The following is a 56,334-nucleotide window of genomic DNA, read 5'->3' as shown; positions in this document are numbered from 1 at the left end:
TTTACGGCGATCGTGCTGTCACTGGTCGTCATTATCCTGTTCGCCCGTTCCAGACTGGTCTCCAGCGGCGATGTCAATATCGAGATCAACGGCGAGCGGACGATTACCGTGCCCGCCGGCGGCAAGCTACTGCAAACGCTGGCGGCGAAAAACATCTTTCTTTCCTCGGCCTGCGGCGGCGGCGGCACCTGCGGTCAATGCAAATGCATCGTCGAAGAAGGCGGCGGCGAAATGCTGCCCACCGAAGAGCCGCACTTTACCCGGCGGGACGCCACCGAAGGCTGGCGTCTTTCCTGCCAGACTGCGGTCAAGCAGAACATGAAAATCCGCGTGCCGGAAGAGGTGTTCGGTGTCAAGAAATGGGTCTGCACGGTCGAATCCAACCCCAACGTCGCCACTTTCATCAAGGAACTGACGCTGCGCCTGCCTGAAGGCGAAAATGTAAACTTCCGCGCCGGTGGCTATGTACAGCTCGAATGCCCGCCACACACCGTGTATTACAAGGACTTCGACATCCCTGAGAAATACCGTGCCGACTGGGACAAATTCAACCTCTGGCGCTTCGTCTCCAAAGTCGAAGAAACCACGATCCGCGCCTACTCGATGGCCAATTACCCGGAAGAAAAAGGCATCGTCAAGTTCAATATCCGCGTGGCCTCGCCCCCGCCTAACCGGGACGACATCCCGCCCGGCAAGATGTCCTCCTGGGTATTCAACCTGAAACCCGGCGACAAGGTGACGGTGTACGGCCCTTTCGGTGAGTTTTTCGCCAGAAACACCAATGCCGAAATGATCTTCATCGGCGGCGGCGCGGGGATGGCGCCGATGCGCTCGCACATTTTCGACCAGCTCAAACGCCTGCACAGCCAACGCAAAATTTCGTTCTGGTACGGCGCACGTTCGCTGCGCGAAGCGTTTTACATCGACGAATTCAACACACTGGCGGCGGAAAACCCCAATTTCACCTGGACGCTGGCGCTCTCCGACCCGCTGCCGGAGGACAACTGGACGGGACCAACCGGCTTCATCCACAACGTGCTGTACGAAAACTACCTGAAGAATCACCCCGCGCCCGAAGACTGCGAGTTTTACATGTGCGGCCCGCCCATGATGACCGCTGCCGTCATCAAGATGCTGCTCGATCTGGGTGTCGAACGCGACAGTATCTTCCTGGATGATTTTGGCGGCTGACCTGCGGAGTGTATGGCTCCGCCTCAAACGGGTGCGAAGAATGTGGTCGATGCGGCAAATCCGCTCATCAATACAGTCAGTGGCAAGGCGGTGCCTTGTCCTGCTGCCCGTCTTCGCCGTACTGACAGCCCCGTTTCTGCTCACCGCCTGCCGGCAACAGTCTCAGATCGAACATCTCTCCGGCCCGACCATGGGCAGCACCTACCAGATCAGCTACGTTCGCGCGCAGGACGCCCCCAAAGCGCCAGTACTTCATGCGCAGATCCAGGCCATGCTCCAGCAGCTGGACAGCGCCGTATCTACTTACCGGGATGATTCCGCCGTTGCCCGTTTCAATGCAGCCGCCGCCGGCACCTGCATGGAAATGCCTAACGAAGCCGTTGAGCTGGCGCAGCACGCACAGCAACTGGCCGCGGATGGCGAAGGCGCGTTCGACATCACCCTGTTGCCTGCACTCGATGCCTGGGGATTCGGCCCCAAGGCCGCCCTCGCTGACCTGCCCGCAGACCTATCCACTATCCAGCAGCAAACGCCAGCCCAATCGCCGTCGGACGCTCCGCCATCGAAAACAGAAACGGCCGACGCTCCCAGGCCAGGCCAGGCCGCCCATTTCGCAGAACCCACACCGGCCGAACTCGATGCCCTGCGTCCGCGTATTGGCCTGCAACACCTGCGCATTGAGGGCACGCGCTTGTGCAAGGACGCGCCGATCAGCATCGAATTCAACAGCATCGCCGCCGGCTATGCGGTCGATCGCATCGCCGATCTGCTCGCCACATACGGCATTCACAACTACCTCGTCGAAGTCACCGGCGAAATCCGCGGCGCCGGCAAAAAGCCGGACGGTTCGCCCTGGCGCGTTGCCATCGAGGCGCCGCTCGATCAGCAACGCCAGGCGCAGAAAATCGTCGTACTCGATGGCCTGTCACTGTCGACCTCCGGCGATTATCGCCACTACCGCGAGGTCAACGGCCAACGCCTGTCACACGTCATCGACCCGCGTACCCTGCGCCCCGTCACCCATCATCTGGCCGCCGTGACCGTCGCTACCCCAAGTGCGCTGGACGCCGACGGCTTATCCACCCTGCTTATGGCGCTGGGGCCGGCGCGCGGGCTGGATTACGCGCAACGGCACAATCTGGCTGCACTGTTCGTCAGCCGCACGTCTAATGGCTTTCACAGCCAGGCTACACCGGCCTTTGAAGCCCGCTTTCCATCCACCGGAGAATAAACATGCTGACCTGGCTACTCGCCCTGCTCGTCCTGCTCATCGTCGTCGCCGGCATGGCTGTCGGCGTCATGGCCGGCCGCAAGCCCATCGCCGGTTCCTGCGGCGGCCTCGCCAACGTCGGCCTCGACACTGCTTGCGCCTGCGGCAGTACGCCCGGCAAATGCAGAGCCGGCGCAGGGAATGCCGATAACGCGCAAGACCCGGCCGCCCCCCGCTCAACGCACTGAAGCCCCCCGGTGCCAGCCCTTGCAGAGAACGCAGCGCCGTACACCTCGTACACCTGCCCGCAACCCTGCGTGGACAGGCCATTTCCGAAGGGGCGCCTGGAAACCCTTGTAAATAGGGCATCTCAAGGCAGGTTCCTTGAATCCCTCCTTGAACCTTTATCCACGGGAATTTCAGGGCAAGAATTTTGCAAGTCGGGCATTTATGTTCGACGGCCGTTCATCTAACTATTTATTTATCGGGCGCAGTATTCCAGTTTATGTTTTTTGATGCTCTGAACCCCTTGTGTTTAAAGGGCCTCCGGTCATTTTATGTTTTCTGCCCTGTTTTTTTGGGTTGCGGAAAAGCAATTCCTACAGGTCGGGCGCTTTGTGCCCGACGGTTGTTTACATTTGTCGGTCATCAATTCCCGACCTGCCCGGCCATTGCCCTGAAACGCCCTATCCATAAGGATTTCAGGGCGCTCCCTCTCACACGCCCCACCCAGGCGAACTTGCTGGCAGTGCAATGATCGGCATCTTTGACAGCGGCTTGGGCGGGCTTTCAGTACTGGCGGCCATTGCAAAGGCTTTGCCGGCCGCTGATATGCGCTACCTGGCCGACACCGCATACGTGCCCTACGGCAACAAAGATGAAGCCTTCATTCGCGCGCGCGTCCTGAAAATTGGCCGCTATCTCGCCGACCAAGGCTGTTCGCTGATCGTCGTCGCCTGCAACACGGCCACCGCAGCGGCCGTCACGATGTTACGCAGCGCCCTGCCGAACATTCCCGTAGTCGGCATTGAGCCGGGCATTAAACCGGCCGCCCATTCAACGCGCAGCGGGCGCATCGCTGTGCTGGCCACGGAATCGACGGCGCGCAGTATGCGTCTATCCAGTCTGATTCAACGATACGCCGGAAACGTTTGCGTCGATGTCATCGCCTGCCCCGGCTGGGCAAACCGGGTCGAGTCCCTGCAACTTGACGACCCCGGATTTACTGAATCCGCACATCATCACTTGGCGCAAACGCTGGAAGCCGGCGCGGACCGCATCGTTCTCGGCTGTACGCACTACACGTTTCTGGCTCCGGCGCTTACCCCTCTTGTCGCAGGACGCGCACAGCTCGTCGATGTAGCCGAGGCAGTCGCCCGCCAGTGCCGACGATTGGCGAGCACGGCTGAAAATAGTCAGGGACGGCTGATTCTGCAGGCGACGGCGCACCCGGAACGCCTGCAGGCCGCGTTACCCGCACTGGGGCTGGCGCAGCTGTTGCCGCGTCTGCAAGAGGCCGCGGCACAAATAGACATCTGAGCTATCTGAACTGAACGCTGGCAATAAAAACCGGGCAGTACGAAATCCGTACTGCCCGGTTGCGCGACACACTCCAGGTCTGGTCGTCTCGACTGCTTAACGATAAACCAGCACCGGGATTTTCGAGTAAGTCAGCACCTTGCTGGTTTCGCTGCCCAGCAGCAGCGCCTTGATGCCGCTACGTCCATGTGAAGCCATGAAAATCAGATCGCAGTTACCCTTCGTCGCCGCATCGATAATGCCTTCATAAACCATGGCGCTGGTAATACTAACCGTTTGGCACTTAACGCCTGCTTCCTGGCAAAGATTTTCGACAAAACCAAGCACTTTTCTGGCATAGGCTTCCGTATAAGAATCCTCGCTTTCATCCATCTTGGCCACGGCCAGAAATCCCTCTCCGTAGTACCCCATCGCCGAAAAATCCTGCTTGGCGTAAAACGCGGTAATTTCAGCGCCGATTTCCTTGGCGAAGGCAACCGCCCGCCGTACCGCGCGTTCGGAGAATTCAGAGCCATCAGTCGGTACCAGAATATGCTTGAACATCGCGTTCCTCCTTTTCCTGTATTTTCCCTCTGCTTGCGCAACGTTCCACGCTGTGCAACCACGCCGGCGACCGGCGCATTTTCAGTATAGATCAGGTCTGCGCAGGCGCAAGCAATCTTCTCCATATCCGAGCCATCGACGGCTGGCCGGCCGTGCCGGACTCATTCCGAATCGGCGCCCACGCTGCTTTCGATTTCATAACGCTGGGTGTAAGCGGAAAAATCCGGCATTTCCCGCTGATATTCCGAGAACATCAGCGGCGATGAAATCAAAAAGTCCGCCGTGGCGCGGTTGCAGGCCACCGGCACGTTCCAGACGACGGCCAGGCGCAGCAGCGCCTTGACATCCGGGTCATGCGGCTGCGGTTCGAGCGGGTCCCAGAAAAAAATAACGAAGTCGATGAGTCCCTCTGCGATCATGGCGCCGATCTGCTGATCACCGCCGAGCGGGCCGCTCTGGAGCTTTTGGATTTGCGTGCCGAGTTCTTGCTCAATCAGTGTGCCCGTCGTACCCGTCGCACAGAGGTCATGCATCAACAGTGAGCCGCGGTTAAAACGCGCCCATTCCACCAGGTCCTGCTTCTTGTTATCGTGCGCCACCAGGGCAATTCGCTTGCGATGCGGAATTTTCGTACCGTGAGTTTCAGGCATGATCTATCTCCTGTCCGTCTTGAGAGCGCTGCCGCTCATAAAAATCCCGTTTATGTTAGCGTATTTCCAACGCCCCAGTAGCCATGTGGGCAGGCCTGCGTCGCGTGCGATCTGACTTCCTTGGGCTTTCCGGCATTCTTAGTATCATTCCGCGCCACGGCTACTCTACGCAACAAGGCCAACAAGGCCTGTTAAAGCGGTTTTTCCAGACCGCCTCCGGTATACTCCGCCCTTTGCATTTTTTGTGCTTCCCGTGCGCGCATACCCTCCGCCGCCCGTAACGGCTTTCCTACGATTTCCACCATGACTTCCGACGCATCAAATTCCAACGCCTCCAGCACCTGTTCCTCGCCCACCGCCACGCCCTTTCCGCCCGATATTCTCAACGACGTCCAGAAACGCCGCACATTTGCCATCATCTCCCACCCTGACGCCGGCAAAACGACACTGACCGAGAAACTCCTGCTTTTCGGCGGCGCCATTCAGCTTGCCGGTACGGTCAAAAGCCGCAAAAGCGCGCGTCACGCCACCTCGGACTGGATGGAAGTGGAAAAGCAGCGCGGCATTTCCGTCACCAGCTCGGTCATGCAGTTTGAATACAAAAACCACACGATCAACCTGCTCGATACCCCTGGGCACGAGGACTTTTCGGAAGACACCTACCGCGTGCTCACCGCCGTCGACGCTGCCATCATGGTTATCGACGCGGCCAAAGGCGTCGAAGCGCAGACGATCAAACTGCTCAACGTTTGCCGCATGCGCAACACCCCGATCATCACCTTCATCAACAAGCTCGACCGCGAAGTGCGCGAACCTTTCGAGCTGCTCGAAGAAATCGAAAACGTACTGTCCATCGAATGCGCGCCGGTGACCTGGCCGATCGGCATGGGCAAGACCTTCCGCGGCGTTTATCACCTGCACGATGACAGTCTGCTGCGTTTTATGCCGGGTGAGGAACGGCGCACGACGGCAGAAAAAATCGACGGCATCGACAACCCGCTGCTCGACCGCGATTTTCCACTCGAAGTTACCCGGCTGCGCGAAGATGTCGACCTTATCCGCAGCGCTAGCAACCCGTTCAGCCTCGACGATTTTCTTGCTGGCCGGCAGACGCCGGTATTTTTCGGCTCCGGCATCAATAATTTTGGCGTGCAGGAAATCCTCCAGGCGCTGCTCGACTGGGCGCCGCCGCCGCAGGCGCGCGATGCCGGCAGCCGCATGGTGCAGCCCGCCGAAGCGCCGTTCACCGGCTTTGTCTTCAAAATTCAGGCGAATATGGACCCGAAACACCGCGACCGCATCGCTTTTTTCCGCGTCTGTTCGGGCCGCTACACCGCCAGCATGAAAGTACGGCACGTGCGCGCCGAACGGGAAATGAAGCTGTCCAATGCCCTGACCTTCATGGCCAATGAACGGGTTCTGATGGAAGATGCCGTCGCCGGCGACATCATCGGTATCTACAACCACGGACAACTGCATATCGGCGACACCCTGACAGAAGGCGAAACGCTGGCCTTCAAGGGCATCCCGTATTTTTCGCCAGAACTTTTCCGTATGGCGCGCCTGCGCGATCCGATCAAAAACAAACAGCTGCAAAAAGGCTTGCGGGAATTGGGCGAAGAGGGCGCCATCCAGGTGTTCGAGAATCTGGCGACAGGCGCGCTCCTGCTGGGCGCAGTCGGCGTGCTGCAATTTGAAGTCGTCGCCCAGCGCCTGCAAACCGAATACAAGGTCGACGCCATCTTCGAGCCTGCCGACATTCATACGGCACGCTGGCTGACCTTTCCTGACGAAGCGACACGACGGAACTTCGAGCGCGAACAGCAGCATCGCATGGCTACCGACGTCGACGGCAATCTCGTCTATCTTGCCAGCACGCGCTACAACCTGGATGTAACGCGCGAAAAATGGGCGCAAGTCGGTTTTCACGATTCGCGCGAACACGGCCAGAAAATGAGCTGACCGGCATCACGCTGTACGCTGCTGCACAAACCCCACTTCATGAAACGCATCTTCTTTTTCGACATCGACCATACGCTGCTCGACCACCACAGCTTCACCATTCCCGCATCGGCGCTTAAAGCGATCGCCGCACTGCGGCGTGACGGGCACACGATCGTCGTCGCCACAGGGCGCAGTCACGCCCAGGCGCGGCAATTCTCCGATCAGGTGCAGCCCGATTACCTCATCACCCAGAATGGCGCGCGCATCCTGAAAGACGGCCAGGAAAAGCTGTCCATTCCTCTGTCGCATGCTTCGCTCATCGCCTTATTTGAATGGGCGCGCGCGCAGGGCTATCCCTTTGGCGTCAATCTCGACGGCCTCGGCTATCTCAGCGAAGCCGTGCCGTGCACCCTGGAACCCTTGGCCGCGACGCGAACGCCTTATCAGACCGACGATCCGGCCTACCTCCGGCAGCCGGTACACCAGGCCTGGCTGTTTTACGACGAACGTCTTGACCCGCAGACTGCCGAAACCATCCTCGCCCGCTTCCCCGCTTTCGACCTGGTGCGCTGGCACCGGACGGCCATCGACATCATGCCGCGCGGCGTCAATAAATGGACGGGCTGTCAGTGGGTATTAGAGCAGACGGGGTTTCCTCCCGAGCAGGCGGTTGCCTTTGGCGACGGACTCAACGATATGCAGATGTTGCAAGGCGTCGGGCTGAGCGTGGCCATGGGTAACGGCCACCCCGATCTCCAGGCCATCGCCGATTACGTCGCGCCCGCACTCGACCGCGATGGCATTGCCGTGGCGCTGGCGCAGCTCATGGAGAGCGGAAAAATCCCGCGCCCCAGCGGATAGGCGTCGGCATGGAAAAAGTGGCAGAAACCGGCCGCTGACCGGACACCGGGCAATTCGGAACAGCCGGCAACCCGTTTTCCGGACGCCATTTAGTTTCTCGCTCCGTCATTATCCCGAATGCTCATTTTCTTTTCCTCCTTCATTACCGCAATTACGCTTGTCATTCCTATGATCAACACCTTTACCCTTCTTCTGCTATTCCAGCTTGTCGGCGAACTGCTGGTACGCGCCTTCGGCTGGCCATTTCCCGGCCCCGTCATCGGTATGACGCTGCTTTTCCTCGTTCTGCTCGTGCGCGGCACGGTTAGCCAGGAGCTGCGTCACGGCACCGGCAGTTTTCTGCAACACCTCTCGCTGCTGTTCGTGCCGGCCGGCGCCGGCGTCATGCTGCACTGGCAGCGCCTCGCCCACGAATGGCTGCCGATTGCTATCGCCGTGCTGGTCAGCACCCTGATCGGGCTGGTCGTCACCGTGCTGGTCATTAACCTGATGCGGCGCTGGACATCGCAAGAGCGTTCGGGAGAGCCGTCATGAGCGCCACCCTGAACGAACTTTCCTCCTACATGGCCGGCTCGCCGCTGACCGGCCTCACGCTCACCCTGCTCGCCTACCAGGCCGGCCTCTGGTGCTTCCGGCGCAGCGGCGGCCTGCACTGGGCGAATCCGGTACTGATCGCCATCGCCCTCATCTGCGTCGTGCTTTGGCTAAGCGGCATGCCCTATGCGGAATATTTTGCCGGCGCGCAGATGATCCACTTTCTGCTCGGCCCCTCCACCGTCGCCCTGGCCGTGCCGCTGTTCACACAATGGAAAAACCTCAAGCGCATGGCGCTGCCGCTGATTGTCGGCCTGTTCGTCGGCTGCATCGCGGCCGCCTTCTCGGCCATGGCCATCGCCCGCTGGCTGGGCGCCTCGACAGAAACGGTGCGCTCGCTCGCGCCCAAATCGGCAACAACGCCGATCGCCATGGGCGTCGCCGAAAAAATCGGCGGTCTGTCTTCGCTCACCGCCATTTTTGTCATCCTCACCGGCATCACCGGCGCCGTCTGCTTCCCCGCGCTGTTTCGCCTGTTCAAGTTCCACAACCACGCGGCGCAGGGCTTCGCCGTCGGCCTCGCCGCACACGGGCTCGGCACCGCGCACGCTTTCATGGTCAGCGAAAAAATGGGGGCTTTCGCGGCGCTCGGCATGGGGATGAACGGCATGCTCACCGCCTTGCTGCTGCCGCTGCTGATCTAGCGCCCGCCGCAAATGCCTGCGAGCCGGCCACGGCGCCTACATGACATTTCGCAATACGTCACCCTTTGCTGGATGAAAGCGCCAACCAGGCTGGCCGGCAGCAGCAGCGATCCGCGGTCGCAGTCATCGTAGTCGCCGTAGCATTTCGCAGCGCCACCCGATCTGCGACCCCCTCCGACCTGTATGCGTCATCGGGTGTGTGCGAAGGCGATTCGAGCTCCGCCTGATCTGTGCGCCCTCCAAGCTGTGTGTCCCCGCCAACCTGAATCCCGCCTGTTTCGTAGCCTCCGGTCAGGCGGCTTTACCGTCAAGTGTGTCTGTTGCATTTCAACGGCTTCAGCGCCGCATGTCCGCGTCCCGCCGTCTTTTCTGGTTTTCCGCCTGGCTTGCCGGTACAGGCATGGCGGCATGGCCTGCCGCCGCATCCGCCCTCACCCGCCAGAATGCGGCAAAGCGCGGAATTCCGTTTTTGGTGAACCCGCGATGGCGATAGGTGATGAGGCTGCCGATTGGCGGCGGATTCTCCCGGTCGGCATCGCTAAAGCCGGCGCCGATCCGAAAAACGCCACGCGCATTGCGGCAGGAGAGCGCCCCCAGCCGCCCCTGATGCCGGCCCTTGCCGGCATGGTGCGCAACAACGGTGCACTCGTCATCGAGCGTGCGCTTGAGCTTGAGCATCTGGCGGCTGCGCCCCGCCGTGTAAGGCGCCGCCGGATCGCGCACGATAACGCCCTCGCCGCCCTGTTGTTCGACCGCCTGCAAAAATGCCTGAAGATGCGCCCGATGACCGACCGGATACTGGGGAATGACGGTAATGTGCGCCGCCGGCCGTTCTTGCAGATATTTTTCCAGCACTCCCAGGCGCTGCCGCAGATCGCCCGGCGCCTGCGGGACATCGAACACATGAAGCTTGAGCGAATGCCAGCCTTTGTCTTCCCCCGAGCGGACGATGGCGGCGACACGCTCGAACTCGCCGCGCCGGCTGAACAGTTCTCCATCGACCGGGAACGGCGGAAAACCATGCGTGAAATACGGCGGCGCCCTGAACACATTGCCCTGGCGACTGATGAGCCGCGCACCGTCCCAATACGCGCGCACGCCGTCGAGTTTTTCGCTCATCACCCATCCTTCGATCTCCGTGTTTTCCTGGAACACGTCCGCCAGCATCAGCGCGGGCGCCTCCTGCGCGGCGGCCAGGCAGGCGTACGCCGCGCCTATCCATGCCATCCACGACAGGCAAAAGCGCAGCGCTCTACTCATGGACATCCCGCGGCTCATGGCGTCCGGCGAAGGCAAGCGGTTTATGCATCTGCGCCCGACAGCAGGTTTGTTTCCGCCATCAACGCCGCGCCGACGATACCGGCGCTGTTGAGAAAACTCGCGGCAACCACCGGCGCACGCAGCGTCAGCATCGGGGCAAACTTGTACAGACGGGCGCTGACGCCGCCGCCGAGGATGATGAGATCCGGCCAGAGCAGACGCTCCATCATGCACAGATAACGGTTCAGACGCCCGCCCCACGAGCGCCAGCCCAGCGCCCGCGTCACCCGCACGGTTTCGGAAGCGTAGCGCTCGGCCTCCGCACCATTGTCGAGAAAAATATGCCCCAGCTCCGTATTCGGCAGCAAACGCCCGCCGCTGAACACTGCCGTCCCCAGCCCCGTGCCGATGGTCACGATCAGAACAACACCGCCCTCGCTGCCGGCATGTCCGTGCCCCGCCCCAAAGCGCATTTCCGCCGTACCGGCCGCATCCGCATCATTGGCGACAAAACAGGGACATCCGGTAGCCTGCGAAAAATAGTCGGCCACCGGCAGATCGATAAAGGCGGCGTCGATGTTAGCCGCCGTGCGCGCCACGCCATGCTGGATCGCGGCCGGAAAGCCGATGCCCACCGCCCCCTGCCAGCCATGCAGGGCAATTTGCCGGATCAGCGCTTCCGCCAGCGCTTCAGGCGTAGCCGGCTGCGGCGTCGCCACGCGCTGGCGCGCATCGCACAGCGTGCCGGTTTCCGTTTCGACGATGGCCGACTTGATCGCCGTGCCGCCGACATCAATCCCTAATAGCCGCACATTTTCCCCTTCGCATTCTCCATACTCTTTTGCCTCCGCCGCTTCATCGCCGATTGTTCTGATCGCCCAGATCGCCCCACTCACCCCTCCCCCACCCGATTCCCCATCTTCCCGGTAAAATTGCACCGAGTCGTGTATCTGCCCGCCGGGATGGCACGATGCTATCAGCTTTTCACCTTGCCGCCATCACAGTCCACAGCGCGGCAGGCGCAAAAATGAGGCATCGCCCTGCCAGGTCAGACCCGTTCAGGCCGCAAATCTCGCCGGAAAACCCGTTTCCCATGGATAAAGCCCTGCCGAATCAGGCCGCATGCGTCCATGAGAACCGAAAGCCGGATGATTGGTCAAAAACCGGCAGCAGCAGGCAGAGGCGACCAGAAACGGGCGCAGCGGAAACATCGCCGGGCTTTAAATTCTTTAAATCCCACCCTGCCGTGCTTTCCAGCGCCCGCCAACGGATTTTCATTCACTTTCAACAAGGAGACATTATGCTCAGCAATACCATGATCGAACGTCTGAACCAGCAGATCAATATGGAACATTATTCCGCCAACCTTTACCTGCAAATGAGCGCCTGGTGCGATCATCAGGGCCTCAGCGGCAGCGCCGCCTTCCTCAAGCAGCACGCGGCGGAAGAAATGGAACACATGCACCGCCTGTTCCGCTACGTTTCGGAAACCGGCGCCCTGCCCCTGGTCGGCGCGCTGAAAGCCCCGCCGGTTCAGTACAAAAATCTTGCCGAAGTCTTTAAAGCCACTTACGAGCACGAGCTGGAAGTTACCCGCTCAATCAACGCGCTCGTAGCCGCCGCGCTTGCCGAGCAAGATTTCTCCACCTTCCAGTTCCTGCAATGGTATGTCAGCGAACAGCATGAAGAAGAACACCTGTTCAAAGGCATTCTCGACAAAATCGACGTCATCGGCATCGACGGCCGCGGCCTTTACTTCCTCGACGAAGAAATCCGCAAACTCGCCGCCGCAAGCTAAACGCACGCAGCGCACGGCAATACGTGCATCGGACATATACGGCCGCCCGCATGGGCGGCCGTATTGCATTTATGCCCCGCGCCTACACACGTTCTGCGCACTCTGGCGTGAGTCCGGCCATAACAACCGGCGCAAAAGAAATAAAAGGGAATGTGAAAAAAGAATGGGCGTGAAACGGAAAGGTCACGCACCGATTGGGCTAAATCCGGCGAGGTGCATCAATTTCTAGGCGCAATATGTCGCGAATTTGCCGGCTCTACGCGGCGTTGTTGGTGTGGCCGGTGCTGTTCGCGGCCTGTTCCCCCGTTGCCCCCGCCGCGCCCATCTCTCTCCGGTACGCTTCGGCCTGCCCGTGCAGCCATTGGCCAAAGGCTTGCAGCGACGCGGATCCGGCGCGGTCTTCCGGATAGACGAGGTAATAGCCGCGCTGGCTGGAAAGCGTTACCGGGCAGGGGGAAACCAGTTCGCCGGAGGCCAGTTCCTTTTGCACGAAGAAATGCGGCACCAGCGCCACGCCCAGCCCGGCCTGCGCCGCCGGAATGAGCATTGAAAAGAGTTCATAGCGCGGCCCGCCCATCACATTGACGCCGCGCACGCCCATCATGTCGAACCATTGCCGCCAAGCCTCCGGGCGCGAGGATTGGTGCAGGAGCGCCATTTTGGCCAGTTTTTCCGGCTCGATCCGCGTCTGGCCGTGCATCAGGCCGGGGTTGCATACCGGGATCATTTCTTCGCCGAACAGGTATTCGATCACGGCGCCCGGCCAGATCGGGTCGCCAAAGTGGATGGCGGCGTCGAAAGGCGTGTCGTTGAACATGAACGGCTCGGCGCGCGTCGTCAGGTCGATGCCGATGTTCGGGTGGCTGGCGTGAAAATCGACGAGTCGCGGAATCAGCCAGCGCGAAGCAAAGGTGGGAATCGCCGCCAGTTCGAGCACGCCGCTGCCCCGGTGCGCCATCAAGGAAAGGGTGTCGTGCTCGATGCGCTTGAGGTTTTCGCGCACCTGGCGGGCGTAGAGCCGCCCGGCCTCGGAAAGCAGAACGCGCCGCCGGACGCGGTTGAACAGGGCAACGCCGAGATAATCTTCCAGCGCGGCAATCTGCCGGCAGACGGCGCTTTGGGTCAGCGATAGTTCTTCGGCAGCGCGGGTGAAGCTCTGGTGCCGCGCGGCGGTTTCAAAAGCAATCAGCAATTCGACGCCGGGGATTTTCCGTTTCATTGCAGTGTCCTGGAAGTTGCCTGAAATTTCCGGAAGGCCGCGCCGAAAGGCCGGTGCGGTTTTCTCGATCAGACTACTGCTTATTATATTCCTACATCGCACAACCAGTGCATACGGCAAGCACATCCACAACAGGGCAACTCGCCTGTAGCCCAAATAATACGTGGGCTCCCGGCCAATCAGCCTGTCTGCAAGCAGTGATGATGACGGACAGAAAATTCCGTCTTTGCACAAATATTTCGGCAAGAACCGCTGCCTAACCGCAGGGTTCCGACACACGGCAGGCCGCCCCCGCCCGGATTGTATAGACCGGATAACGGAGCGGGGGCGTGACGGGCAATGGGTGGCAGGTGGCGGAGTGACGGGCAATGGGCATCAATGAGCAATGGGCGATGGGCAACGCCCAATCTACGCGGACGCCAAGCCGGTCATGGCAAAACAACGCGCCGCAGCACTGCATACCCAGCGTGCGTCTCTCAACATGCAGGCCTTCCTGACCGGCATTTTTCATCCGCATTCATATGGCGGCGACGGCAACGAGGCGCATTCATTTCCTGCGGCGCTGCCGATCTCCCCTGCGGCGCTGCCGAATTGTTGTCTGCGCATTCTGGATGCAACGCCCGGCTATCTAAATTGGCTGCCCGCAAGCCCGCGTCAATAGGGCATTTGCGGGTAGGCAAGCTAGAAACCGAACTGCTTGACCGGCTCAAACGCTGAAAAACCGGACTAGAATATAGAAACCTATGGAAGCCCCTTTAAATCTTTGCCAAAAACACCGCAACACATCCTCCCGCATAACAATCCCCTAAACAATCCCGCCATACAGGTTTCCTCCCATGACAAAACCTCCCGACCCCGATGCGCCGGATCATCCCACCCCTGCGGACGGGTCTGCCACTCCACCGCCGGTACGCCGCAGCCACATCCACCCCAACGGCTACGCCATGCCCGGCCCCTACGCCAACACCACCGGCATCATTCTCCCCAAAACACAAAGCGCCCCGGCCGGGAACAACACCAACCCTTCCGGCGGCGCCGAAACCGAAGCCGAACAAGACTGGTGGCAACGCTGGGGATCGGATACCCTGCACGGCATCCTCGACGTTGCCGGTCTTGTGCCCGTATTAGGCGAAGGCGCCGACCTCATCAACGCCGGCATCTACCTGGCCGAAGGCGATAAGATCAACGCCAGCCTGAGCGCGGCGGCCGCCATTCCCTTCGCCGGCTGGGGCGCCACCACGATCAAGGCTGCGAAACGGACAAACGACGCCGTCGAAGCGGCCGTCAAGAGCGCCAAAGTCCCGGGCAAGGTCGCGGAAGCGGCCGCCAAGGGCAGCCGGGAAAGCGCACAAGCCATCAGCCGGCATGCAGACGAAGCCGGCGGCTACATCCTCAGAAAGCGGATGAAAGAACACGAAGTACCCTGTTTCAGGAAAGGCAAAGGCAACCGCGCCAGCGACATCGAATACGACCGTCAGCTCAAAGCCCAGCAGGACGCCCTCAACCAGATGAGCGTCGGCGACTACCTCACGGCGCGGGAGGCCTATCAGCGCTTCGGACGGCATCCGGATGCGGCGGCTGAAGTTGCCCGGTTTAGGGAAAAGTTCCAAAAAGAGCAACAGCAAAAACTTCAAGACCAAAAAATCCTCTCCGGCATGGATGAAGAGCTTGCCGCAACACAGGCCGCCCGCGAAGCTGCGGACATGATGAAAGGGCTGGATGCATTGCACACGCCGGACATGGTGGCTGGGGGCTACCACAGTCCGACGCCGACCGGCATGGGCAACGCCTCGGCCAACCGCTCCATCGGCAGCCAGTGGCCGCAGAACACGCGCGTGGCCGGACTTGACGCAGCGGCCAGGGAAGCCTTCGGCGAACTGGGCGAAACCGCCGCCATGAACGTTAAACTCACCCGCTGTCTCAAATAAACCGCCATTGCACGAAGGATTAAAGTTATGCCTGCCATTCCCCAATACTTTCTGAAACAGTGGGGCGAACCCACGCAGCGGATCGAAGCGGACGAAGCCGTGCTCGCGCAGCTGGCGCCGAGCGTGCCGCCGCTCTTGATCGACTACTGGCGTCACCTGGGCTTTTCGGTCTTCAAGGACGGGCTGATGAGCCTGTGCAACCCGCTGGAATGGAAGCCGCTCATCGATGAGTGGCTCAAGGGCACCGAACTCGAACAGCTCGATGTCTTTATCCCGGTGATGAAAGGGGTGTATGGGGAGTTTAAACTCTTTGGCATCAATTACGGTTTCAGGCCAGTACTCATGACATTGGATGCCGGCTTTGTAGGAAGCAGGGAGTATCCAGAATGTCCACACGAAGTATGTATAAAGTCTCTTTTTATGATTTCACCTGATTATTTTCTTCCGTCATCAAATACTGACGATTTTCTCGACGTTTTCCATCGTCACGCCCCCTTTGGGCCGCAGGAGATGCTCGGCTATGTGCCGGCGCTGCCGCTGGGCGGCAGTCGCGATTACGCCAAGCTGCAGAAGGTTGATGCCTTTGCCTACCTCTCCATGCTTCGCCAGATCACCGGCGAACTCAAGGGCGTCATGGAATATGCCGACATTTACAAATAGCCGGTCGTGACCTGTCCGGATGACTCTCTTGAACTACCGTAAAGCCGCATGGCGGAGGGTTTCGGGCAACCGGACAAGGCGTACTGTCGCAGACAGTGCGGCTCAGGAATGAAACGGCCGGATGTACTGGAACAGAATCATCCGTCGGCTTGAAATCCCCGTCGATAGGGCGTTTGCGGGCAGGTCGGTCGGAAACCCGCGTAAATACTGGGCTAGCGGGCAAGGCGGCCGGAAACGCCCATTCCACGCGGGCTTCAGAGCATGCTTACCGGCAACGCTCTTTCCACCCTTCCGTCCTTCCACTTCTTCCGCGCCCTCCACTTCTTCCGCGCCTTCCCCTTCTCCCGTGCTGGCGAATCCCCGTATAATCGCGCGATTGCCGGAACAGACAAGGCATCCGGCGACGGCGCGGCCAAGCCCCACGATAAAAAACGCCGCGCCGGTTTTCATTGCCGTATTTCCATAACAATTGCAATATCGATTACGCCTGTACTGATCGCGCCATGAGAATTCTGTTGAGCAACGACGATGGTTATTTTTCACCCGGGATCGAACATCTGGCGCACGTTCTCTCGGAGGTGGCGGAGATCGTCGTCGTCGCGCCGGAGCGCGATTACAGCGGCGCGAGCAACTCGCTGACGCTTGACCGCCCGCTCTCCCTCCGGCGCGGCAGCAACGGGTTTTATCACGTCAACGGCACGCCCACCGATTGCGTACACCTGGCCGTCACCGGCGTGCTGGACACCTTGCCGGATATGGTGGTTTCCGGCATCAACCTGGGCGCCAACATGGGCGACGATACGATTTATTCCGGCACCGTCGCCGCGGCGACCGAGGGCTTTCTGCTCGGCATTCCCTCGCTGGCCATTTCGCTGTGCAGCAAGACGTTCGGGCATCTGAACACCGCCGGCCGCGTGGCGCGCGAACTGGTTGATACGCTGATCGCCCGCCGCCCCGCCGGGCCGATGCTGCTCAACGTCAATATTCCCGACATTCCCTACGAGATGCTGCAAGGCCGCGCCATCACGCGGCTGGGCAAGCGCCACAAAGCCGAGGGGATGGTCGTCACCGTTACGCCGCGCAACGAAACGGTGTATTGGGTCGGCGCCGCCGGCCAGGCGGAAGACGCCGAGGAAGGCACCGATTTTTACGCCGTCGCCAGCCACCAGGTGTCGATCACGCCCTTACAGATCGACCTGACGCATACGGCGCAACTGCCGCTGCTGCGGGGATGGCTTGACCAATGAGCCTGAGCGCGTCCGGTCTGGGCATGACTTCGCCGCGCGCGCGGGCACGCATGATCGAGCGCCTGCGCGCCGACGGCATTGCCGAGGAGCGCGTGCTGGCCGCCATCGCCGCCGTACCGCGTCACCTGTTTGTCGAGGAAGCCCTGGCTTCCCGCGCCTACGAGGATTCGGCGCTGCCGCTGGGGTTTTCCCAGACCATTTCACAGCCCTTCATCGTCGCGCGGATGATCGAGATTCTGATGCGCGGGCGCGAACTGGGCAAAACGCTGGAAATCGGCGCCGGTTCCGGCTATCAGGCCGCCGTGCTGGCGCAGCTGACGCCGGAGGTCTACGCCGTCGAGCGCATCGCGCCGTTGCTCGCGCGCGCCAGACTCAACCTGCGCAAAATCCAGCAGTTCCGCGTCCGCCTCAAGCACGCCGACGGGCAGCAAGGACTGCCGGAAGCCGCGCCTTTCGACACCATCATTGTTTCCGCCGCCGCATCGGAACTTCCGCACGCGCTTTTGCAACAGCTGGCGCCGAATGGCAGAATACTGCTACCGTTCGGCACTGAACGGCAGACCCTCCGGCTTTTCGAACGCCGTGCAAAAAATATCGCCGAAATCCGGGTGGATAGCCTCGTCAATTTTGTTCCGCTACTCTCAGGACTCGAATGAAAAACATCGGCCACTTCAGCGCTCGCGTCAGCCCCACACCGCTCATGCCACACGCCGTACATGCCGGCCTGCGCCGCGCCTGCCACCGCTTTTCCACCTTTTCCCTCATCGCTGCGGCCGCGCTGACACTGGCCGCCTGCGTCAGCAACGTCCCCGCCCCCGTCGAAGGGCGCGGCGGATACGCTACGGGCACGCCGGCGGGCGAAGCGTATTACACCGTCCAGAGCGGCGACACGCTCTATAGCATCGCCCGGGCGCACAACATGGATCCCCGCGAGCTGATTGCCCTCAACCAGCTCGAAAATGCCAACCAGCTTTCCGTCGGCCGCATCATCCGCCTGCGCCCGCAAGGCGCGGAAACCCCGGTGGTAGACGCCGCAACCGGTGTCGAAACGCAGCCGATCACCGATAACCAGGGCATCGAACAGCGCGCGCTGGGCGGCACAGGCACGGATTCCGCCGCAGGCGGCGCAGTTTTTTCCGGCAGCGATGCGGGCGGCAGCACCGGCCTCCTCAAACGCGAACCGAAAGCCGGCAAGGAACCCTACTCCGAACAAGCGCTGGCGCAGGCTGAAGGGCCGGCCTTACCAAGGACACCGGACGCAACCACGGCCGCAGCGGCAACCACTGCGGCGGGCGCCGCACAATCCGCCGAAGGCGGCAGGCAAGGCGCGGACTCCGCGGCAGACACGACAGCCCACGGACAAAGCTGGAGCTGGCCAGCGAGCGGCGCCGTGCTCGGTCACTTTGGCAACGGCAACAAGGGCGTCGATGTTTCCGGCAAGCACGGCGATCCCGTCATTGCGGCGCAGGACGGCAAGGTCATCATCGCCAACAATGCCCTGCGCGGCTACGGCAACATGGTCATCATCAAACACGCCGACAATCTCGTCTCCGTTTACGCGCACAACAGCAAGCTGCTCGTCAAGGAAGGCCAGCAAGTCAGCAAAGGGCAGAAGATTGCGGAAATGGGCAATACCGACGCTGACCGGGTGAAGCTGCATTTCGAGATCCGTACCCAGGGCAGGCCGGTCGATCCGATGAAGTACCTGCCAGCGCGCTGACCGTGAACAGCAGAAACAAAACTGGCCGGCGCAAAACCCGCCATGCCGTTTCGCACGCGGGAACGCCGGCCGAAGCGGACGCACTCCCCACCGAGAAGTACGCGACGGAAACAACGGAAACGGCGGATTCCGCCGAACCGGCCGATATGCCCCGCCCCGCTAAATCTCAGGGGGCGGGCGAGACGGGCGATTCCGATGACTCAGCGGATTCCAACGACGCCCACAATTCACCGGGAGTTGAACTCCTCAACGACATCACCCTGTATTACCTGAACGAAATCGGCGCCAAACCGCTATTTACGCCACAGGAAGAATACGAATGCGCGCTCCAGATCCGGCAGGGGGATTTCGCCGCGCGCCAGCGCATGATCGAACACAATCTGCGGCTGGTCGTCAATATCGCCAAGCACTACCTCAACCGCGGCCTGCCGCTGCCCGACCTGATCGAGGAAGGCAATCTCGGCCTGATTCACGCCATCGAAAAATTCGAGCCGGAACGCGGCTTCCGCTTTTCCACCTACGCGACCTGGTGGATTCGCCAGAACATCGAACGCGCGATCATGAACCAGTCGCGCACCATCCGCCTGCCCGTCCACGTCATCAAGGAGATCAACCTGATCCTGCGCGCCATGCGCCATCTGGAACTGGCCAGCGGCCGCGAAATCCGCATCGAAAATATCGCTCATCTGATCGACCGGCCGGCGGAAGAAGTGCGGCGCGCTATCGCCCTTAGCGAACATATCGCCTCGCTCGATGCGCCGCTGGAAATCGACCCCGAACACAGCATCGCCGACATCCTGCCCGACGACAATACGCTGGAAGCGGAAAGCCTGATGCAACAACAGCGCATCGGACAGCTCGTCACCAGCTGGGTAAAACAACTGCCCGAGCGGCAGCGCTACGTGCTGGCGCGGCGTTACGGTCTGCTCGGCTACGAAATTGGCACGCGCGAAGAAATCGCCGCCGAACTGGGATTAACGCGTGAGCGCATCCGGCAAATCCAGACCGTGGCCTTCAACCAACTGCGGCAAATGATCAAGCAGGACGGCCTCGCGCACGACACGCTGCTATAGCGCGAGCGGCCGCGCAACACTCCCCCGCCTATTCAGCCTTCTTTAGCCCTATTCAGTCTATCCCGGCGGCTATCCGGCCACAATCCAGCCCTACTCCCCCCACTCCTCCACGCCTGACCTCAACGCCAAGCCCAACCGTTTCCCGCGCCAGGACAACGGCGACGAGGTACGCTGCTCATTCTGCGGCAATGTTATTGCGCTGCCTGATCTGCGTGTTCCGGCGGTGATGCGCAATTGGCCGGATCGGTCAAACTAGCCGGCCTGAACCCCGCGTCTTTTGGGCATTTCAGCCCAGCTACTTCTGGAACCCTTATTAATCGGGCATTTGCCGGCAGGTAGGCCGGAAGTACTCGTAAACAGTGGGGTTTCGGGCAGGCAATCCGGAAACCCGCGTAAACATTGGGCTAGCGGATAGGTAGGTCTGGAGCGCCCGTAAACACTGGGCTGGCGGGTAGCCTATCCGGAAACGCCCGTTTTACGCGGGGTTCCGGGCAGGCATGGTGGCGGATATTGTGACGGGGTGTGGTGAGTCTGCGACTACTGGCGGCTATTATTCAGACGGTGGTGCTTCTCCCACGCGGCCGGCGGTGCGCCGTACTGGCCGGTCAGCGTCGATTCGAGTGTTTCGCTTCTCCCACGCGGCCGGCGGTGCGCCAGAGATGTGGTCAGGCACGAGCCTGCCAGTCAGCGGAGCGCAATAACTCGTCGGCCTGGACCCCGCGTCTTCTGGGCGTTTTAGCCCGGTCGCTTCTGCAGCCCTTGTCAATCGGGCATTGGCGGGCTGCCCGGCATTTTTGCTGTTTTTTAACCGTATCCGCAGGCAAAGCCACCCCTGCTTGCACCGGGCGTTTTCGCACCGTTTTTTATCCGCCCACGCCGGAAGAGGTAGAAAGAAACGGCCGTCAGCGCCGCGGAAGCCGCGGCCGGACGGCCTGAAGCAGCACCCAGAGCGCCCCTTCGCCGCCATCGCAGGCAGCGGCATGGCAAAAAGCCAGGACGTGCCGGCTGCGGGCGAGCCAGCTTTTAACCAGCAAGCGAAGGACGCCCTGCCGCCCAGGGGAGCCATGCCCCCGGCCATGAACGATGCGCAGACAGCGTTTGCCGCTGGCCGCCGATGCGGACAGGAACAGGCTGACTTCTTCATGCGCCTGGTAACGGTTCATGCCGTGCAGGTCGATATGGTCCTGGATCGCCCAGCGGCCGCGCCGCAGATCACGCAGAACGCTGCGCGACAGCCCGGGGCGCAGGTAGGCTTCCGCCTCGCCTATCGCCAGCAGGTCATCGATTTCCAGCGGGCCGTGCAGGGATTCGGCCACCGCCTGGGATTCGTCCAGCTCACGCTGACGCGGGCGCGGGCGCGGCTTGGGAGGTTCATGAAGCACGCGCCGCTCGGTTTTCAGCGGGACGACATCGCCAACCGCCGCCTGGAATGCGGCTAGATCTTCCGGTGTCGGCAACGTGCTCATCGGTCGGGCAAGTGTAGATTCAGCCAGGCAATACGGCGCGCCGGCGTCCACCGGCGCAGGCGAAGCGGCATGGCCGATATTGCAACGGATCGTGTTTCATCGCCGCCGTCTGCCCGATGCCTGCTTTTCAGCCGGCCAGATGTTCGAGATAACGCTCGGCGTCGAGCGCCGCCATGCAGCCGCTGGCGGCAGAAGTACACGCCTGGCGGTAAATCGGATCCTGCACGTCGCCCGCCGCAAACACACCGGGAACGCTGGTCTGCGTGGCATTGCCGAGACGGCCGCCCTGCGTGACGATGTATCCTTTGTCCAGTTCGAGCTGACCGGCAAAAATATCGGTGTTCGGCTTGTGGCCGATGGCGATGAAGACGCCTTCCAGCGGGATATCCTCGAGCGCGCCGCTCTGCACGTTTTTAAGGCGCACTCCGGTCACGCCGCTGGCATCGCCCAGCACTTCATCCAGCGTACTGTTCCATTTGATCGTGACCTTGCCAGCCTTTTCTTTCTCGAACAGCTTGTCCTGCATGATTTTTTCGCTGCGCAGCTTGTCGCGGCGGTGGACGAGCGTGACATGGCTGGCGATATTGGCAAGATACAGCGCCTCTTCGACCGCGGTGTTCCCGCCGCCGATGACGGCAACGGGCTTGTCCTTGTAGAAGAAACCGTCGCAGGTGGCGCAGGCGGAAACGCCGCGGCCCGCAAAAGCCTCTTCCGACGGCAGGCCCAGATACTGGGCGGACGCGCCGGTGGCAATGATCAACGCATCGCAGGTATACGTACCGGCATCACCGATCAGCATGAACGGTTTTTCGTTCAGCCGAACGGTGTGAATCTGGTCGAAAACGATTTCCGCCTCAAAGCGCTTGGCATGCGCCTCGAAGCGCTGCATCAGTTCCGGCCCCTGGATGCCGTCGGCCTCGCCCGGCCAGTTGTCGACCTCCGTCGTCGTCGTCAATTGGCCGCCCTGTGCAAGGCCGGTAATCAGCACCGGCTTGAGGTTGGCGCGTGCGGCGTAGATGGCGGCGGTATAGCCGGCCGGGCCGGAACCAAGAATGAGTAAACGGTTGTGGCGGGTGGCTTGGGTCATGGCGTTCTGTTCCTTTCGACAGTTTCAGCGATTTCAGCAAATGCTACGGCGCAGGCAGCAGCGGATGTGGCAAAAATGCGGCAACACGGGCCGCGATCCAGACGACAGTCTGCCTGGTTGCGCGATTATAGCGAAATAGCCTCCGGCAGCCGCTGCACGCCCTGACGCAGCCGGATCGCCGCAGCCATGCCGCCCATCGCCGGAAAAGAGGAATGCCGGAAACGAAAAATGGAGAACGCAGAAATGAAGCAATGGGCGATGCCGCGTGAATAGCGTACAATCGGGCGCGTTGCCAGATTAATAACGCAGACCCTCGCTCGCTGGGGGTATTCCAAGGAGGTTCACTATGGCAAAAGCGCCCGCATTATCGTCAGAACAGGCCCGACTGGCCGCCTTGCAAAACATTCCCCTGTTTGAAGGATTGACCGATGCGCAGTTGCAGATGTTTGCCCGCGTCGCCGTCAGACGCAGCTTTCCGCGCAATAAAACGATCGTCTACGGCGGCGACAGTTCCGACGATCAATCCCTGTTCATCATCATACGCGGCAGCGTCAAGGTTCTGAGCCGCGACAACGAAGGGCGCGAAGTCATTCTTTCCTTCATTGGCGAAGGCGAATGCATCGGCGAAATGGCGCTGATCGACGGCGAGCCGCGCTCGGCCGACGTCGTCGCCTTCGACAACTGCGAACTGCTGGAAATCTCCCGCGAGGATTTCACCCACACCCTGATGGAAAACCCGGAGCTTTGCCTGAGCATCATGCGCAGCCTGGTGCTACGCCTGCGCCGCGCCACCTGGAAGATCGAAAGCCTGGCGCTGATGGACACCTACGGCCGCGTCGCCAAGCTGCTGCTGGAGCTGTCGGAAGAAGTCGACGGCGAACGCCAGGTACGCCGCAAACTCACCAAACAGGATATGGCAAAGGTCGTCGGCGCTTCGCGCGAAATGGTCACGCGCGTCATGAAAGACCTGGAAACGAGCGGCCACATCCGCCAGGACGACGGCCACATCATCATCTGCAAGCAGTAAGGCAAACAGCGGATTTGCCGCCCCCGCACACATACCGGGCCGGCGAGCGGCTTTTTTACGGGCAAACCGCTCGCCGATGAATCACCGCACGAGCGTCCTGCCGCAGCGGCAGTCGCCGATCACGCCATTGCTCGAACACGCCCCCTCTGCGGCCGCTTTCTGCGGCTCTGTCGCCATTTTTCATCCGCTTTCTGCCCCGGCTGTCTTAGCGCAGCGCCCGAAAAATGAAAAAGCAGACAAAAATTACTCTGCCGACGGCCGGGCAGAAAAAGCCATTGGTGGCCGATACGCAGCCCGATATGCTGCTTATGGAAACGCCAGCACGTGCAAACGTCCTCGCTTCAGGATTGGAAGAATTTATTCTGAAAACCCTTAAACCCGCCTCAGCTTCTGCACAGGAGGAAAGACCATGGCCTTTGTGAATGAAGAAATTCCGGAAGCGGATGTCGAGAAGTATGGACTGGAGAAGATAGACGATCTCTTTTTTGGTGCAGGAGTAACCACCAGCCGGGACTGGACCATCGACCGGGCGCGCGACATCTATCTGCGCGAAGTAGCGATAGGGCGGGACGAGCTGTCCCGCATCTCGACCTGGACCTTCTACTGGAAAGGGGCGCTGATCTGGTTCAAGCGGGAAGCGCTTGGTGTTGAAAAGAAACCCGACGGTTTGCGTCATGCGCGTTCACGCCTCACACTGGCCCTTCCTGAACATCTGACATCACGGCGCCAAGAGATCTATCAGGATTTGCGCGATGCATTTCGTACCTACGGTGGTGGTGGGATTTTCTCTAACAGTACCGATTACGTGCACGATCTGGAAATTGAAGCTTAATCCTCACCAGGAGCCGAAATGGACGGCTACATTCTGACCCCGATAGGCGTTATCGTAATTGCCGCCTATTCGTTCCTGATTTTTCTCATCACAGTCATACTGCGCCGATTCGTAAAACGATTTCCGTGGATATGGCGCGGGCTGAAAAGACTTGCCGTTATTCTCCTTCTGCTTCCCTGGCTGGAAGAAGCCTGGATTTCCTGGCATTTCGCACAAGCCTGCAAGGATGCCGGCGTTAAAGTGTATCGGCAGGTGGAGGTGGAAGGATACGTTGACGCACTAAATCCGACTCCTAGAAGAAGTGTGTCCCCTGGTTTTTGGCACTTGGATAAGAATTCGCTCCAATCATTTGATCGTGCCGGATATCTATTTATAGAAAATATGCTGGATGATGGTGGCGTTTTACATATTGAGCGACAGCAAAGCGGAGTACTTGCAACGATACTTGATCGCCCTTCAATTCAGTATCGTATGGTATATGCCTACCAACCCACCCCCTTTCGTACAGATGAGCCAATTGGATGGAAACTTGAAAAACTTGAGCGTCAGGTGATTGACAGTAAAACAGGGGAGATACTAGGAAAAGAGACAGACTTCCGGCGTGTTTTACCTACCTATGAAGCATTGATTGCTGGCCTTTTTGGCCCACCGATAAAGTTATGCCCTAAACCAAGTATTCCACAACCGCCTTTTCCTCAATCTATCCTTAAGCCTAAGAAAACCAAGTTAAAAACTTTGCCGTAATAATGTTTTTATTGGAAAGGAAAAGCTATGTCCAACTTCATTCAATACTATGAATATTCCAAACTGGCTTCTGCCGCTTATGTCAATTTAACAAGTTTGAATGAAGAAGCTATCACCGAGAAAGCCGAAGAATCTAAATTCCTATAAACTGCCTGATATAGGCACAGTTATTTTGCCCTGAAAAAGAATCTAATTAGATTTACTGATATTTAAGCTACCTGTTTTGTGAAAAGCTATTGGATAGCCTCTGGAAATGCAGAAAAAACAATACTGTCGAAACCTAAACTGGCTTTGGTTGCTGGCAATTGCCGCGTTTTTATTACTTTATGCAGATTTTCAATCCACTGCCAAGTGAGAATAAACCTATTGCAGCGCCACTTTTCCCCGGTTCAATGCATGATCTGACTTGAAGATAAGGAAAATAGAAACATGTTCGACCATTTCTACATGACCGGTGTTGGCATGGCGGGCTATGTGATTATTTATGTCCCGCTGGCGCTTTTTATTTCATTCTTGATTGCTATCCTTTTGCGGAAACTGCCTAAATTCTTGCGCTGGTCGATTCCGCTGGCGCTTGCCGTTTTTTTAATTTCCGCGCCATTGCTGGAAATATTCTATATTAGTTACAAAGCCAGCCGGTTATGTCGTGCGCACGCAGGGCTGAAGGTCTACAAGACGGCGCAGGCGGACGGGTTTCGGTGGGATTACGATATTGAATATTTCTCAAAATATGGTTTTTCGTTTGTGGAAAGCGGCGGAGGCACTCCAGACAATCCGATAATAACCAGGCATACCATTGAAGATGGAAAGCCTGTCGCAACCCGGGTGAAACAATATGCGTCGGAGTATGAAAGAAAGTATAAAGACCCGGTTGTCTTGTATAAATACTTTTCCATGGAGAGCATCATGGTCGTTAGTATTCAAACTGGGGAGGTGTACGGTGAGCTAGTACGGATTGATATCTATCCCTCTTTCATTGACAGCTTCTTTATCGGCCTGACCGGAACGGGTTCAGGCTTCTTGCCTTGGCACTGTGGTGAGGAAGCGACACCCGAATATCCGAAAGGTATTGACATAAACGAATTGATACTTGCCACTCTCAAGCCCGCGCGTAAATCTGCACAAGGAGATTGAAATGAACATCCAGAGCCTTTTTGAATACTCCGCGCTTTCCAACCTGGCCTATGTCAACTGGACCAATATCAGTGATATTGGTGCCATTGTGGATGACGCCAACAAGGCAAAACGTGTTCCGGGCAAGCTGGACGGTGATTTGGATACCCTGGGCGAGAAAATCTTCCGGTCAACGGCGGAAGGCGGGCTGGGCGATGATGAGCTCATCGGCGGCGCCGGTGCCGACACATTGAATGGCGGCGCGGGGAACGACACCTATGAATTTAACGGCGCTTTCGGCCCATATGTCAGCGCCAATTATCCTTACTTTTACAAAGAGGCCGCTTAAATGGCCGCACTGCTTATTTTCTTTCTGGCCTGGCTGTATTACCGCGTCGTCCGGAAAGTGCTTAAACGGGTTAAACCCTATTGGGGCAAAGCGCTAGTGATCGTGATTGCCCTGTTGATTCCCACGGCCGATGCGATGTATGGCCGCCACAAACTCAAACGGCTTTGCGCGCAGGAGGGCGGGCTGCACATCTATCGGGTTGTAGAAGGGGTGAAAGGCTTTGAAAGCCCGAGTATTCGGCCAGATAAAGGCTGGTTAGGCATCGGGAAATATCAGTTTATGGAAGGTGAAGATTCTCCTGGAAAGTATTCACGCCTTAGCCTGCGCCCTGACGGAACGTACTTGCGCGAGGTCGACATTACACCAATGAGTGAATACGCTTATAAATACAAACCTGGGAATCTTAAAGATATTTATTTACGTGACGAAAAGCTTATTTATGTTCGGGCAACCGGCGAAGTACTTGGGCGTTACGTCAATATCTCCTATGCTGGCGGCTGGCTGGAAAGGGCTATTAATGGCCTGTATGCCGCGCGTGGAAATTCTGGGGTGTGTGAATAACCCTCGCTTCGTAGGCAAGAATTTATTATGAAAGTCCTCAAACCCGCCGCAGCCTCCGCAAGCTAGGCGGCGCAGCCTTTCTGCCCTGGCCGAGCGACCTTGCTGGCAGTTTCAGTATAATTTCGCTCCATGAAGCTTGCTTTCAATCTGTTTCCATCTTCTTTCCGCGCGTAAAGCATGGCCATCTTGCGTAAATCTTCCGGCAGGAAAAATGGCGCTGGGGGCGCAGGGCGCGCAGGCAATACGGGGCGCACGGGCGTCAATGATCCCGCGCCGCTGCCCAAGAAACTTGTCGCGGTGCTCCAGGAATCCCGCTGGCTGGTGCTGATCGCCCTGTGCGCTTTTCTGACCTTATCGCTCTGGGGCTACCGGCGCGGCGACCCGGGCTGGTCGCACGCCGCCTCCCATGCCATGTTGAGCAATCCGGCCGGCCGCAGCGGCGCCTGGCTCGCCGATTTGCTGCTTTATGTCTTCGGCCTGTCGGCGTGGTGGTGGGTGGTCTTTTTGCTGGCCTTTATCTGGTGGGGCTATCGCCGCCTCGACGGTTTGCGCGGCGCCGACCGCCGCCCCGTCTACATCGCGCTTGCCGGTTTTGTCCTGCTGATGCTGTCTAGCTGCGGGCTGGAGGCGCTGCGCTTCCATTCGCTTTCGGCACAATTGCCGCTGGCGCCGGGCGGCATGCTGGGCGTGGAGCTGGGCAATCTTTCGATGCGCTATCTCGGCTATACGGGCGCAACGATCACCCTGCTGGCACTGTGGATGCTGGGCTGGAGCGTCTTTTCCGGCATGTCGTGGCTCAACGCCGCCGAATGCATCGGCGCGGTGCTGGAAATGAGCGTCACCGGCGTTTACCGCCTGTTTGAGCTGTGGCAGGACCGGCGCATCGGCCGCGAAGTGGCGCGCGAGCGCGAAGCCAGGGTCGAAGACGAAAAGCAGCGGATGCCGCCGCACGAGCCGATTTTTGTCGAAGCGCCCGACCCGGTCATCAAGCGTTCGGCCAAGGCCGACAAACGCATCGAACGCGAACGCCAGGCGGCGCTGTTCCCGGAAGCGGTTGTCGGCGGCCTGTTGCCGCCCCTGCACTTACTGGAACCGGCACCTGAGTCGACCGAGCAGGTGGACGTCGAAACGCTGGAATACACCTCGCGCCTGATCGAGCGCAAGCTGGGTGAATTCGGCGTTCAGGTCAAGGTGCTGGCTGCCTATCCCGGCCCGGTCATCACACGCTATGAAATCGAGCCGGCCGTCGGCGTCAAGGGCGCGCAGATCGTCAATCTTTCCAAGGATCTGGCGCGCGCGCTGTCGATGGTTTCGATTCGCGTCGTCGAAACCGTCCCCGGCAAATCGTGCATGGCGCTGGAGCTGCCGAATGCCCGGCGGCAGACGGTGCGGCTGTCCGAAATCATTTCCAGCGCGGCCTATCACGACATGCATTCGCCGCTGGCAATGACGCTCGGCAAAGACATCGGCGGCCAGCCGGTGGTCGTCGATCTGGCAAAGATGCCGCATTTGCTGGTCGCCGGCACCACCGGCTCGGGCAAGTCGGTCGGCATCAATGCGATGATTCTTTCCCTGCTCTACAAGTCCGAGCCGGAAAACGTGCGGCTGATCCTGGTCGATCCGAAAATGCTCGAACTCTCGATCTACGAAGGCATTCCCCACCTGCTCGCGCCGGTCGTCGTCGACATGAAGCAGGCGGCCAACGCGCTCAACTGGTGCGTCGGCGAAATGGAGCGGCGCTACAAGCTGATGTCGGCGCTGGGCGTGCGCAATATCGCCGGCCTCAACAGCCGCATCCGCGACAGCGAGAAAAGCGGAACGCGCCTGACCAACCCGCTGTCGTTGACGCCGGAAAGCCCGGAACCGCTCAGCCCCATACCCTACATCGTCGTCATCATCGACGAGCTGGCCGACCTGATGATGATCGCCGGCAAAAAGGTCGAGCAGTTGATCGCCCGGCTGGCGCAGAAGGCGCGGGCGGCCGGCATTCACCTGATTCTGGCGACGCAGCGCCCGTCCGTCGACGTCATCACCGGCCTGATCAAGGCCAATATCCCGACGCGCATTTCTTTCCAGGTCTCCTCAAAAATCGACTCGCGCACGATTCTCGACCAGATGGGCGCGGAAACTCTGCTCGGACAGGGCGATATGCTCTACCTCGCGCCCGGCACGGGCTACCCGACGCGCGTGCACGGCGCTTTTGTCGCCGACGATGAAGTGCATCGCGTTGTCGAACATCTGAAAACGACGGCGCCGCCGCAATACGTTGAAGAAGTGCTCGTCGGCGGCGACGAAAATGAAAATGGCGAACGCGGCGGCGAAGCCTCCAACGATGCCGAATCCGACCCGCTTTACGATCAGGCTGTCGACATCGTGCTGAAGAACCGCCGCGCCTCGATCTCGCTGGTGCAGCGCCACCTGCGCATCGGCTACAACCGCTCGGCGCGGCTCATCGAAGCGATGGAAAAAGCCGGACTCGTCTCGCAAATGGACGAGCGCGGCGGCCGCACCGTCCTGGCGCGCGGCGAAAACCAGTAAGTCATGAAAACCGCCGCGCGGCCGCACCGTATCCACACTGACGCAAAGAGGTCTGTCATGCTGCCAGAAACGAGGCTGGAAACACGCTTTTTTCGCTTTTCCCGCTTTCCCCGATTTTCTTCACCCCTTTCCCCACGCCCTTCGGCGTCCCGACGGGGGCAGCAGGAAGCGCGCCCCGTCACGATGCGGCAAGAACCCGACGCCGGCGCGTCTCCGGCGGCAAATTTGCGCCGGCTCTGCGCATGCGCACAACGCCTCATTCTGTCCGCGCTCCTCGCCTTCCCCCTCGCCTTCCCCCTCGCCCTCCCGCTCGCCGCGCAGGCAGGCGGCATCGACCGCCTGCATCATTTTCTTGACACGGCCAAAACGCTGCGCGCCGACTTCACGCAAACCGTCACCGCCCGCAATGACGCCCATAGCCGGCGCCCGCAGGAATCTTCCGGCGTCATGATTTTCTCCCGCCCCGGCAAATTCCGCTGGCAGATCGACAAACCCTACAGCCAGCTGCTGGTCGGCGACGGTAAGCAGGTCTGGATTTACGACCCCGAACTCCGGCAGGTCACGGTCAAGAAAATGGACGCGGCGCTCGGCAGCACGCCCGCTGCGCTGCTGGCCGGAGGCGATGACGGCAAAGGCGGCAAAAGCACCCTCGAAAAGAATTTCACCCTGCACGAAGCGGGCGAACGCGACGGGCTGACGTGGGTCGAAGCGCGGCCAAAAAATTCCGACAGCGGCTTCGAGCGCCTGCAACTGGGCTTTTCCGGCAACACGCTGAAAGCGATGGAACTGTTCGACAATTTCGGCCAGACAACGCGGCTGCGCTTCTCCAACCTGGAGCACAACCCGGCGCTCGACCCTTCGCTGCTGCGCTTCACGCCGCCGGAAGGCGCCGATGTCATCCGCGAATAAACAGACCGCCCTGGCAGCGCATCGGGCACCCCGCAAACGCCCATTCCACGGGCGCTTCCGCCGGCCTGGAGCCCGCGTCTTTTGGGCATTTCAGCGGGGTGCGGATTTTTCTGCCTCTCCAATATACCTAGAATTTTCAGCGCCGCATCGTTTCACTTTTCCGGCCTGCCCGGATTCTTCAGTCTTTCCGGCGTGCATGGCATCTTCGACACAACATTGTTTTGTCTTTCCAGCGCATCCGGAACTTTCAGCGCTGCATCGGGCATCCCGCAAACGCCCATTCCACGGGCGCTCCCGCTGGCCTGAACCCCGCGTCTTTTGGGCATTTCAGCGGGGCGGGGATTTTTACGCACTGGCCGCACATCCGGCGCTGGATGCTTCCGGCGCGCTGTTCCGCAGTGCCGTCCTTTGCAGCAAGCGTCCCAGCTTTGATCAACCTTTCGGCGCACACGCATCATGAGCACGGCAAACCATGATCTGTTCGGCGATGCCGCCCCCGCCGCTTCGACGCCGCTGGCCGAATTGCTGCGCCCGAAAACGCTCGATGAGGTCATCGGTCAGCAGCATCTGCTCGGCCCCGGCAAGCCGCTGCGCCTGGCTTTTGAGGCGCGCAAGCCGCATTCGCTGATTTTCTGGGGGCCGCCGGGCGTCGGCAAAACGACGCTGGCGCGCCTGATGGCCGACGCCTTCGATGCCGAATTCATCGCCCTGTCGGCCGTTTTTTCCGGCGTCAAGGATATCCGCGAGGCCGTCGCGCAGGCCGAGGCCGTGCGCGCCAATCCTGCCCATTCGGGCCGCGCGACCATTCTTTTCATCGACGAGGTGCACCGCTTCAACAAGGCGCAGCAGGACGCTTTTCTGCCTTACGTCGAAAGCGGTCTGCTGACGCTGGTCGGCGCGACGACGGAGAACCCTTCCTTCGAGGTCAATTCCGCCCTGCTTTCACGCGCTGCGGTGTATGTGCTGCATCCGCTCTCGGCTGATGAAATGGGTGCGCTGTTCGCGCGCGCCTGCGCCCGGGCGCTGCCCGGTCTGTCATTCGACGAGCACGCCCGCGCTCGGCTGATCGGCCATGCCGACGGCGATGCGCGCCGCCTGATCAATCTGCTCGAACAGACGCGAACGGCGGCCTCCGCCGCCGGGCGGACGCATATCGACGGCGATTTCATCGACAGCACGCTGGCGCAAAGCCTGCGCCGCTTCGACAAGGGGGGCGAGGCGTTTTACGACCAGATTTCCGCCCTGCATAAATCGGTGCGCGGCTCCAGCCCGGACGCCGCACTGTACTGGTTCTGCCGCATGCTCGACGGCGGCGCCGACCCGCGTTATCTGGCGCGGCGCATCGTGCGCATGGCCTGGGAGGACATCGGCCTGGCCGATCCGCGCGCGGCGCAGATCGCCGCCGCCGCGGCGGAAACCTACGAGCGCCTCGGTTCGCCGGAAGGCGAGCTGGCGCTGGCCGAAGCGGTCATTTATCTGTCCGTGGCGGCCAAATCGAACGCGGCCTATGTCGCGTATAATTCGGCGAAAGCTTTTGTCGCCAAGGATGGCTCGCGGCCCGTGCCGCTGCGCCTGCGCAACGCGCCGACGAAACTGATGCGCGCACTCGATTACGGCAAGAACTATCGCTACGCGCACGACGAGGCTGAGGCGTATGCCGCCGGAGAAAACTACTTTCCCGACGACATGCCGGCGGCGCAGTGGTACCGGCCGACGCCGCGCGGGCTGGAAGCGAAAATCGGCGAGAAACTGGCGCATTTGCAGGCGCTGGACCGCGAAGCGGCCAGGCTCGCCGGGCGGACGGCGCGTACGAATCGCTCAGCGCAGGCAGCGTCGGCAAAAGCCGCACCATCGGGCAGTGACGCGAATACGGATAATTCCGCAACAGACGAGCCTTCGGCGCCGCCGGAGCACACCAAGGGAGCTTAATCATGCTTGACATCCAACGCCTCCGCAGCGACATCGACGCCGTTCGCGAACGGCTAGCCGCACGCGGTTACACGCTCGACATCGCCGCGTTCCAGAAACTTGAGGGCGAACGCAAGACCTTGCAGACGCGCACGCAGGATTTACAGGCAGCGCGCAACACGCTGTCCAAGCAGATCGGCCAGCTCAAGGGCAAAGGCGAGGATACGGCGGCGGTCATGGCCGAGGTGGCCAGGCTCAAGAGCGATCTGGAAGCCAATGAAGTGCGCCTGGACACGCTGCTCAAGGAAATGGAAGCCTTCGTTTCGACGATCCCGAATCTGCCGCAGGAGGATGTGCCCGTCGGCGCCTCGGCCGAGGACAATGTGGAAATTCACCGCTGGGGCACGCCGCGCACTTTCGATTTCACGGTCAAGGATCATGTCGATCTCGGCGAGGCGTTGGGACAAATCGATTTTTCCACGGCGGCCAAGCTTTCCGGCGCACGCTTCTCGCTGCTCAAAGGCGGCATCGCGCGCCTGCACCGGGCAATCGCCCAGTTCATGCTCGACGTGCATACGCAGGAACATGGCTACACCGAGGTCTATGCGCCCTATCTCGTCAACGCAGCCAGCATGTTCGGCACCGGCCAGTTGCCGAAATTCGAGGCCGACCTGTTCAAGATTCTGCGCCCGGACGCCGAGCCGCTGTATTTGATCCCGACGGCCGAAGTCCCCGTGACCAACATCGTCCGCGATGAAATTCTGGGCGCCGAGGCGCTGCCGCTCAAATTCGTCTGCCACACGCCCTGCTTCCGCTCCGAAGCCGGCTCCTACGGCAAGGACACGCGCGGCATGATCCGCCAGCATCAATTCGACAAAGTGGAACTGGTGCAGATTACCACCGCCGCGCAGTCGAACGCGGCACACGAAGCGCTCACCCGGCATGCCGAAATCATTCTGGAAAAACTAGCGCTGCCGTACCGGCGCGTTGTCCTGTGCACCGGCGACATGGGCTTTTCCTCAGCCAAGACGTATGACCTGGAAGTCTGGCTGCCCGCGCAGAACACCTACCGCGAAATCTCGTCGTGCTCGAATTTCGAGGCGTTCCAGGCGCGCCGCATGCAGGCCCGTTACCGCAACGAGAAAAACAAGCCGGAACTCGTCCATACGCTCAATGGATCGGGGCTAGCCGTCGGCCGCACGCTGGTGGCGATTCTCGAAAACTACCAGAATGCGGACGGCTCCATCACCATTCCGCAGGCGCTGCGGCCGTATCTGGGCGGGGCGGAAAAAATCAGCCACTGAACAGGCTGCTCAGCCTCATCCGCCCACCAGCCCCCGGCAAATCGCCCCATCGGCTGGTCGCCTGATCGCCCGATTTTTTGCCGGGGCGTGCCGATACGCCGCATCGACTTGCCGGCGGGTTGTGTTAGAATCCGCGCCCAGACGGAGAGGTGGCAGAGTGGTCGAATGTACCTGACTCGAAATCAGGCGTAGGGTGTCCCCTACCGTGGGTTCGAATCCCACCCTCTCCGCCACGGCGACCCGGCCCCGCCGGTAATTGATGAGCCGGGTTTCCCCTCGCTCTCACGTTCATCTCCTTTCCCCTCTCCCCATCCGGTAAAGCGGCAAAGTCCCAGCCGATAACAGTCCGGTTTTCGACGTAACGATGACAATACAAGCCCGCATACCTGAGCGTTGCGGGCTTTTTCACAGGCGGGCGCTGCGCACGGTGCAGGCGGGCACTTTCCTGCGTTCCTGCTTTCCTGGAGACACCCATTCTCTGGGCACCATATCGAACCATTCATCAATCGCCCCGCCAAGCTATACTTGTTGCCGGCGTTTTTAATACAACTTTTTCATGTCACTGCCTGTGACGAGGAGACATCATGCCCACCTACCGACTTGGCAATCTTGCCCCGACCCTCGATCCGGAAAGCTGGATCGCCCCCAACGCTGTCGTCATGGCCGACGTGGAGATGGCAAAAAATTCTTCTGTCTGGTGGAACTGCACGGTACGCGGCGATACGGACAAGATCATCATCGGCGAAAACAGCAATATCCAGGACGGGTCTGTCGTCCACACCAATCGCGGCATTGTCGTCCGCATCGGCAAGGGCGTCACCGTCGGCCACATGGTCATGCTGCACGGCTGCACCATCGGCGATAACTGCCTGATCGGCATGGGCGCGGTGTTGCTTAACCATTCCGTCATCGGCCGCGACTCCATCGTCGCCGCCCACACACTGGTGCCCGAAGGCAAGGTCTTTCCCGAGCGTTCCTTGATCATGGGCGTGCCGGGCAAGGTGGTGCGCCAGCTGACGGATGACGAGGTAGCCAATCTGCCGTCCAGCGCCGAGCGCTATGTCAGGAACTGGCGGCGCTACCGCGACGAGCTGGCGCCCTGCTGAATCACCCGGTTCTTCGCACGCGCCGTGCGCTCCGGGAAGGTGCTGGCCACCCCGCCCTCATGTACGCCTTTACGCACGCCCTCTATCCCTGGCACTGCCGATGCTTCCGGCGTCCTCCGCCGCGCCAGCCGTCCCGGTTTCGGCGTTCCGCTCCGCCACAATCCTTGCCGTGATAATTCGGGCGACGGCAATGCTGGACGGTCGCAGTAAAGGGATTACGCACCCCTCTCTGAAGCCCGCATCAATAAAGGGATTGCGGGCACCCTTCTCTGAAACCCTCGTAAATAAAGGGCTGCAAGGCGGCCTGCCCGGAAGTGTTGGCTCCGGCCCGGCCGGAAGTGCTAGCGCCGGCCTGACCGGAGAAGCCCAATTCATACGGGCTGCGGGGCAGGCGGTCATGCGTGCGGACGATGTGACGAAACGCCGCACAGGCCGCATCGTCAGCGCAGCGCAGTGAATGATGCGTTGGGCCGCCGGGGTTGCGCATGGCCTCGCCGCTGGCCGGCCTGAAGCCCGCGCGAGCGCGGGGAACAGACTCAGCGCCACAGCTCTAGTAAGCCGCCCGGCAGTTCATCCCCGCCAGTAAAGGAATTACGCTCCCTCTCTGAACCCCGCGTCAATAAAGGGCTGCAAGGCAGCCTGCCCGCAAACACCCAATCCATACGGGCTGCGGGGCAGGGGGCCATGCGTGCGGACGATGTGACGAAACGCCGTGCAGGCCGCATCGTTGGCGCAGCGCAGTAAATGCAGTGAATGATGCGTTGGGCAGCCGGGGTTGCGCATATCCTTGCGGCTGGCCGGCCTGAAGCCGACGCGGCAGCCGGCGTATACATTCGCTGCCTCATGGCCTTGCACACGCTCAATCCCGTACCGCCCGGGTGGCGTCAGCCTTCCCTGCCTCTTTCGTTTCTCCCGCGCTTCCGGCATTTTCCCCATTATCTGCCGCCGGCGACCAGTCGCCGCCCAGCGCCTTGATCAGCGCCGCGGCAGCCAGCAGGCGGCGGCCGGCAATGTCGATGGCGCTGCGTTCGGCATTCAAAGAGGCTGCCTGCGCCGAAACGACATTCAGATAACTCACCGTTCCCGCCAGGTACTGGTCATCCGCAATCTGCAAAGCCTCGGCGGCGGCGCGCACGGCCTCTCCCTGAATGCCGGCGGCTTCGGCCAGCAGGCGCAGGCTCATCAATGCGTCCTCAACTTCCTGAAACCCCGCCAGCACGGTCTGCCGGTACGCCGCCACCGACTCATCGTAGGCCGCGCTTGCCCGCGCCTTGGCGGCGGAACGCCCCCCCGCATCGAACAGGCTCATGGCCAGCGCCGGGCCGAGCGACCAGAAGCGATTGGGCAGAGTGAGCAGGTTCGACAGGCTGGGCCCCTGATACCCGCCGCTGCCGCCCAATGTCACGCTCGGGAAGAAGGCCGCCTGCGCCACGCCGATTTCGGCATTGGCGGCGGCAACGCGCCGTTCGGCGGCGGCAATGTCGGGGCGGCGTTCGATCAGCGCTGATGGCAGGCCGGGCGGGATTTCTGGCAGTGCGGGCAGCCCGCCCGGCCACCTCGCCGGAGGCGACGCAACGGCATGCGGCATCAGCGAGAAATCCGCCGGCGCTTTGCCGATCAGCACGGCAATCGCGTGTTCGTACTGAGCACGCTGGATGCCAAGGTCGGCCAACTGCGCCTGCACTGATTTAAGCTGCGCTTCCGCCTGGGCGACATCGAGCCGGCCGGCGACGCCCGCCGCGAAGCGGTTGCGCGTAATTTCCAGTGCGCGCTGGTATGCGGCCACGGTTTTTTCGAGCAGGCTGCGCTGCGCATCGACCACGCGCGCGCGCAGATAGCTCTGCACCAGCAGCAACTGGGCGCTGAGCCGGGCTGTGCGCAGATCGGCGGCGCTGGCGGCAAGCTTGGCCTCGCCGGCCTCGACGCTACGCTGGATGCGCCCCCAGACATCCAGTTCCCAATTCACCGACAGCGAGAGACGGTGCGTCGTGCGGATCGCGCGGGCGGCTGCCCCAGTGCTGCTCCCGCTGCCACCTCCGCTGCTGCTGCCATCGCCGCTGCCGGAGGAAGCGCTCTGGCTGCGCGTCGATGCGGCATTGCCGCCGATGTCCGGGAACCACGCTGCCCGCGCCTGATCCAGCGCACTTTGTGCCTGCCGGAAGCGTGCCTCCGCCGCGCGCACGTTCTGGTTTGAAATGTCCACCTGTTCGGCCAACGCATTCAGGTGGGCGTCGCCAAAGCGTTCCCACCAGCGGCCGCGCGGCATATCGTCGGCCGGCTGCGCCGGCTTCCAGCCGGGCCATCCCTCCGGCGCATCCGCAAGCACCTTGTACTGCGCGGGCACGGCGATATCCGGACGCACGTAGTCCGGCCCGACGGCACAGCCGGCGAGCGCCAGAACAAGGGACAGCGAGGCGCCGGGTGAAAAGCGGCGAATCAGGGCATCGTTCTTCATCGTGAGAAATTCCGCAGGTTCATCGGGGTACACTCTCGGCGCATTCAGGCATTCAGGGCGCATCGCCGCCCCGCGCCGTTTTCACGCGCTTTGCTGCGCCGCGCGCCGCGCGCCGGCGCTCGCGCCAGAGCCGCCAGCGGTCGAGATAAAGGTAAACCACCGGCGTCGTATACAGCGTCAGCAACTGGCTGAGCAACAGGCCGCCGACGATAGAAATGCCCAGCGGCTGGCGCATCTCGGCGCCGTCGCCGCGCCCGAGCATTAGCGGCAGCGCGCCAAAGAGCGCGGCCATCGTCGTCATCATGATCGGCCGGAAACGCAGCAGGCAGGCTTCGCGGATCGCCGCGCGGGAATCCAGCCCCCGCTGCCGCTCCGCCTGGATGGCAAAATCGATCATCATGATGCCGTTTTTCTTGACGATACCGATCAGCAGGATGACGCCAATCAAGGCAATGACGCTGAATTCGGTACGGAAAGCGAGCAGCGCCAGCAATGCGCCGACGCCGGCCGAAGGCAGCGTCGACAGGATCGTCAGCGGATGGACGAGGCTTTCATAAAGTATGCCAAGGACGATATAAACGGCGACCAGCGCCGCAAGAATGAGCAGCGGCTGATTGGCGAGCGAACGCTGAAATACTTTCGCTGACCCCTGGAAACTGCCCACCAGCGAGGCCGGCGCGCCGAGCTGCCGCATGGCCTGTTCGATGGCCGCAGTTGCCTGCGACAGCGACCCGCCGGGCGGTAAATTGAAGGAGATCGTCGACGCGGCGAACTGTCCCTGATGATGCACCGACAGCGGCACAGGCGTCGTCTCCCAGCGCGCAAAGGCAGACAGCGGAATCTGCGCTGACTTGCCGTCTTCCCTCGTCCCGATGAAATAGACGTTCTTTAGATTTTCCGGACCCTGCGTGTATTCTGGCATGGCCTCCATAACCACGCGATACTGGTTGAGCGGATGGTAGATGGTTGATATCTGCCGCTGGCCGAACAGATCGTTGAGCGTGGCGTTGACCTCGCGCTGGCTCAATCCCAGCCGCGCCAGCGCGTCACGATCGATAACGAGCGACGTCTGCACCCCATTGTCCTGCTGATCGGTATTGACGTCCGTCAATTTCTTCAGTCTGCTCAACGCCTGCCTGACGCGCGGTTCCCAGGCCCGCAGCGTCTCGATCGTGTCGGCCTGCAAGGTGTATTGATACTGCGCGCTGGAACCGCGGCCGCCGATGCGAATATCCTGGGAAGCGCGCAAATACAAACGTGCGCCCGGAACGCGGTCGAGCTTGCCGCGCAGGCGATCGATCACCTGGGCTGCCGAAGCATCGCGCTCCGCAAGCGGTTTGAGCGACATGGCGACGAAATTCTCCCGGCGGCCGAAAAAGCCGACGACATGATCGATGGCGGGATCCTGACGAAGAATTCCCATAATTTCACTCAACTTGGCGGACAAGACCTGGAAAGACATGCTTTCATCGGCCCGAATGCCGCCGGAGATCATGCCGGTATCCTGCTGCGGGAAAAACCCCTTGGGCACGGCATAGTACAGATAACCGTTGAGCGCCACCGTAACGCCCATGATCAGCAGCATCCAGGGGCCATGCGCCAGCGCCCAGTCGAGCGAACGTTGGTAATGCGCGTGCACGGTATCAAAACAGCGGCCGAGTGCCCTCTGGATTGACCGCATCGCGCCCTCGCCCTGCCGCCGACTTTCGCCCGCGCGGGCGCGCAGCAGGCTGGCGCACATCATCGGCGTCGTCGTCAGCGAAACGAGCAGCGAGATCAGGATCGCCGCCGAGAGCGTCAGTGCAAATTCCCGGAACAGCCGCCCGACAAGGCCCTCCATGAGCAGAATCGGGATGAACACAGCAATCAGCGACAGGCTCATCGACAGCACTGTGAACCCGACTTCCCGCGCCCCTTGCAGCGCCGCCGCAAAAGGCGTCATGCCGCGCTCGACATGGCGGGAAATATTTTCCAGTACGACGACGGCATCGTCGACGACAAAGCCTGTGGCAATCGTCAGCGCCATCAGCGAAAGATTATTGAGGCTGAATCCAGCCAGGTACATGAAACCAAAGGTTCCCACCAGGGACACCGGCACAGCGACAATCGGAACCAGCGCCGCCCGGCCGTCGCGCAAGAAAATGAAAACGACGGCAATCACCAGCGCGACGGAAATTATGAGCGTCTGCTCGACCTCGCGCAGCGAAGCGCGGATAGTGCGCGTGCGGTCATAGGCCACATCAAGGTCGATGGCGGCAGGAATCGACGCGCGCAATCCTGGCAGCAGCGCCCTGATCCTATCGACGGTCTCGATGATATTGGCGCCCGGCTGGCGAAAAACGACCATCATCACCGCCGGCTTGCCATCGAATAGCCCGATGTTATAGCGGTCCTGCTCGGCATCGCGCACCGTCGCCACATCGGACAGGCGCACCGCCGCGCCATTTCGCCAGGAAACGATCAGCGGTAGATAGTCGGCGGCTTTCTTCGCCTGATCACTGGCGAGGATCTGCCAATGCCGTTCGCCATCTTCCAGTGAACCTTTCGGACGGTTGACATTGGTTGTAACGATAGCCGCGCGAACTTCCTCGACGCCAACTCCGGCGCGCGCCAAGGCGCCGGGGTTGAGCTGCACGCGCACCGCCGGCAGCGAGCTGCCGCCGACCGAAACCTGTCCAACGCCATCCGCCTGCGCGATTTTCTGCGCCAGCACGGTCGAGGCCACATCGTACATCTGGACGCGCGTCATCGACGCCGAGGTCAGGCCGATGATCAAGATGGGAGCATCGGCCGGATTGACCTTGCGATAGGTCGGGTTGCCCGGCATGCCGCTCGGCAACAGCGTGCGCGCCGAATTGAGCGCCGCCTGCACATCGCGCGCCGCGCCATTGATGTCGCGGTCGAGATCGAATTGCAGCGTAATGCGGGTCGAGCCGAGCGAACTGCTCGATGTCATTTCATTGACGCCGGCGATCGCGCCCAGCATTCGTTCGAGCGGCGTCGCCACTGTCGCCGCCATCGTTTCCGGGCTGGCGCCGGGCAAGGAAGCCGATACCGAAATCGTCGGAAAATCGACCTGCGGCAAAGGAGAAACCGGCAAAAGACCAAAGGCCAGCATGCCGAACAGGGCAATGCCGACCGTCAGCAGCGTTGTCGCCACCGGTCGCCGGATAAAGGTCGAGGAAATAAACATGCCTTTGCGCGCTATGCCTTGCTGGCCGCCGTTCTACATTTCATCCGGCCCGAAGCGGCTGTGCAGCCGCCGCCCAAGGCCGCGCGCCAGCCGATCGAAGGCCAGATAGATCACCGGCGTCGTAAACAACGTCAGCACCTGACTGAGCAACAAACCGCCCACCATCGTCAAACCCAGCGGCTGGCGCAGCTCGGACCCGACGCCGTTGCCGAGCATCAGCGGCAAGGCGCCAAACAAAGCGGCCAGCGTCGTCATCAAAATTGGGCGGAAACGCAGTAGGCACGCCTCGTGAATGGCCTCGCGCGGCGACTTGCCATGCATGCGCTCCGCCTCCAGCGCAAAGTCGATCATCATGATGGCATTCTTCTTGACGATGCCGATCAGCAGAATGATGCCGATGATGGCGACGATATCGATGTCGGTGCCGGAAAGCATCAGCGCCAGCAGCGCGCCAACGCCGGCGGAAGGCAATGTCGACAGGATCGTCACCGGATGGATGTAGCTTTCATAGAGCACGCCGAGCACGATGTACATGACGACAACGGCAGCCAGAATGAGCAGCAATGAATGGTCGAGTGAGGACTGGAAGGCGAGCGCCGCGCCTTGGAAGCTGGTCTGAACACTGGCGGGCAGGCCAAGTTCGCGTTCCGCTGTCTGAATCGCCTGAACCGCCTCACCCAGCGAGACACCGGGCGCGAGATTGAAGGAAATCGTCGCTGCCGGAAACTGGCCGACGCGGCTGATCGCCAGCGGCATCTTGCGCTCCGAAATACTGGCGATAGCTGAAAGCGGCACGGAAACGGGAGAGCCACCCGCCGTCGAGATCAGATAGATTTCGTTGAGAGACGCTGGATTTAACTTGAATTCAGGCTTAACCTCGAGCACAACGCGATAGAGGCTCGATTGCGTAAAAATCGTGGACACCAGCCGCTGCCCGAAGGCGCTGTATAGCGCGCTGTCGATGGCGGCGACGCTGATGCCGAGCCGGCTGGCGCTTGCCCGGTCGATGTCGATGTACGCCTGCAAGCCTTGTGCCTGCAAGTCGCTGGCGACATCGGCCAATTCGGGCAGTTGGCGCAAGCGCGCTAATAATTTCGGCGTCCATGCCGCCAACTCTTCGGCGTCAGCATCCTCGAGACTAAACTGGTACTGCGTGCGGCTGACGCGGTTTTCGATGGTCAGATCCTGGACCGGCTGCATAAACAGGGATATACCCGCCTGGGCATGTTCCGCGGTCTTTTCCAGGTGTGCCTGCAGGCGGCGGATGATTGCGCTCACATCGCCGTCACGCTCGCCTTTCGGCTTCAAATTGATGAGCAGGCGGCCGTTGTTGAGCGTGGCATTGGCGCCATCGACGCCGATGAACGAAGAAATGCTCTCAATCGCCGGATCGCCGATCAGCGTATCGACCACCGCCTGTTGCCGCGCGGCCATGGCGGAAAACGAAATCGACTGCGGCGCTTCGCTGATGCCCTGGATGACGCCCGTATCCTGCACCGGGAAGAAACCCTTGGGAATGAGGGCATAGAGCAACACGGTCAAGGCCAGCGTGACAAAAGCTGTGAGCAACACCAATCCCTGGCGGTCAAGCGCCCAAATCAGCATACGGTCGTAACGGGCGATGACGGCGTCGAAAAACGCCCCGATTCTACGAAACAGCCCATTTTTCTCGGCTTCCGGCGCATCACGCAGCAGGCGCGCGCACATCATCGGCGTCAACGTCAGCGAAACAATGGCCGAAATCAGGATCGCCACGGCCAGCGTGACGGCAAACTCACGAAACAGCCGGCCGATGACTTCGCTCATGAAGAGCAGCGGAATCAGCACGGCAATGAGCGAGAGGGTCAGCGAGATAATGGTAAAGCCAATCTGCTCACTGCCCTTGAGCGCCGCCTGCATCGGCGGCTCGCCCCGCTCGACATAGCGGGCGATATTCTCGATCATGACGATCGCGTCGTCGACGACGAAACCGGTGGCGATCGTCAGCGACATCAGCGTCAGATTATTGACCGAAAAACCGGCCAGGTACATGACGCCAAAGGTACCGACCAGTGACAGCGGCACCGCGACGCTGGGGATGATCGTCGCCGGCGCGTTGCGTAGAAAAACGAAGATGACCATTACGACGAGCGCGATCGCCAGCATCAGTTCAAAGCGCACGTCGTCGATCGAAGCGCGGATCGTCGTCGTCCGGTCAGTCAGGATGTGCACGTCGAGCGAAGACGGCAACGTCGCCTGTAATTGCGGCAACAGGCGCTTGATGCGGTCGACGGTTTCGATGACGTTGGCGCCCGGCTGGCGCTGGATGTTGAGGATGATCGCCGGTTTCTGCACGCCTTTCACGGCCGCCCATGCCGCCAGGCGATTGTTTTCTGCCCCGTCGGCGACATCGGCGACATCGGCCAGCCGGATTGGTGCGCCGTCGCGCCAGGCGATCACCAGCTGCCGGTATTCGGCCGCCGAGCGCAACTGGTCGTTGGCATCGAGCGTCGAAGCGCGCGCCGGCCCGTCGAAACTGCCCTTGGCCGAGTTGACGTTGGCGTTGGCGATGGCCGTGCGCAGATCGTCGAGATTGAGCTTCTTCGCCGCCAGCGCCTTGGGATTGGCCTGGATGCGCACGGCAGGGCGCTGGCCGCCGGCCGTGCTGACGAGGCCGATGCCTGGTAGCTGGGACAGTTTCTGCGCCAGCCGCGTATCGACGAAATCCGCGACCTTCGGCAAAGGCAGGACGTCCGAGGTAATCGCCAGCGTCATGATTGGCGTATCGGCCGGATTGACCTTGCTGTAGATCGGCGGCATTGGCAGGTCCGTCGGCAGAAAGGGATTGGCTGTGTTGATCGCCGCCTGCACCTGCTGTTCGGCCACGTCAAGGCTAACATCGAGCGTGAATTGCAGGGTGATGACCGAGGCGCCACTGGAACTCGTCGACGCCATCTGCTTGAGGCCGGGCATCTGGCCGAACTGGCGTTCAAGCGGCGCGGTAATCGACGAAGTCGTCACATCGGGGCTGGCGCCCGGATACAACGTCGTCACCTGAATCGTCGGATAGTCGACTTCCGGCAGGGCGGACACCGGCAAAAAACGATAAGCCAGCAAACCGGCAAGCAAAATGGCAAACATCAACAGCGATGTCGCCACCGGCCGCAGGATGAACTGGCGCGAGGGATTCATCGCCGCTTTATCCTCTCATTCCCCGTGATTCCCTGTGGATTCACCCGGATTTTCTGCACGCCCGCCCCCGTCATTCACGACTGCCGGCGGCGCTGCCGCCTGAGCGGGCGCGCTCCAGACCACCGGGCCGATCCGGCCTTCCCGGCACAGCCGCCGCACCGGACGTACGCTTCGGCACGCTGTCAGGGGAATTTCCCGCCGCCGTGGCCGGGGCGTTTTCCGCGGCATTTTTCGGGGGATTCCCCGATGTGTTTTGTGTGGCATTCTTGGCGCTCTCGGGGGCATCTGCGGAAGGCCGGCCCTTTTTCCGGGTTGCGTGCGTTGCCGGTGTGGCCGCGGATTCGCTTGGTCGGTCGGCGCCAGAAGCCGCATGCGCAGCAATCAGCGTGATTTTCGCGCCGTCGCGCAGCCTGTCGACGCCTTCGACGACAACCGTCTCTCCCGCCGTCAGTCCTTCATCGACCGAAACCGTTTCGTTCGTCCTGACGCCGATTTTCAGCCGGCGGACAGACACCGTTTTATCCGCCGCATCGACGATATAGGCAAAATCCCCCTGCTGTCCTTGCAACACGTGTAGGTTAGCGCGCGTTTTGTCCACGGCTGCGGGTTTTTTATCCAAAAAATTTTGATGCCGGTGGAATTTTTGGACAAAAAAACATGCCGCGTTAAATAACGCTAAAGATGCTTCTAAAAAACACCCGTTTTGCGCAAAAACAACACCACGATTAACTGACCCGAATTACTCAAAAAATTACTGTAATCTAGACTGCTCTCTATGTACAATATCAACACGGTCGCAGCATAAAGGGGTTGGCGGCATATCCGCCCGCTCTCATGAGCAAGCCCTGCGCTGTCCGATGTCGGTCTAGGGACGGAGGAGCGCCTGTTGATACCACAGGTACCGACGCAAAGAAGCCCCATCCGGAGGGGTGAGCTGTCTAGACATTAATCCGCAACCTGCCAGCGGTAGGCAATGCGGTCGCCGACGAGCAATACGGCCTGGACTCGTCAAAGGCGTTGGGCGGCCGGTTTGAGGTTTTGCCAGAAGAGCAAAGCCAGGTATCAACAATAGGGGGCGCGCTTGACCGAAAGGTCAGCGTGCCATTGTTTTGCCCGGTTATTTGGCCTCATCGCCCGGCGGCACAGACGCCAGCGCCGGGTTGCGCGTTATCCATGCCCAGGCAACGCAGCGCTCAAAATCACCCAGCCAGCCTACTGCATCCAGAAACATCGGCAGCGTCGGATGCAGCGCGACGGCGCACCAGGGCACAGACGGCATTTTGACCGCCTCCGCCGCGCCAAACATATCAACCATCATCCGCCATAGCGGCGCGGCCTCACGCGAGCGCTGGGCAATCCCCAGCGTCACGAGCGGCGCGAGGCGCTCACCGCGATAGGGTTGCCCTGCGATGTGAGGCCCCAACGGGCCGTAGACCGTAACCATCACACCTCGATCACGGAGCACATGCGCACTGTAATGCGCGAGCGCGGGCACGGGTAACGGCATCGGATTACCGCTCTCGATCGCCGCCGTCATCCACGGATGTAAGAGCGCCAACGTCTCGTCGCTCACCTCATCACGCGGCGACCGGCGGCAATGGCCGGTCGTCAGTGTGACGTGGTTGATGTAGTTACTCATGCGCCAGCGCAGCCTCGACCGCAGCGGCATCTAATGACCGCACGGCGCCGGCATTGATCTGGACGTATACGCCAATGGGCGTCCTGGCCAGGGCACCCGTGTCATATTTGCCCCGGGTTACTGTACCCAACACCTCCCAGTTACGGGGGAGAGGCTGAGAGTTATAGAGCCGCCACGGGCCGTTGCGGTCAATTGTGAACTTGTCCATGTTGGATGGACGGCCGACAGGGCGCTTGACCCTAGGATGATTGACCATAAACAATCTCCCCGTCAGGGCATTTGACGCGCAGGTTGCGCCAACCCAAATTGGTCTCCAGCTCGCGCATCCCTGACAGCGCCTCATCAAGGCTCGCAAAATCCCCCTCCGGAATGTCCTCCCACTGATACTGGGTTTTTTGCTCGATACAGTACTCGTTTCTCATTTTTATCTCCTATTTGCGGTATGCGTGGCGCGCCTGGTTGAGAATATTCAGTCCGGCATTTTCTGCCAACGGGGTTCCAGCAACAATTCCATGCCCACCCTGGCTAAAGCACAAGTAGCTGCTTTTGCGGTCAATCCACTCGCTAGCTCTCGCCTCGTCCATGAATGCCTGCAAATATTCGCGCACGGCCTGACGGATTTCCTCCATCATTTCCGGCTCGTCGTCGTATTCGCGCTGGAGGTATTTATCGATTTCTGCCGTGATTACTGCAATGTTCGCCGCAGCTTTTTCGCGCAGGTCTTGTGCCCACGCAATCTGTTTTTGGCTGCCTGTCAGTTTGATATTGCTCATTTGTAATCTCCTGCCTGCTACCGGAGGCGTCGGCGGATAACAACGTGCTATCCATGACCGTAATTATATACACACAAAATTATTTGTCAACAGGTTTTTGCAAAATTTTTTGGATTTTTTGCGTCAGCGCTACCCTGATCCCGGCGCTGATGTTGCCGTCGCCCAGCGCTAGGGCAACATCTAGACTCTCGTCGTCCAGATAAACGTTGACGCGCCGACCGCCGATGATGGTCGGGCGGCCAACGCGGCGCTTGGTCGGACGCGTATGCGCATCACTCATTTACTTTCTCCCAGCCCCGCCAATCTGGCGGGGCATTGACTATTAGCTAAAAACCTGCTCAACCGCCCAGTACATACCAGCGTCTCCGGCCGATAGGAGCATGATGCGCGGGTCGGCAAACCATGTACAGCCATACAATTTAAGCGCCGCCTCGTAGGCCCCCCACGGGGTATCGCCCTCCGTGAGGCGGTACTCAAAATGGCTTATCGCTCCCGTCACATCTGCGTCATTAACAGCTGCACCAATGCGCAGCAGCGCACGGGCAACTGTGGCTGTAAAGTCGTTGGCGTTTGAAAGATTGTCCAAAAAATTATCGTGCTCTTTGAGCGTAGCCTCATCAGCTACGGACAGGTCGATATTGTCAAAATCTATATCACTGTAGGATGTGACTGGGCGCGTATTATTATTTTTGTCATAAGCGGCCAAGATTTGGATGATTGCAGCATAGCCGTCTGCGGGGGTTTTGAGGGTGATGTTGCTCATTTTTGTCTCTCCTGCCTGCTACCGGAGGCGTCGGTGGATAACGATGTGCTATCCATGACCATAATTATATACACACATAATTATTTGTCAAGCGGTTTTTGCAAAAATTTTTAATTTTTTTGTTGCAACGCATCAGCTGCCCGGGGTGAGATCCAGAGCATCTCCTGCCGGGTAAGATCGCCCGCCGTGCCAAATACGCGGGCGCGCCTTGTCACGCGCATCCAGCCTGCGAGCAGGTCGTTGTAGAGCTCCGACGGATAGCCACTGACAAGCGCCATCCCGCCGATGGCGCACAGGCGCTTGAGCAGCGCCTCGTGGTCAGCAACCGTCATCTCATGCGGGTAACGAGCCTCGCTGGTGCGTGTCTCGGGCAGGTAGGGTGGGTCAGCGTAAAACAACGTCTGCGGGCTGTCGTAGAGACTGACGAGACCGAGCGCTGGCCGATGCTCGATGATGACGTGCCGCAACCGGCGCGTAACAGCCGGTAGGCCTCGTCGGTAGTTGCGCCATGTCGCCGCCGGGCTACGCGTCCTGCCGGTGCGAAACGTTGCAGTTGATCGCCCGATGGCACGCGGATGGAACCCCATGCTGCTGCGCACGATAAGGCGGCGCGCCGTCTCGACCATATCCCGGCCGGATGTTGCAAACGCGGCCCGGTAAGCGCTGACACCGTAGGGCGTGCGCTGCAGCAGGCGCAGCAGACGGCGCATCCTGACCGGGTTGCGCAACACCCGATAGAGGATATCGATCTCGTCGCTGATGTCGTTGACGACCTCAACCGGCGCGGGCGGCTTACTGAGCAGCACCGAGGCCGCGCCGCCGAACAGCTCGACGTAACAGTGGTGCGCCGGCAGATGCTCGACGACCCACGGCGCGATGCGCCATTTGCCGCCTAAATAATTAAGGATAGGATGCGTAATGCCATTGCGCCGAGGCGCGGATAATTTTTGTCTCATTTGCAAGCCTTTTTTGGTCCGTTAAAAACTGATAGGCTTGGCGCGCCGTGTGCACGGTGGCGGGCCTTGCCGGGCTTGCAGGTGCATCTGCATGTTCGGGGGATGCGTCGGCGCTCGCTACGCCGGCGCATCTCGCCCGTCTTATCTGTCGCCCCTACTTAACGCGCACACACCAACCTGGACCGGGCGAGGACTGTGCCCCCACAAAATCCGGCGTGCCGCCAAGCGTTGTCCCCAGATCGACGAGGCCGCCGACCGTCCCGGAAAAATTGGCAATCCAGCGATTGCCCGCGCGCGTGATCGTGCCAACGCCTGCCGTAGCACTTACGCCGGTGCGGCCGGTATAGACCTGGAGCGTGCCCCAGGTCTCACCGTGGTCAGCGCTCAACGTCACAAAATGCTCGCGCCCGGTATTGACGGTGGCCACAATCGTCCCGGTATTATCGGCAGTGAGGCGCACCGCGCCCGGATCGACGAGACTAAACGGCGTAACGATACGGTCAAACTGGGTGAGGTTGGCAGAGCGATAGACACCTTGACTGGTGAGGAGCAGATAGTGGCTAAACGTGCTCACCACATCGAGCACCTGGGCATTTGCTGCCGCCCAGGGGATACGGCGAGTAATGTCCCATACGGCTGAGTGCGGGGCGGAGCTGTAGGCGATCTTGCCTGCGCCAGCCGAGTTGGAGGCGCCGCCAAACACAAACCCGGCGTTGCCGTAGGCGATGGCGTTGCACCGCTCCATGCCGACAGAGGTGTTGCTGCCACGCTCCCAGGTCTGCGATGGATCAGCGCTCCCGCAATAGACGAGCTCTCCAGCATTGCCGCGGAGCGATGCCGCCGCGACCCAATACACCGGCGAGGCGGTGATTGCCCGATAGGGCATACCGCCGCCGGTAATCGTGACCATGTTGAGCGCGCCGCCCCCCGGGCCGATCACGCCGATCCCCGATCCCATCGGTACGGCGATCTTGTCCATAACGGCATTGACTCCCGCCCGGCGCAGGTCGGCCGGGACGCTCTGCGCGCCCGGATGCGCTGTCCATTGGCGCAGGTCGGTGCTGTAATAGCTCCTGTCGCCCGCAACAACCGCAACAAACATTGTGCCGACCTTGTGGTAGGTTACGGCACGATTGCCGACCCCTGCATTAACGCTCGTTGTGTCGTTGCCATAGACGCGCAGATACGGCGCGCGCCTAACGCTCTCCTCATACTCGCTGCTATAGGGCACGAGATCGCCGCAGCGCAGGTAATCATCGCTCGGCACGTCATAACTTAGTATCTGGCAGCCGACCGGCACGCCGGCGCCGCCCTGGACAAATTGGCTTAATCTGCTCATGCGATCCACCATCCTCTCGTTGCATCTAGATAGACAAACCGATACGTGATGCCACCCATATCAAGCTGCATCGCCTCGTCAAGCCTCATAACCTTGTGTCCACCGCCGTTAAACACGTTATCCGAGCGCATGTTGGCGGCGCTGATCCAGAGCACATCGCCCGTAGCGGCCTGCGCCGGGCCGGTCACAGTTGTTGCCGCATCAGCGGTCAGGACGTAATGCCCGTGCGCGATGGCGTTACAGGCCGTCGCGCTGACAAGGGTCGGCGGCAGCACCGTCTTGTTATTAGTTAGCGCCTTGAGGATCGCCTCGCTGTCGGGCATGCGCTCAAGCAGTGTCTTGATGCCCGCCTCGGCCTGCTGCGCCGATTTGGCGGCCGCCTCGGCCGATCCACTGGCCTTGCCTACCGCTGTATTGACAGCAGTAATCGCCTCGTTGACGTCCTCGGTCATCGCCGGCAGCGCCGCGACAAAATTATCCGCGCGGTCGTAAAAACTTGTCGGATCACGCCGGGTCGGCGGGGTGGGTAAGGGTCTGATCGGTAGGGTCATATGAGTCCTCGTATGGTCAGAGTGCAGTAGGAGATGGTCTTGTAAGCAATGTCGATCGCAAAATCATCGTACTTGCCGTAGATGACGAGCGATTGGTACAAATTTTTTGCGCCGACCCAGACAACCGGGGTGGCGCGCAGCTCGGCAACAAGCGTCTGGATGCGATCAACCTCACGCGAGGGGATGATCATGCGCACCTCGGCGCGCTTGGCCCACTCGCCGCGCGTTAAGCGCAGGCCGCCAAAGCCATCGTCCGAGACCTTGCTGTAGTCGGTGATACTGATCTTTGCCTCGCGCAGCACGCGCCCAAGGGGGGCGGACAGGCCCGCCGAAAGGAGACCGCAGGCAACATCGCCGCCCGGGCGTGAGATGACAACATCGAGCGTTGCGCTGCCCATCACCGGCAGATCGTCAAACACCACGTCCTGACGCTCGCGGATCGGCTCGTAAAAATAGTCGTACCATGAGGTGCCGCCCTCACAATCGACCATTGAGGCCGTGCGCTGATAGACGATCTCACTACCTGAGCGCATGATGACCTCGACCGAGGCGGCGCTGACATTGAGGAGCGCCAGTGTATTGATGCGCCCTGGGCGCAATGTGCATCTGATCTCGTTCTGCGCGCGCGTCTGTGTGCCGACGCGCGCATCAAACATGGCAAACCGGTTGGTCGCGCCGACCTCCGACCACCAGCTCTCCGAGCCAGGCGCAGTCGGATCGTGCCCGGCATTAGAGTCCTGCGCGCTCTGCCAGATGCGGTGATCCCTGATGCAGCGCCCCCCCTTGGCGTAGACGGTGGCGCTCACCCACTGCGGATGGTCATCCTCGGGGACGTTGGATGAGACGAGCTTGTCAGCGGTAATCGTTACCGGGCGGATCACGTCCATCAGGCGGCCTCCGTAAGGACGGCATTACCCCCGCGGCTGACGCGATCGAGCAGGGTAAGGATTTTGCCGGTGTTGTGGGCGCTCTGCGCCTGCCCCGTGCGCAGGTCGGCGCGCAGGGCGTTAATGGCGGAGAGCAGCTCGGAGAGATCAAGGAGCCCCTTGCTCTGCGCATTGGAGTAGATGCGCGAGGGGGCGGTGTACTCAAGCTCTGGACCCTGCTCGCCAACAATGCGCCAGCCGCCGACGTGCGCGCCACCGGAAGCAAACCGGGGCGTGCCGACACCACGAAAGATGCCATAAACGCGCTTGATTGCCTCTGCCCACTCCTCAGATTTGTCGGCCAAGGTGTAGGGATTGTCCTCGCGATTAAATATGTACTGACGCCCGTGCGTATCGGTGTAGACGCCCCTGTTTTGCGAGATGCGGGTAGCCGTACCATGCGGATGCTGTGTGCTCCGGCCAATCGGGGTATGCTCAAACCATCTTGCCCAGTCAGCGGCCATGCGGCCTGGATCGGCAACAAGGGTGGGCAGTTTGGTCTGTGAGCCAGCAAGATTTGACTTGATCGCGTTGAGCGCGTCGAGCTGGGCCTGCGCGATCCTGATCTGCTCCTGGGCGAGGCTCCCCTTGCGCCCGGCCACGGCGCCGACCTGATCCAATGATGCCAGCGCCTCGGCAAAATCGGCGCGGTAATCGGCCGCGCTGGTATGGGCGGTCTTGGAGGCGCGTAAAAATGTGCCGACCACCTCTTGCAGGCTCTCAACAGCGGATGAGTCCCCCAGTTTGGCCTTGGCCACCGTTGTCTGATAACGACGGCGCGCCTCTGTGTAACGCACGCCGTCATCAAGCGGTGAGACATCCGAGGCGAGCAGTCCCTCGCGGTATTTTTTAAGCGACTCCGCCAGGCGCGTAAACGTGTCCGCCACCTGCTTGGCCGAGGTCACCTGCGCGTTAAGCGCCTCCTGCTGGCGGGCGCGCTGCGCATCAAACAGCGCCTGCATGCGGTCGGCCTGCGCATCCTGCATCTGCATGAGGCGCTGCGCCGCCTCAACCTGCGCGCGTAGGCGGGCATTGGCATCATACTGAGCGACCTCATCGGCGCTCATGCCGGCCGTGTCGATCTTGCGCTGCAATGCGTCAGCCTCGGCATTGCGGTTTTGCGCACGCAATAGCTCAATCTGCAGGCGCTGCGCGTCGTTGATGAGCTGCTGCATTGATGAGGACACCGACGAGGCGACCGACGAAGTCGCGCTATTGACGGCATCGGCCCACTGCCCAAATACGGTTGAGAGCGAAAGGAGCCGGGCGAGCGTCTGTCCGCCCGCCGCACCCGTCTTGCCGATGCTCTCAACGAGTGCCCTAAACTGCGCCCGTGTCTGCGGCATGGTGAGCCCTAGGGCAGCAAACTGTTTGTTGAGGTCACTGCCTAGCCGGGCGGTTTTTTCCGCCGCCGAAAAATATCCCTCGTAATAACTCGACAAATTGGATGAGAGCGCATCCAGCCCGCCGGCGGCATCGACCAGTGTCTTGCTCGCTAGATCGGCTGAGAGATTAACGCGCTCGAGCGCCGGGCGCAGCCTCGAGACAATCGATAACTCATTGAGCACCGCCGAGAGCTGCTCGGAACTGGCAGTCATCAAATCAACCGAGTTGGCGATGTCCTTGTAGACCTGCGCAACGTCAGATGCGCGCACGGCGGCAATCATCATGCGCTGCATCTCGAGCTTGAGCTCAGTCTCATAAGAGCCGTGCCCGGCGAGCCGGTTTTGCCCGTAGTATTGGCGACCGTCGGCGCCGGAAAGCCCAGCGATGATCTGATCCTGCGCTTTGCCCTTGGGGTCGGTAATAAACCCGACGTTAAGCCCAATCCCGCGGGCGCTGCCACCTAAGCCCCGGATCAGCTCGGCGATGCTCTTGCCGATCGGCGCGAGCATCTCCTGCAGCGAGGCGTTAGCCATGCTGCCGTTGAGCCAGTCGCGTCCGCCCGTCGTCGGTGTGGGACGCGCCGTCAGCCCGCCGGCATCATCAAGCAGGGCGTAGGCATCGCCCTCGTATTTTTTGCCACCGCGTTTTTTTTTGAATTTTTAAAAATTGCCATCGCTGCGCCCAGCCCGGCGCCAACCCAGCCGAGCGTCGACATGCTGGGCATGAGGCTGGAGAGGCCGCCAGCGCTGCCGCCAATGCTACCGATGCTGCCGCTAATACCGCTACCGAGCGCACCGCCGCCGATGCTGCCACCAATGCCACCAATCCCGCCGGTGATGCCGCTACCTAGCGCGCCGGCGCCAATGCCGCCACCAATGGTGCCAGTAATACCGGCGCCAGCAAACGAGAGACCGGCGCCGACGCCGCCCATGCCGGCGGCGGCTGTGATGCCACTGCCCAGTGACTTGCCCCAGCCAAACATCCCGGCAATGCGCCCGATCATGCTGTTGCCGCTATAGAGGTCGTAACCCGTTTTGCCGAGCGATAGGAGGTTGCTGAGGCTGCCCATGCCGCCGGATTTGGAGAGGCCCAGCATGCCCAAGCCCTCGTGGACGGTGCTCTGGATTGTCAGCTTGAGCACGGTCGTTTTAAACAGGTTTTTGATCGACTCGATAAACGTTTGCCCAAAGCTTTTGCCCTGCTCAAAACTGCGATACAGGCTGTCGGTCAGTCCCCGCTCAATATCATCCGTAAATTTGGTCCAGGCTTTGTCGCCCTCGTTAATGATCTTTTTAATCGCGCGCGTGGATTCGGAGACGGTTTTTTCGGTGAGCAATGGTTCCGCGCCCGCCTCACGCATCTTGTCGATCAATGCCTGCAGTTGCGGGATCATCTCATCGCGGATTTGCGCAACACGCTCGTCCGCTGCAAACCCAGCGAGCAGACCACCGTCGCGGCTCGCCTCCTCGCGCACCTCCTCCATGCGCCGCGTCATGTCGGCAAACAGGGCATCGTACTTACGTTTGAGGTCGTCAAATTTAACGCGAGCAAGCCCCGACTTAAAACCGTCCTCCAATGCCTGCGCTAGCTCCTCATTGCCCGAAGCGATCGCGGCTTTAAGGGCGACACGGTTTTTAGCCTCCCACTCCAGCGTATAGGCGGTCTGCATGTCACCCCGCGCGTTTGGCTGCCTCAGACCCCCTGGCGCGTCAAGCGCTCCCGCTCTCCGCCTTTTGGTCAAAGCAACGGTGCAGAGTCGTCGGCCAGCTTTTTGCTGGGCGGCCAGGCGCTCGGCATCGAGGCACCGCTAAGGCGTGCATTAAGGGCGCGCGGCCTCTTGCACGGATGCGCCGCAAGCTTTTTGTAGCGGCATGCCAAAATATCGGCGTTGAGCTTGTCCTCGGGGCCGCCTTGGCCTGCTCGATGATGGACAGAGCGCTCGCTCATCTCGCCGAGCGGAGACGGCGGCGCGGATGTGCGCTAGCTTGCGCACCGCAGCGTCACATTGGCAAGCTGGCTGGCAAGATCAATGGATTGGCGGTCAGGGCGCTTACGGGCCGCCTTGGTGTTGTCAATGCATGCCCTTTATGGGTAGGGCGCTTGTTGATCTCGTCAATCGCCTCGTCGCCCTCCTGACGGATTGGCCGCAACGTTGTCCGATACTCTGCAGCAGAGAGGCTTTTCGGCGTCCAGCGCCTTGAGCCGCGCGGGCCGTCGTCTCGTTGATTGCCCAGGTTTCCGCCGCCAGCGAGGCTCTACGGTCGGTTTTTGTCGTAATGCCCAGTGTCTTTTTGACAGCGCTAAACTCGAGGTTGGCAACCTCGGAGGCCGTTACATCAAACCCCATCGCATTACCCGGCATTAACGATAGACTGACGCTTTTGCTCGAGCTCGATATTTTTGCTGAGGTGCTTGTTTTTAAGGTTGAGCCAGTTAAGCTCCGCCTTGCGTCGCGACTCATTGGCCTTCCCTGATCTCCCCCTCAGCGCGCAGCCCCTCTATGCGCGCCTCAAGGACACGCGCCTCCCGCCTCCAGTTTGGATGTGTCGTAATAGACTTTGCCGGCCGCGCCCATTTTTTCGGCCAGAGCCTTGCGCTCAGCGATCTGCTTGTTGATCGCAGCGAGCTGATCGGGGAGCGGCGCCTCGCGGGCCAACGCTGGCGATAGCATCAGCTGTCGACTTGACGGCATCTTTAACAGCCAGCCAGGCGCGCTCAACATAGCCGAGATTTTGCTGTGCCTCCGAGGCCATTGATTTGAGCGCATCGCCAAAGAGCTCTTGCGCCTTTTGCGCCGCCTCGGTCTTTAAGCCGACCGCCTCCAGATCGTCAATCTGCTGCAACTGTGAGGCGTGTAAAAAATTGTATTGCTCGTTGAGCTTGCGGATGGCCTGCGCTGGCGACTTGCCCAGCTCGTTAAACTCCTTGACCGTATCAGAGACCGAGATGCCGAGCGCACGTGACATGGCCACCGCCGCCTCGGCTGCGCCCTGCATGGCGCTCTCGGCAACCTTGCCGTGGAGGCGAGCTCCGTAATCGCTTCCGCCGCCGCGCCCTTTGTTGCGCCGGTGGCGGCGGCCACGGCATCGCGCATCTGTGAGAGGCGCTCAACCGTCGTCCCGCGGCGTTGCCGGTGAGGATCAAGGCGCGGGCAAACTCGTCGGCCTCCTGGCTCCCCTTGTACCAGGCCGCGCCCAGGGCGGTGGCAACAGTCAGCGTGATAGTGAGGGGATTAATAAGGCCGAGGATGTAGCCGCCAAGCGCCTTGGCGGCAGGCACCGCGCCGCCGAACATGTCCTTTAACTGGCCGCCCTGTTGCAGCAGGACGGTAAATTGGGCGCTGGCCTGACTGGAGCGCGACGACAATCTCGGTAAAACTGCGCCGGCACGCCGCGCAGCGCGGCGGACATGGCCTTGGCCGACATCTCGTTTTTGCTGCGGCTTGGCTCTGCGCGAGGGAGAGCTTGCGGCGGGAGTTATCAATACCGCTTGATAACTCCTTGCCGTCGTACCCGACCTTAACGCCGACCTTTAACTCGCTCATTAATTATCCCCGTAATTGCCCGTATATTGCCCGTTATCCGTTTTGCCGCGCTTTGGCCGCCTCGCCCCAGACGCGCAGCACCTCGCGCTCGATAATTTGCACCCTTAAAACACTCGGCGCGCCGCGTTTTTTGGGGACGTTTAAGACGATCCTCAACGACCGGCAGCGCCGAGTAATCGAGCCCCGTTGCGCCGCCCATACCAATGCGCCATTGCGTCTGCATCGCCATAAACACCTGCATCGGCAGGGCGTTTTCGGGCCATAGCTCGATCTCAATGTCCAGATCCTCGTCGGTAAACCCAAGAGCCTTAAATCCCTCGGTGTCCTGACCTAGCTCTGCCCATCGCGCGGCGGCGATGAGATTTTTTTATCCGCGCGCCCCATCAGTGCCGCGCCGTAGGCGCGCATGATCTCGGTGGCGGCCAGCTCGTAGTTATCGAGCAGCGACTCGAGCGCCTCGCGCGAGTACGGGTGTCCGCCCCCTCCCAGCCGACGATGATGCCGGACAAAATCTCGGCGTCATCCTCCTTGCCCAGACGCTCGTCAAAATATTGCTTGCGCGCCTTTTTGCCCAGATGCTTAAACGTCACGGTGAGGCGCGCCTTTTGCGCTT

The 56,334-nt window shown here is 60.7% G+C and carries 56 protein-coding genes, 1 tRNA gene and 1 pseudogene (1 of these 58 only partly in view); 30 read left to right on the top strand and 28 right to left on the bottom strand.

Annotated features, from left to right (window positions below; genetic code table 11):
- From nqrF to murI, 4 genes are all read left to right on the top strand, one after another.
- Positions 1–1,191: the 3' portion of an NADH:ubiquinone reductase (Na(+)-transporting) subunit F gene (gene nqrF, locus ABCS64_RS02520; RefSeq protein WP_418890358.1), read on the top strand. 33 nt of this gene lie to the left of the window's left edge; only the last 1,191 of its 1,224 coding nucleotides appear in the window; the start codon falls outside the window, past its left edge; the stop codon is at positions 1,189–1,191.
- 79 nt (positions 1,192–1,270) lie between these two features.
- Positions 1,271–2,422 carry an FAD:protein FMN transferase gene (locus ABCS64_RS02515; RefSeq protein WP_418890357.1) on the top strand — a complete coding sequence of 384 codons (1,152 nt, stop codon included), beginning with the start codon at positions 1,271–1,273 and terminating at the stop codon, positions 2,420–2,422.
- Between the two features lie 2 nt (positions 2,423–2,424).
- Positions 2,425–2,649 carry a (Na+)-NQR maturation NqrM gene (gene nqrM / locus ABCS64_RS02510; protein ID WP_418890356.1) on the top strand — a complete coding sequence of 75 codons (225 nt, stop codon included), beginning with the start codon at positions 2,425–2,427 and terminating at the stop codon, positions 2,647–2,649.
- 505 nt (positions 2,650–3,154) lie between these two features.
- Positions 3,155–3,940 (top strand): glutamate racemase, encoded by a 786-nt coding sequence (murI, locus tag ABCS64_RS02505; protein WP_418890355.1) that lies wholly within the window; start codon positions 3,155–3,157, stop codon positions 3,938–3,940.
- 96 nt (positions 3,941–4,036) lie between these two features.
- Here murI and ABCS64_RS02500 read toward each other — a convergent pair whose 3' ends face one another.
- Both ABCS64_RS02500 and ABCS64_RS02495 read right to left on the bottom strand, forming a co-directional pair.
- Positions 4,037–4,483: a universal stress protein gene (locus ABCS64_RS02500; RefSeq protein ID WP_418890354.1), complete on the bottom strand. Its 447-nt coding sequence runs from the start codon at positions 4,481–4,483 to the stop codon at positions 4,037–4,039.
- 161 nt (positions 4,484–4,644) lie between these two features.
- The gene (locus ABCS64_RS02495; RefSeq protein WP_418890353.1) at positions 4,645–5,133 is read right to left on the bottom strand and encodes a methylglyoxal synthase; all 489 of its coding nucleotides are present in this window, start codon (positions 5,131–5,133) and stop codon (positions 4,645–4,647) included.
- 303 nt (positions 5,134–5,436) lie between these two features.
- Between ABCS64_RS02495 and ABCS64_RS02490 the strand changes: the two genes are divergently transcribed.
- The 4 genes from ABCS64_RS02490 to ABCS64_RS02475 all read left to right on the top strand — a co-directional run bounded on the left by ABCS64_RS02490 (position 5,437) and on the right by ABCS64_RS02475 (position 9,176).
- The gene (locus ABCS64_RS02490; protein ID WP_418890352.1) at positions 5,437–7,095 is read left to right on the top strand and encodes a peptide chain release factor 3; all 1,659 of its coding nucleotides are present in this window, start codon (positions 5,437–5,439) and stop codon (positions 7,093–7,095) included.
- A 39-nt stretch (positions 7,096–7,134) separates the two neighbouring features.
- Positions 7,135–7,938 (top strand): Cof-type HAD-IIB family hydrolase, encoded by an 804-nt coding sequence (locus tag ABCS64_RS02485; protein ID WP_418890351.1) that lies wholly within the window; start codon positions 7,135–7,137, stop codon positions 7,936–7,938.
- Positions 7,939–8,106: 168 nt separating this feature from the next.
- A complete protein-coding gene (locus ABCS64_RS02480; protein WP_418890350.1) occupies positions 8,107–8,472 on the top strand; it encodes a CidA/LrgA family protein in 366 nt (121 codons plus the stop codon).
- The gene (locus ABCS64_RS02475) at positions 8,469–9,176 is read left to right on the top strand and encodes an LrgB family protein (RefSeq protein ID WP_418890349.1); all 708 of its coding nucleotides are present in this window, start codon (positions 8,469–8,471) and stop codon (positions 9,174–9,176) included. The genes ABCS64_RS02480 and ABCS64_RS02475 overlap by 4 nt, the downstream gene beginning before the upstream one ends.
- Positions 9,177–9,512: 336 nt before the next feature.
- On the opposite strand, the gene ABCS64_RS02470 is transcribed toward ABCS64_RS02475, so the two are convergent.
- Both ABCS64_RS02470 and ppgK read right to left on the bottom strand, forming a co-directional pair.
- Positions 9,513–10,442, bottom strand: coding sequence for a DNA ligase (locus ABCS64_RS02470; protein WP_418890348.1), 930 nt, complete (start codon positions 10,440–10,442; stop codon positions 9,513–9,515).
- Between the two features lie 35 nt (positions 10,443–10,477).
- Positions 10,478–11,332, bottom strand: coding sequence for a polyphosphate--glucose phosphotransferase (ppgK, locus tag ABCS64_RS02465; protein ID WP_418890347.1), 855 nt, complete (start codon positions 11,330–11,332; stop codon positions 10,478–10,480).
- A gap of 404 nt (positions 11,333–11,736) precedes the next feature.
- On the opposite strand from ppgK, the gene ftnA reads away from it, so the two are divergent.
- Positions 11,737–12,234, top strand: coding sequence for a non-heme ferritin (gene ftnA, locus ABCS64_RS02460; RefSeq protein ID WP_418890346.1), 498 nt, complete (start codon positions 11,737–11,739; stop codon positions 12,232–12,234).
- 256 nt (positions 12,235–12,490) lie between these two features.
- On the opposite strand, the gene gcvA is transcribed toward ftnA, so the two are convergent.
- The gene (gcvA, locus tag ABCS64_RS02455; RefSeq protein ID WP_418890345.1) at positions 12,491–13,453 is read right to left on the bottom strand and encodes a transcriptional regulator GcvA; all 963 of its coding nucleotides are present in this window, start codon (positions 13,451–13,453) and stop codon (positions 12,491–12,493) included.
- 385 nt (positions 13,454–13,838) lie between these two features.
- Between gcvA and ABCS64_RS02450 the strand changes: the two genes are divergently transcribed.
- The 8 genes from ABCS64_RS02450 (at position 13,839) to rpoS (ending at position 20,081) form a co-directional block, all read left to right on the top strand.
- On the top strand, positions 13,839–14,114 hold the full coding sequence (locus tag ABCS64_RS02450; RefSeq protein ID WP_418890344.1) for a hypothetical protein: 276 nt from the start codon (positions 13,839–13,841) through the stop codon (positions 14,112–14,114).
- 175 nt (positions 14,115–14,289) lie between these two features.
- Positions 14,290–15,381 (top strand): polymorphic toxin type 15 domain-containing protein, encoded by a 1,092-nt coding sequence (locus ABCS64_RS02445; RefSeq protein ID WP_418890343.1) that lies wholly within the window; start codon positions 14,290–14,292, stop codon positions 15,379–15,381.
- A gap of 27 nt (positions 15,382–15,408) precedes the next feature.
- Positions 15,409–16,041, top strand: coding sequence for a GAD-like domain-containing protein (locus tag ABCS64_RS02440; protein ID WP_418890342.1), 633 nt, complete (start codon positions 15,409–15,411; stop codon positions 16,039–16,041).
- A 261-nt stretch (positions 16,042–16,302) separates the two neighbouring features.
- Positions 16,303–16,548, top strand: a complete 246-nt coding sequence (locus tag ABCS64_RS02435; protein ID WP_418890341.1) for a hypothetical protein — start codon at positions 16,303–16,305, stop codon at positions 16,546–16,548.
- Complete coding sequence (gene surE / locus ABCS64_RS02430) at positions 16,545–17,288, top strand: 5'/3'-nucleotidase SurE (protein WP_418890340.1); 744 nt, start codon at positions 16,545–16,547, stop codon at positions 17,286–17,288. The genes ABCS64_RS02435 and surE overlap by 4 nt, the downstream gene beginning before the upstream one ends.
- Positions 17,285–17,944: a protein-L-isoaspartate(D-aspartate) O-methyltransferase gene (locus tag ABCS64_RS02425; protein WP_418890339.1), complete on the top strand. Its 660-nt coding sequence runs from the start codon at positions 17,285–17,287 to the stop codon at positions 17,942–17,944. The genes surE and ABCS64_RS02425 overlap by 4 nt, the downstream gene beginning before the upstream one ends.
- Positions 17,941–19,008, top strand: coding sequence for a peptidoglycan DD-metalloendopeptidase family protein (locus tag ABCS64_RS02420; protein ID WP_418890338.1), 1,068 nt, complete (start codon positions 17,941–17,943; stop codon positions 19,006–19,008). Before ABCS64_RS02425 ends, ABCS64_RS02420 begins: the two co-directional genes overlap by 4 nt.
- A gap of 2 nt (positions 19,009–19,010) precedes the next feature.
- Complete coding sequence (rpoS, locus tag ABCS64_RS02415) at positions 19,011–20,081, top strand: RNA polymerase sigma factor RpoS (protein ID WP_418890337.1); 1,071 nt, start codon at positions 19,011–19,013, stop codon at positions 20,079–20,081.
- Positions 20,082–20,983: 902 nt separating this feature from the next.
- Here the strand turns inward: rpoS and ABCS64_RS02410 are convergent.
- The 3 genes from ABCS64_RS02410 to ABCS64_RS02400 form a co-directional block, all read right to left on the bottom strand.
- Entirely contained in the window at positions 20,984–21,538 is a 555-nt protein-coding gene (locus tag ABCS64_RS02410) for a Smr/MutS family protein (RefSeq protein ID WP_418890336.1), read from the bottom strand.
- A 136-nt stretch (positions 21,539–21,674) separates the two neighbouring features.
- Positions 21,675–22,634 (bottom strand): thioredoxin-disulfide reductase, encoded by a 960-nt coding sequence (gene trxB, locus ABCS64_RS02405; protein WP_418890335.1) that lies wholly within the window; start codon positions 22,632–22,634, stop codon positions 21,675–21,677.
- Between the two features lie 125 nt (positions 22,635–22,759).
- The gene (locus ABCS64_RS02400) at positions 22,760–22,969 is read right to left on the bottom strand and encodes a hypothetical protein (protein WP_418890334.1); all 210 of its coding nucleotides are present in this window, start codon (positions 22,967–22,969) and stop codon (positions 22,760–22,762) included.
- An 11-nt stretch (positions 22,970–22,980) separates the two neighbouring features.
- Between ABCS64_RS02400 and ABCS64_RS02395 the strand changes: the two genes are divergently transcribed.
- The 13 genes from ABCS64_RS02395 (at position 22,981) to ABCS64_RS02335 (ending at position 35,025) form a co-directional block, all read left to right on the top strand.
- Complete coding sequence (locus tag ABCS64_RS02395; protein WP_418890333.1) at positions 22,981–23,661, top strand: Crp/Fnr family transcriptional regulator; 681 nt, start codon at positions 22,981–22,983, stop codon at positions 23,659–23,661.
- 224 nt (positions 23,662–23,885) lie between these two features.
- Positions 23,886–24,083 carry a hypothetical protein gene (locus tag ABCS64_RS02390; RefSeq protein WP_418890332.1) on the top strand — a complete coding sequence of 66 codons (198 nt, stop codon included), beginning with the start codon at positions 23,886–23,888 and terminating at the stop codon, positions 24,081–24,083.
- A complete protein-coding gene (locus ABCS64_RS02385) occupies positions 24,071–24,493 on the top strand; it encodes a hypothetical protein (RefSeq protein WP_418890331.1) in 423 nt (140 codons plus the stop codon). The genes ABCS64_RS02390 and ABCS64_RS02385 overlap by 13 nt, the downstream gene beginning before the upstream one ends.
- An 18-nt stretch (positions 24,494–24,511) precedes the next feature.
- Positions 24,512–25,237: a hypothetical protein gene (locus tag ABCS64_RS02380; RefSeq protein ID WP_418890330.1), complete on the top strand. Its 726-nt coding sequence runs from the start codon at positions 24,512–24,514 to the stop codon at positions 25,235–25,237.
- Positions 25,238–25,666: 429 nt separating this feature from the next.
- Complete coding sequence (locus tag ABCS64_RS02375) at positions 25,667–26,371, top strand: hypothetical protein (protein WP_418890329.1); 705 nt, start codon at positions 25,667–25,669, stop codon at positions 26,369–26,371.
- A 1-nt stretch (position 26,372) separates the two neighbouring features.
- On the top strand, positions 26,373–26,699 hold the full coding sequence (locus ABCS64_RS02370; protein ID WP_418890328.1) for a hypothetical protein: 327 nt from the start codon (positions 26,373–26,375) through the stop codon (positions 26,697–26,699).
- On the top strand, positions 26,700–27,260 hold the full coding sequence (locus ABCS64_RS02365; RefSeq protein WP_418890327.1) for a hypothetical protein: 561 nt from the start codon (positions 26,700–26,702) through the stop codon (positions 27,258–27,260).
- 177 nt (positions 27,261–27,437) lie between these two features.
- Positions 27,438–29,798 carry a DNA translocase FtsK gene (locus ABCS64_RS02360; protein WP_418890326.1) on the top strand — a complete coding sequence of 787 codons (2,361 nt, stop codon included), beginning with the start codon at positions 27,438–27,440 and terminating at the stop codon, positions 29,796–29,798.
- Positions 29,799–29,981: 183 nt separating this feature from the next.
- Entirely contained in the window at positions 29,982–30,707 is a 726-nt protein-coding gene (gene lolA / locus ABCS64_RS02355; RefSeq protein ID WP_418890325.1) for an outer membrane lipoprotein periplasmic chaperone LolA, read from the top strand.
- A gap of 456 nt (positions 30,708–31,163) precedes the next feature.
- The gene (locus tag ABCS64_RS02350; RefSeq protein ID WP_418890324.1) at positions 31,164–32,636 is read left to right on the top strand and encodes a replication-associated recombination protein A; all 1,473 of its coding nucleotides are present in this window, start codon (positions 31,164–31,166) and stop codon (positions 32,634–32,636) included.
- Between the two features lie 2 nt (positions 32,637–32,638).
- Positions 32,639–33,919 carry a serine--tRNA ligase gene (gene serS / locus ABCS64_RS02345; RefSeq protein WP_418890323.1) on the top strand — a complete coding sequence of 427 codons (1,281 nt, stop codon included), beginning with the start codon at positions 32,639–32,641 and terminating at the stop codon, positions 33,917–33,919.
- 143 nt (positions 33,920–34,062) lie between these two features.
- Positions 34,063–34,152: transfer RNA gene (locus ABCS64_RS02340), tRNA-Ser, on the top strand.
- Between the two features lie 351 nt (positions 34,153–34,503).
- Positions 34,504–35,025: a gamma carbonic anhydrase family protein gene (locus ABCS64_RS02335; RefSeq protein ID WP_418890322.1), complete on the top strand. Its 522-nt coding sequence runs from the start codon at positions 34,504–34,506 to the stop codon at positions 35,023–35,025.
- An 859-nt stretch (positions 35,026–35,884) separates the two neighbouring features.
- On the opposite strand, the gene ABCS64_RS02330 is transcribed toward ABCS64_RS02335, so the two are convergent.
- From ABCS64_RS02330 to ABCS64_RS02235, 20 genes and pseudogenes are all read right to left on the bottom strand, one after another.
- Positions 35,885–37,480: an efflux transporter outer membrane subunit gene (locus ABCS64_RS02330; RefSeq protein WP_418890321.1), complete on the bottom strand. Its 1,596-nt coding sequence runs from the start codon at positions 37,478–37,480 to the stop codon at positions 35,885–35,887.
- 52 nt (positions 37,481–37,532) lie between these two features.
- On the bottom strand, positions 37,533–40,673 hold the full coding sequence (locus ABCS64_RS02325; protein WP_418890320.1) for a multidrug efflux RND transporter permease subunit: 3,141 nt from the start codon (positions 40,671–40,673) through the stop codon (positions 37,533–37,535).
- 33 nt (positions 40,674–40,706) lie between these two features.
- The gene (locus tag ABCS64_RS02320; RefSeq protein WP_418890319.1) at positions 40,707–43,844 is read right to left on the bottom strand and encodes an MdtB/MuxB family multidrug efflux RND transporter permease subunit; all 3,138 of its coding nucleotides are present in this window, start codon (positions 43,842–43,844) and stop codon (positions 40,707–40,709) included.
- A gap of 70 nt (positions 43,845–43,914) precedes the next feature.
- Entirely contained in the window at positions 43,915–44,442 is a 528-nt protein-coding gene (locus tag ABCS64_RS02315; protein ID WP_418890318.1) for a permuted SH3 domain-containing protein, read from the bottom strand.
- A gap of 519 nt (positions 44,443–44,961) precedes the next feature.
- Positions 44,962–45,483 (bottom strand): hypothetical protein, encoded by a 522-nt coding sequence (locus ABCS64_RS02310; RefSeq protein ID WP_418890317.1) that lies wholly within the window; start codon positions 45,481–45,483, stop codon positions 44,962–44,964.
- Entirely contained in the window at positions 45,476–45,739 is a 264-nt protein-coding gene (locus ABCS64_RS02305) for a hypothetical protein (RefSeq protein WP_418890316.1), read from the bottom strand. The genes ABCS64_RS02310 and ABCS64_RS02305 overlap by 8 nt, the downstream gene beginning before the upstream one ends.
- Complete coding sequence (locus tag ABCS64_RS02300; RefSeq protein WP_418890315.1) at positions 45,723–45,905, bottom strand: hypothetical protein; 183 nt, start codon at positions 45,903–45,905, stop codon at positions 45,723–45,725. Before ABCS64_RS02300 ends, ABCS64_RS02305 begins: the two co-directional genes overlap by 17 nt.
- Before the next feature lie 9 nt (positions 45,906–45,914).
- Positions 45,915–46,256, bottom strand: a complete 342-nt coding sequence (locus ABCS64_RS02295; RefSeq protein ID WP_418890314.1) for a hypothetical protein — start codon at positions 46,254–46,256, stop codon at positions 45,915–45,917.
- A gap of 79 nt (positions 46,257–46,335) precedes the next feature.
- Positions 46,336–46,536 carry a type II toxin-antitoxin system CcdA family antitoxin gene (locus tag ABCS64_RS02290; RefSeq protein ID WP_418890313.1) on the bottom strand — a complete coding sequence of 67 codons (201 nt, stop codon included), beginning with the start codon at positions 46,534–46,536 and terminating at the stop codon, positions 46,336–46,338.
- Between the two features lie 42 nt (positions 46,537–46,578).
- Positions 46,579–47,019 (bottom strand): hypothetical protein, encoded by a 441-nt coding sequence (locus tag ABCS64_RS02285; RefSeq protein WP_418890312.1) that lies wholly within the window; start codon positions 47,017–47,019, stop codon positions 46,579–46,581.
- A gap of 110 nt (positions 47,020–47,129) precedes the next feature.
- On the bottom strand, positions 47,130–47,975 hold the full coding sequence (locus ABCS64_RS02280) for a DNA adenine methylase (RefSeq protein WP_418890311.1): 846 nt from the start codon (positions 47,973–47,975) through the stop codon (positions 47,130–47,132).
- A gap of 154 nt (positions 47,976–48,129) precedes the next feature.
- The gene (locus ABCS64_RS02275; protein WP_418890310.1) at positions 48,130–49,314 is read right to left on the bottom strand and encodes a hypothetical protein; all 1,185 of its coding nucleotides are present in this window, start codon (positions 49,312–49,314) and stop codon (positions 48,130–48,132) included.
- Positions 49,311–49,865 carry a hypothetical protein gene (locus tag ABCS64_RS02270; protein WP_418890309.1) on the bottom strand — a complete coding sequence of 185 codons (555 nt, stop codon included), beginning with the start codon at positions 49,863–49,865 and terminating at the stop codon, positions 49,311–49,313. Before ABCS64_RS02270 ends, ABCS64_RS02275 begins: the two co-directional genes overlap by 4 nt.
- Positions 49,862–50,752 carry a hypothetical protein gene (locus ABCS64_RS02265; RefSeq protein WP_418890308.1) on the bottom strand — a complete coding sequence of 297 codons (891 nt, stop codon included), beginning with the start codon at positions 50,750–50,752 and terminating at the stop codon, positions 49,862–49,864. Before ABCS64_RS02265 ends, ABCS64_RS02270 begins: the two co-directional genes overlap by 4 nt.
- Complete coding sequence (locus ABCS64_RS02260; protein ID WP_418890307.1) at positions 50,752–52,710, bottom strand: coiled-coil domain-containing protein; 1,959 nt, start codon at positions 52,708–52,710, stop codon at positions 50,752–50,754. The genes ABCS64_RS02265 and ABCS64_RS02260 overlap by 1 nt, the downstream gene beginning before the upstream one ends.
- A gap of 50 nt (positions 52,711–52,760) precedes the next feature.
- A complete protein-coding gene (locus ABCS64_RS02255) occupies positions 52,761–53,846 on the bottom strand; it encodes a hypothetical protein (RefSeq protein WP_418890306.1) in 1,086 nt (361 codons plus the stop codon).
- Positions 53,847–54,774: 928 nt separating this feature from the next.
- Positions 54,775–55,182, bottom strand: a pseudogene (locus ABCS64_RS02250) (phage tail length tape measure family protein); the annotation flags it as partial.
- Complete coding sequence (locus ABCS64_RS02245; RefSeq protein WP_418890305.1) at positions 55,112–55,543, bottom strand: phage tail length tape measure family protein; 432 nt, start codon at positions 55,541–55,543, stop codon at positions 55,112–55,114. The gene ABCS64_RS02245 and the pseudogene ABCS64_RS02250, both read right to left, overlap by 71 nt.
- A gap of 152 nt (positions 55,544–55,695) precedes the next feature.
- Positions 55,696–56,004 (bottom strand): DUF1799 domain-containing protein, encoded by a 309-nt coding sequence (locus tag ABCS64_RS02240; protein WP_418891857.1) that lies wholly within the window; start codon positions 56,002–56,004, stop codon positions 55,696–55,698.
- Between the two features lie 100 nt (positions 56,005–56,104).
- A partial coding sequence (locus tag ABCS64_RS02235; protein WP_418890304.1) for a hypothetical protein occupies positions 56,105–56,334 on the bottom strand: 230 nt, incomplete at its 5' end.

This window comes from Dentiradicibacter hellwigii (assembly GCF_041770905.1).
GTDB classification, from domain to species: domain Bacteria; phylum Pseudomonadota; class Gammaproteobacteria; order Burkholderiales; family Rhodocyclaceae; genus Propionivibrio; species Propionivibrio hellwigii.
Note: the sequence above shows the minus strand (reverse complement) of the source record. Positions and strands in the feature narration are given on the sequence as shown.

Excerpts from the sequence above, each read along its gene's own strand:
- nqrM (WP_418890356.1), top strand. The coding sequence starts at position 2,425 with ATGCTGACCTGGCTACTCGCCCTGCTCGTCCTGCTCATCGTCGTCGCC.
- murI (WP_418890355.1), top strand. The coding sequence starts at position 3,155 with ATGATCGGCATCTTTGACAGCGGCTTGGGCGGGCTTTCAGTACTGGCG.
- ABCS64_RS02500 (WP_418890354.1), bottom strand. The coding sequence starts at position 4,483 with ATGTTCAAGCATATTCTGGTACCGACTGATGGCTCTGAATTCTCCGAA.
- ABCS64_RS02495 (WP_418890353.1), bottom strand. The coding sequence starts at position 5,133 with ATGCCTGAAACTCACGGTACGAAAATTCCGCATCGCAAGCGAATTGCC.
- ABCS64_RS02490 (WP_418890352.1), top strand. The coding sequence starts at position 5,437 with ATGACTTCCGACGCATCAAATTCCAACGCCTCCAGCACCTGTTCCTCG.
- ABCS64_RS02485 (WP_418890351.1), top strand. The coding sequence starts at position 7,135 with ATGAAACGCATCTTCTTTTTCGACATCGACCATACGCTGCTCGACCAC.
- ABCS64_RS02480 (WP_418890350.1), top strand. The coding sequence starts at position 8,107 with ATGATCAACACCTTTACCCTTCTTCTGCTATTCCAGCTTGTCGGCGAA.
- ABCS64_RS02475 (WP_418890349.1), top strand. The coding sequence starts at position 8,469 with ATGAGCGCCACCCTGAACGAACTTTCCTCCTACATGGCCGGCTCGCCG.
- ABCS64_RS02470 (WP_418890348.1), bottom strand. The coding sequence starts at position 10,442 with ATGTCCATGAGTAGAGCGCTGCGCTTTTGCCTGTCGTGGATGGCATGG.
- ftnA (WP_418890346.1), top strand. The coding sequence starts at position 11,737 with ATGCTCAGCAATACCATGATCGAACGTCTGAACCAGCAGATCAATATG.
- gcvA (WP_418890345.1), bottom strand. The coding sequence starts at position 13,453 with ATGAAACGGAAAATCCCCGGCGTCGAATTGCTGATTGCTTTTGAAACC.
- ABCS64_RS02450 (WP_418890344.1), top strand. The coding sequence starts at position 13,839 with ATGGGCGATGGGCAACGCCCAATCTACGCGGACGCCAAGCCGGTCATG.
- ABCS64_RS02445 (WP_418890343.1), top strand. The coding sequence starts at position 14,290 with ATGACAAAACCTCCCGACCCCGATGCGCCGGATCATCCCACCCCTGCG.
- ABCS64_RS02440 (WP_418890342.1), top strand. The coding sequence starts at position 15,409 with ATGCCTGCCATTCCCCAATACTTTCTGAAACAGTGGGGCGAACCCACG.
- ABCS64_RS02435 (WP_418890341.1), top strand. The coding sequence starts at position 16,303 with ATGCTTACCGGCAACGCTCTTTCCACCCTTCCGTCCTTCCACTTCTTC.
- surE (WP_418890340.1), top strand. The coding sequence starts at position 16,545 with ATGAGAATTCTGTTGAGCAACGACGATGGTTATTTTTCACCCGGGATC.
- ABCS64_RS02425 (WP_418890339.1), top strand. The coding sequence starts at position 17,285 with ATGAGCCTGAGCGCGTCCGGTCTGGGCATGACTTCGCCGCGCGCGCGG.
- ABCS64_RS02420 (WP_418890338.1), top strand. The coding sequence starts at position 17,941 with ATGAAAAACATCGGCCACTTCAGCGCTCGCGTCAGCCCCACACCGCTC.
- trxB (WP_418890335.1), bottom strand. The coding sequence starts at position 22,634 with ATGACCCAAGCCACCCGCCACAACCGTTTACTCATTCTTGGTTCCGGC.
- ABCS64_RS02395 (WP_418890333.1), top strand. The coding sequence starts at position 22,981 with ATGGCAAAAGCGCCCGCATTATCGTCAGAACAGGCCCGACTGGCCGCC.
- ABCS64_RS02390 (WP_418890332.1), top strand. The coding sequence starts at position 23,886 with ATGAAAAAGCAGACAAAAATTACTCTGCCGACGGCCGGGCAGAAAAAG.
- ABCS64_RS02385 (WP_418890331.1), top strand. The coding sequence starts at position 24,071 with ATGGCCTTTGTGAATGAAGAAATTCCGGAAGCGGATGTCGAGAAGTAT.
- ABCS64_RS02380 (WP_418890330.1), top strand. The coding sequence starts at position 24,512 with ATGGACGGCTACATTCTGACCCCGATAGGCGTTATCGTAATTGCCGCC.
- ABCS64_RS02375 (WP_418890329.1), top strand. The coding sequence starts at position 25,667 with ATGTTCGACCATTTCTACATGACCGGTGTTGGCATGGCGGGCTATGTG.
- ABCS64_RS02370 (WP_418890328.1), top strand. The coding sequence starts at position 26,373 with ATGAACATCCAGAGCCTTTTTGAATACTCCGCGCTTTCCAACCTGGCC.
- ABCS64_RS02365 (WP_418890327.1), top strand. The coding sequence starts at position 26,700 with ATGGCCGCACTGCTTATTTTCTTTCTGGCCTGGCTGTATTACCGCGTC.
- ABCS64_RS02360 (WP_418890326.1), top strand. The coding sequence starts at position 27,438 with ATGGCCATCTTGCGTAAATCTTCCGGCAGGAAAAATGGCGCTGGGGGC.
- lolA (WP_418890325.1), top strand. The coding sequence starts at position 29,982 with ATGCGGCAAGAACCCGACGCCGGCGCGTCTCCGGCGGCAAATTTGCGC.
- ABCS64_RS02350 (WP_418890324.1), top strand. The coding sequence starts at position 31,164 with ATGAGCACGGCAAACCATGATCTGTTCGGCGATGCCGCCCCCGCCGCT.
- serS (WP_418890323.1), top strand. The coding sequence starts at position 32,639 with ATGCTTGACATCCAACGCCTCCGCAGCGACATCGACGCCGTTCGCGAA.
- ABCS64_RS02335 (WP_418890322.1), top strand. The coding sequence starts at position 34,504 with ATGCCCACCTACCGACTTGGCAATCTTGCCCCGACCCTCGATCCGGAA.
- ABCS64_RS02330 (WP_418890321.1), bottom strand. The coding sequence starts at position 37,480 with ATGAAGAACGATGCCCTGATTCGCCGCTTTTCACCCGGCGCCTCGCTG.
- ABCS64_RS02325 (WP_418890320.1), bottom strand. The coding sequence starts at position 40,673 with ATGTTTATTTCCTCGACCTTTATCCGGCGACCGGTGGCGACAACGCTG.
- ABCS64_RS02320 (WP_418890319.1), bottom strand. The coding sequence starts at position 43,844 with ATGAATCCCTCGCGCCAGTTCATCCTGCGGCCGGTGGCGACATCGCTG.
- ABCS64_RS02310 (WP_418890317.1), bottom strand. The coding sequence starts at position 45,483 with ATGAGTAACTACATCAACCACGTCACACTGACGACCGGCCATTGCCGC.
- ABCS64_RS02305 (WP_418890316.1), bottom strand. The coding sequence starts at position 45,739 with ATGGTCAATCATCCTAGGGTCAAGCGCCCTGTCGGCCGTCCATCCAAC.
- ABCS64_RS02300 (WP_418890315.1), bottom strand. The coding sequence starts at position 45,905 with ATGAGAAACGAGTACTGTATCGAGCAAAAAACCCAGTATCAGTGGGAG.
- ABCS64_RS02295 (WP_418890314.1), bottom strand. The coding sequence starts at position 46,256 with ATGAGCAATATCAAACTGACAGGCAGCCAAAAACAGATTGCGTGGGCA.
- ABCS64_RS02290 (WP_418890313.1), bottom strand. The coding sequence starts at position 46,536 with ATGAGTGATGCGCATACGCGTCCGACCAAGCGCCGCGTTGGCCGCCCG.
- ABCS64_RS02285 (WP_418890312.1), bottom strand. The coding sequence starts at position 47,019 with ATGAGCAACATCACCCTCAAAACCCCCGCAGACGGCTATGCTGCAATC.
- ABCS64_RS02280 (WP_418890311.1), bottom strand. The coding sequence starts at position 47,975 with ATGAGACAAAAATTATCCGCGCCTCGGCGCAATGGCATTACGCATCCT.
- ABCS64_RS02275 (WP_418890310.1), bottom strand. The coding sequence starts at position 49,314 with ATGAGCAGATTAAGCCAATTTGTCCAGGGCGGCGCCGGCGTGCCGGTC.
- ABCS64_RS02270 (WP_418890309.1), bottom strand. The coding sequence starts at position 49,865 with ATGACCCTACCGATCAGACCCTTACCCACCCCGCCGACCCGGCGTGAT.
- ABCS64_RS02265 (WP_418890308.1), bottom strand. The coding sequence starts at position 50,752 with ATGGACGTGATCCGCCCGGTAACGATTACCGCTGACAAGCTCGTCTCA.
- ABCS64_RS02260 (WP_418890307.1), bottom strand. The coding sequence starts at position 52,710 with ATGGCTAACGCCTCGCTGCAGGAGATGCTCGCGCCGATCGGCAAGAGC.
- ABCS64_RS02255 (WP_418890306.1), bottom strand. The coding sequence starts at position 53,846 with ATGCAGACCGCCTATACGCTGGAGTGGGAGGCTAAAAACCGTGTCGCC.